General features: G+C 68.4%; 44 protein-coding genes. 28 read left to right on the top strand and 16 right to left on the bottom strand.

Annotated features, from left to right (window positions below; genetic code table 11):
* The first annotated feature begins 211 nt into the window (after positions 1-211).
* Positions 212-1,345, top strand: a complete 1,134-nt coding sequence (locus tag ACG00X_RS22495) for a beta-ketoacyl-ACP synthase III (protein WP_394491791.1) — start codon at positions 212-214, stop codon at positions 1,343-1,345.
* 19 nt (positions 1,346-1,364) lie between these two features.
* On the opposite strand, the gene ACG00X_RS22490 is transcribed toward ACG00X_RS22495, so the two are convergent.
* Positions 1,365-2,903, bottom strand: a complete 1,539-nt coding sequence (locus tag ACG00X_RS22490; RefSeq protein WP_394491789.1) for a methyl-accepting chemotaxis protein — start codon at positions 2,901-2,903, stop codon at positions 1,365-1,367.
* 9 nt (positions 2,904-2,912) lie between these two features.
* The gene (locus tag ACG00X_RS22485) at positions 2,913-3,716 is read right to left on the bottom strand and encodes a transporter (RefSeq protein ID WP_394491787.1); all 804 of its coding nucleotides are present in this window, start codon (positions 3,714-3,716) and stop codon (positions 2,913-2,915) included.
* Between the two features lie 186 nt (positions 3,717-3,902).
* On the opposite strand from ACG00X_RS22485, the gene sbcB reads away from it, so the two are divergent.
* The 3 genes from sbcB (at position 3,903) to ACG00X_RS22470 (ending at position 6,739) form a co-directional block, all read left to right on the top strand.
* A complete protein-coding gene (gene sbcB, locus ACG00X_RS22480) occupies positions 3,903-5,336 on the top strand; it encodes an exodeoxyribonuclease I (protein ID WP_394491785.1) in 1,434 nt (477 codons plus the stop codon).
* 83 nt (positions 5,337-5,419) lie between these two features.
* Positions 5,420-6,352 (top strand): GGDEF domain-containing protein, encoded by a 933-nt coding sequence (locus tag ACG00X_RS22475; protein WP_394491782.1) that lies wholly within the window; start codon positions 5,420-5,422, stop codon positions 6,350-6,352.
* 114 nt (positions 6,353-6,466) lie between these two features.
* Positions 6,467-6,739 carry a hypothetical protein gene (locus ACG00X_RS22470; RefSeq protein WP_394491780.1) on the top strand — a complete coding sequence of 91 codons (273 nt, stop codon included), beginning with the start codon at positions 6,467-6,469 and terminating at the stop codon, positions 6,737-6,739.
* Between the two features lie 54 nt (positions 6,740-6,793).
* On the opposite strand, the gene ACG00X_RS22465 is transcribed toward ACG00X_RS22470, so the two are convergent.
* Together ACG00X_RS22465 and ACG00X_RS22460 are read right to left on the bottom strand one after the other, a co-directional pair.
* Entirely contained in the window at positions 6,794-7,186 is a 393-nt protein-coding gene (locus tag ACG00X_RS22465; RefSeq protein WP_394491778.1) for a ribbon-helix-helix domain-containing protein, read from the bottom strand.
* Positions 7,187-7,462: 276 nt separating this feature from the next.
* Positions 7,463-8,041, bottom strand: coding sequence for a DJ-1/PfpI family protein (locus tag ACG00X_RS22460; RefSeq protein WP_394491776.1), 579 nt, complete (start codon positions 8,039-8,041; stop codon positions 7,463-7,465).
* 255 nt (positions 8,042-8,296) lie between these two features.
* Here ACG00X_RS22460 and ACG00X_RS22455 point away from each other — a divergent pair, with 255 nt between their 5' ends.
* Together ACG00X_RS22455 and ACG00X_RS22450 are read left to right on the top strand one after the other, a co-directional pair.
* Positions 8,297-8,866 (top strand): sigma-70 family RNA polymerase sigma factor, encoded by a 570-nt coding sequence (locus ACG00X_RS22455; protein WP_394491774.1) that lies wholly within the window; start codon positions 8,297-8,299, stop codon positions 8,864-8,866.
* A complete protein-coding gene (locus ACG00X_RS22450) occupies positions 8,859-9,899 on the top strand; it encodes an ankyrin repeat domain-containing protein (protein ID WP_394491772.1) in 1,041 nt (346 codons plus the stop codon). Before ACG00X_RS22455 ends, ACG00X_RS22450 begins: the two co-directional genes overlap by 8 nt.
* A 118-nt stretch (positions 9,900-10,017) precedes the next feature.
* On the opposite strand, the gene acnB is transcribed toward ACG00X_RS22450, so the two are convergent.
* The 6 genes from acnB to ACG00X_RS22420 form a co-directional block, all read right to left on the bottom strand.
* Positions 10,018-12,615: a bifunctional aconitate hydratase 2/2-methylisocitrate dehydratase gene (gene acnB / locus ACG00X_RS22445; RefSeq protein ID WP_394491770.1), complete on the bottom strand. Its 2,598-nt coding sequence runs from the start codon at positions 12,613-12,615 to the stop codon at positions 10,018-10,020.
* 18 nt (positions 12,616-12,633) lie between these two features.
* Positions 12,634-13,053 (bottom strand): type II toxin-antitoxin system VapC family toxin, encoded by a 420-nt coding sequence (locus tag ACG00X_RS22440; RefSeq protein WP_394491768.1) that lies wholly within the window; start codon positions 13,051-13,053, stop codon positions 12,634-12,636.
* Positions 13,050-13,295 carry an AbrB/MazE/SpoVT family DNA-binding domain-containing protein gene (locus ACG00X_RS22435; RefSeq protein ID WP_394491765.1) on the bottom strand — a complete coding sequence of 82 codons (246 nt, stop codon included), beginning with the start codon at positions 13,293-13,295 and terminating at the stop codon, positions 13,050-13,052. The genes ACG00X_RS22440 and ACG00X_RS22435 overlap by 4 nt, the downstream gene beginning before the upstream one ends.
* 108 nt (positions 13,296-13,403) lie before the next feature.
* Positions 13,404-13,955 (bottom strand): hypothetical protein, encoded by a 552-nt coding sequence (locus ACG00X_RS22430; protein WP_394491763.1) that lies wholly within the window; start codon positions 13,953-13,955, stop codon positions 13,404-13,406.
* Between the two features lie 116 nt (positions 13,956-14,071).
* Positions 14,072-15,073: an HpcH/HpaI aldolase/citrate lyase family protein gene (locus ACG00X_RS22425; protein ID WP_394491761.1), complete on the bottom strand. Its 1,002-nt coding sequence runs from the start codon at positions 15,071-15,073 to the stop codon at positions 14,072-14,074.
* Between the two features lie 55 nt (positions 15,074-15,128).
* Positions 15,129-16,115, bottom strand: a complete 987-nt coding sequence (locus ACG00X_RS22420) for a malate dehydrogenase (protein WP_394491759.1) — start codon at positions 16,113-16,115, stop codon at positions 15,129-15,131.
* Between the two features lie 96 nt (positions 16,116-16,211).
* Here ACG00X_RS22420 and ACG00X_RS22415 point away from each other — a divergent pair, with 96 nt between their 5' ends.
* The 10 genes from ACG00X_RS22415 to gntR all read left to right on the top strand — a co-directional run bounded on the left by ACG00X_RS22415 (position 16,212) and on the right by gntR (position 25,366).
* Positions 16,212-16,940, top strand: a complete 729-nt coding sequence (locus ACG00X_RS22415) for a GntR family transcriptional regulator (RefSeq protein WP_394491757.1) — start codon at positions 16,212-16,214, stop codon at positions 16,938-16,940.
* Positions 16,941-17,032: 92 nt separating this feature from the next.
* The gene (gene sdhC / locus ACG00X_RS22410; protein WP_394491755.1) at positions 17,033-17,461 is read left to right on the top strand and encodes a succinate dehydrogenase, cytochrome b556 subunit; all 429 of its coding nucleotides are present in this window, start codon (positions 17,033-17,035) and stop codon (positions 17,459-17,461) included.
* Positions 17,462-17,485: 24 nt separating this feature from the next.
* Complete coding sequence (gene sdhD, locus ACG00X_RS22405) at positions 17,486-17,845, top strand: succinate dehydrogenase, hydrophobic membrane anchor protein (RefSeq protein WP_394491753.1); 360 nt, start codon at positions 17,486-17,488, stop codon at positions 17,843-17,845.
* Entirely contained in the window at positions 17,845-19,614 is a 1,770-nt protein-coding gene (gene sdhA, locus ACG00X_RS22400; RefSeq protein ID WP_394491751.1) for a succinate dehydrogenase flavoprotein subunit, read from the top strand. Before sdhD ends, sdhA begins: the two co-directional genes overlap by 1 nt.
* Before the next feature lie 69 nt (positions 19,615-19,683).
* Positions 19,684-20,385 (top strand): succinate dehydrogenase iron-sulfur subunit, encoded by a 702-nt coding sequence (locus ACG00X_RS22395; protein WP_394491749.1) that lies wholly within the window; start codon positions 19,684-19,686, stop codon positions 20,383-20,385.
* 4 nt (positions 20,386-20,389) lie between these two features.
* Positions 20,390-20,662, top strand: a complete 273-nt coding sequence (locus ACG00X_RS22390; RefSeq protein ID WP_394491747.1) for an FAD assembly factor SdhE — start codon at positions 20,390-20,392, stop codon at positions 20,660-20,662.
* Between the two features lie 33 nt (positions 20,663-20,695).
* Entirely contained in the window at positions 20,696-22,006 is a 1,311-nt protein-coding gene (gltA, locus tag ACG00X_RS22385) for a citrate synthase (RefSeq protein WP_394491745.1), read from the top strand.
* Between the two features lie 71 nt (positions 22,007-22,077).
* Complete coding sequence (locus ACG00X_RS22380) at positions 22,078-23,004, top strand: ribokinase (protein WP_394491743.1); 927 nt, start codon at positions 22,078-22,080, stop codon at positions 23,002-23,004.
* Between the two features lie 20 nt (positions 23,005-23,024).
* Positions 23,025-24,335 carry a TRZ/ATZ family hydrolase gene (locus tag ACG00X_RS22375; RefSeq protein ID WP_394491741.1) on the top strand — a complete coding sequence of 437 codons (1,311 nt, stop codon included), beginning with the start codon at positions 23,025-23,027 and terminating at the stop codon, positions 24,333-24,335.
* Positions 24,335-25,366 carry an HTH-type transcriptional regulator GntR gene (gene gntR / locus ACG00X_RS22370; protein ID WP_394491739.1) on the top strand — a complete coding sequence of 344 codons (1,032 nt, stop codon included), beginning with the start codon at positions 24,335-24,337 and terminating at the stop codon, positions 25,364-25,366. The genes ACG00X_RS22375 and gntR overlap by 1 nt, the downstream gene beginning before the upstream one ends.
* A gap of 114 nt (positions 25,367-25,480) precedes the next feature.
* Here the strand turns inward: gntR and ACG00X_RS22365 are convergent, their stop codons facing one another.
* From ACG00X_RS22365 to ACG00X_RS22355, 3 genes are read right to left on the bottom strand one after another with little or no spacing between them, the layout of a single operon-like run.
* Positions 25,481-27,811: a GH36-type glycosyl hydrolase domain-containing protein gene (locus ACG00X_RS22365; protein WP_394491737.1), complete on the bottom strand. Its 2,331-nt coding sequence runs from the start codon at positions 27,809-27,811 to the stop codon at positions 25,481-25,483.
* Positions 27,812-27,816: 5 nt separating this feature from the next.
* Positions 27,817-29,172, bottom strand: coding sequence for an MFS transporter (locus ACG00X_RS22360; RefSeq protein ID WP_394491735.1), 1,356 nt, complete (start codon positions 29,170-29,172; stop codon positions 27,817-27,819).
* A gap of 38 nt (positions 29,173-29,210) precedes the next feature.
* Positions 29,211-29,732 carry a gluconokinase gene (locus ACG00X_RS22355; RefSeq protein ID WP_394491733.1) on the bottom strand — a complete coding sequence of 174 codons (522 nt, stop codon included), beginning with the start codon at positions 29,730-29,732 and terminating at the stop codon, positions 29,211-29,213.
* Positions 29,733-30,139: 407 nt separating this feature from the next.
* Between ACG00X_RS22355 and ACG00X_RS22350 the strand changes: the two genes are divergently transcribed.
* Genes ACG00X_RS22350 through malQ form a run of 4 tightly spaced genes read left to right on the top strand, consistent with a single transcriptional unit; the run spans position 30,140 to position 38,395 of the window.
* A complete protein-coding gene (locus ACG00X_RS22350) occupies positions 30,140-32,599 on the top strand; it encodes a glycogen/starch/alpha-glucan phosphorylase (RefSeq protein WP_394491731.1) in 2,460 nt (819 codons plus the stop codon).
* Between the two features lie 4 nt (positions 32,600-32,603).
* Complete coding sequence (gene glgB / locus ACG00X_RS22345) at positions 32,604-34,796, top strand: 1,4-alpha-glucan branching protein GlgB (protein ID WP_394491729.1); 2,193 nt, start codon at positions 32,604-32,606, stop codon at positions 34,794-34,796.
* A 12-nt stretch (positions 34,797-34,808) separates the two neighbouring features.
* Complete coding sequence (gene glgX, locus ACG00X_RS22340) at positions 34,809-36,887, top strand: glycogen debranching protein GlgX (RefSeq protein ID WP_394491727.1); 2,079 nt, start codon at positions 34,809-34,811, stop codon at positions 36,885-36,887.
* Positions 36,884-38,395: a 4-alpha-glucanotransferase gene (malQ, locus tag ACG00X_RS22335; RefSeq protein WP_394491725.1), complete on the top strand. Its 1,512-nt coding sequence runs from the start codon at positions 36,884-36,886 to the stop codon at positions 38,393-38,395. The genes glgX and malQ overlap by 4 nt, the downstream gene beginning before the upstream one ends.
* A 23-nt stretch (positions 38,396-38,418) precedes the next feature.
* Here the strand turns inward: malQ and ACG00X_RS22330 are convergent, their stop codons facing one another.
* Complete coding sequence (locus ACG00X_RS22330) at positions 38,419-38,805, bottom strand: hypothetical protein (RefSeq protein ID WP_394491723.1); 387 nt, start codon at positions 38,803-38,805, stop codon at positions 38,419-38,421.
* Between the two features lie 57 nt (positions 38,806-38,862).
* Positions 38,863-39,225, bottom strand: coding sequence for a hypothetical protein (locus ACG00X_RS22325; protein ID WP_394491721.1), 363 nt, complete (start codon positions 39,223-39,225; stop codon positions 38,863-38,865).
* A gap of 553 nt (positions 39,226-39,778) precedes the next feature.
* On the opposite strand from ACG00X_RS22325, the gene ACG00X_RS22320 reads away from it, so the two are divergent.
* From ACG00X_RS22320 to ACG00X_RS22310, 3 genes are all read left to right on the top strand, one after another.
* Positions 39,779-41,512, top strand: coding sequence for a hypothetical protein (locus tag ACG00X_RS22320; RefSeq protein ID WP_394491719.1), 1,734 nt, complete (start codon positions 39,779-39,781; stop codon positions 41,510-41,512).
* Between the two features lie 72 nt (positions 41,513-41,584).
* Positions 41,585-43,282 (top strand): flavin monoamine oxidase family protein, encoded by a 1,698-nt coding sequence (locus ACG00X_RS22315; RefSeq protein WP_394491717.1) that lies wholly within the window; start codon positions 41,585-41,587, stop codon positions 43,280-43,282.
* 748 nt (positions 43,283-44,030) lie between these two features.
* Positions 44,031-44,891 carry a PEP-CTERM sorting domain-containing protein gene (locus ACG00X_RS22310; RefSeq protein ID WP_394491715.1) on the top strand — a complete coding sequence of 287 codons (861 nt, stop codon included), beginning with the start codon at positions 44,031-44,033 and terminating at the stop codon, positions 44,889-44,891.
* 453 nt (positions 44,892-45,344) lie between these two features.
* Here the strand turns inward: ACG00X_RS22310 and ACG00X_RS22305 are convergent, their stop codons facing one another.
* Positions 45,345-46,313: a LysR family transcriptional regulator gene (locus tag ACG00X_RS22305; RefSeq protein WP_394491713.1), complete on the bottom strand. Its 969-nt coding sequence runs from the start codon at positions 46,311-46,313 to the stop codon at positions 45,345-45,347.
* A gap of 96 nt (positions 46,314-46,409) precedes the next feature.
* On the opposite strand from ACG00X_RS22305, the gene ACG00X_RS22300 reads away from it, so the two are divergent.
* From ACG00X_RS22300 to ACG00X_RS22280, 5 genes are read left to right on the top strand one after another with little or no spacing between them, the layout of a single operon-like run.
* Positions 46,410-47,636 carry a multidrug effflux MFS transporter gene (locus tag ACG00X_RS22300; RefSeq protein WP_394491710.1) on the top strand — a complete coding sequence of 409 codons (1,227 nt, stop codon included), beginning with the start codon at positions 46,410-46,412 and terminating at the stop codon, positions 47,634-47,636.
* Positions 47,633-48,463 carry an SDR family oxidoreductase gene (locus tag ACG00X_RS22295; protein ID WP_394491708.1) on the top strand — a complete coding sequence of 277 codons (831 nt, stop codon included), beginning with the start codon at positions 47,633-47,635 and terminating at the stop codon, positions 48,461-48,463. The genes ACG00X_RS22300 and ACG00X_RS22295 overlap by 4 nt, the downstream gene beginning before the upstream one ends.
* A 2-nt stretch (positions 48,464-48,465) precedes the next feature.
* A complete protein-coding gene (locus tag ACG00X_RS22290; RefSeq protein ID WP_394491706.1) occupies positions 48,466-49,014 on the top strand; it encodes a (R)-mandelonitrile lyase in 549 nt (182 codons plus the stop codon).
* A complete protein-coding gene (locus ACG00X_RS22285) occupies positions 49,011-49,493 on the top strand; it encodes a (2Fe-2S)-binding protein (RefSeq protein ID WP_394491704.1) in 483 nt (160 codons plus the stop codon). The genes ACG00X_RS22290 and ACG00X_RS22285 overlap by 4 nt, the downstream gene beginning before the upstream one ends.
* Positions 49,490-51,193: a xanthine dehydrogenase family protein molybdopterin-binding subunit gene (locus tag ACG00X_RS22280; protein WP_394491702.1), complete on the top strand. Its 1,704-nt coding sequence runs from the start codon at positions 49,490-49,492 to the stop codon at positions 51,191-51,193. Before ACG00X_RS22285 ends, ACG00X_RS22280 begins: the two co-directional genes overlap by 4 nt.
* Positions 51,194-51,315 lie beyond the last annotated feature (122 nt).

Here is a 51,315-nt window from a genome sequence, read left to right as displayed (position 1 = left end):
GTTGGGCCTGCAAGGGGGCTGATCCGTCGTTGCAAATGCTCGCTGGACATCGAGTCCAGCTCCGCTTTGCGCCTCGGCTGAGCCCCCTTGCAGGCCCAACGCGCTCCAGGCCCAAAGTCCGACAGCCTCCTGGTGCGTAGAGAAGTCGAGCGATCGCATCGATAAAATTTGAGCCTTCGTACTTCAACAGGCGGCGGCTTCCGTCTTCAATATGCAAGCTTCATTCCCGCCCGTGGTCATCAGCGGCACCGGCCTGTACCGGCCCCCGCATGTCATCACCAACGCCGAACTGGTCGAGGCCTTCAACCGCTACGCCGATCTGCAGAACGAGCAGCATGCGGCGGAGATCGCGGCCGGCGAGCGCGCCGCGCTGACGCATTCCAGCGTCGAGTTCATCGAGAAGGCCTCCGGCATCAAGCAGCGCTACGTCATCGAGAAAGACGGCGTGCTGGACCCGACGCGCATGTATCCGCGCTTCACGCCACGTGGCGACGAAGAACTCTCGCTGATGGCCGAGATCGCCGTCGACGCCGCGAAGAAGGCGCTCGCGCAGGCCGGCAAGACCGGCGCGGACATCGACGCTGTGCTTTGTTCGAGTGCCAACATGCAGCGGGCCTACCCGGCGATGGCTGTTGAGATCCAGCAGGCGCTGGGCGCAGGCGGCTACGGCTTCGACATGAACGTGGCGTGCTCGTCGGCCACCTTCGCGCTGGAGCAGGCCTTCAACGCCGTGCGTACCGGGGCGTCGAAATGCGTGCTGGTCGTGAACCCGGAAATCACGTCGGCCCACCTGGAGTGGCGCGACCGTGACTGCCACTTCATCTTCGGGGACGTCTGCACGGCGCTGATCGTCGAACGCGCCGACACGGCCACCGGGCCGGACCAGTGGGAGATCCTCGGCACGCAGCTGGCCACGCAGTTCAGCAGCAACATCCGCAACAACTTCGGCTTCATGAACCGCGCCGAGGACCGTGACGCCGACGCCCGCGACCTGACCTTCTATCAGGAGGGACGCAAGGTCTTCAAGGAAGTGGTGCCGATGGCGGCCGCTCACATCGAGACCCATCTCGGCAAGCTGGGGCTGGAGCCCACCCAGATGCGGCGCTACTGGCTGCATCAGGCCAATCAGGGCATGAACCAGCTCGTCATCAAGAAGCTCGTCGGCGCGGATGCCGGCGACGACGTCGCGCCGCTGATCCTGAACGAATACGCGAACACCGCGTCGGCGGGCTCCATCATTGCGTTCCATCACCATCGCGCCGACCTGAAGCCCGGCGATGCCGGCGTGATCTGCTCGTTCGGTGCGGGCTATTCGATCGGCAGCGTCGTGGTGCGCAAGCGCTGAAGGCGCGGCGCGGGGCACGTCAGCCCCGCAGCTTGAAGCGCGCGACCAGATCCAGCAGCCGCTTGGCGTGGTCGCGCAGCGTCTGCGCGGCGGCGGCGCTCTGCTCTGCCAGCGCCGCGTTCTGGTGGGTGGTCTGGTCGAGCTGGAGCACGGCGGCGCGCACGGCCGCGAGGCTGGCCGCCTGCTCGCGGTTGGCGGTATTGACGTCGTGGATCAGCGCGGCCACCTTGCCGAACTCGGCCACCGTGCGCTGCACGGTGTCGCCCGCACGGCCAACGGTCGCGGTGCCTTCCTGCACGCGCGCGACGCTGCTGTCGATCAAGGCCTTGATCTCGTGGGCTGCGTCGGCCGAGCGCTTGGCCAGCGACCGCACCTCGGACGCCACCACCGCGAAGCCGCGCCCCTGTTCGCCCGCGCGGGCGGCCTCGACGGCAGCGTTCAGCGCCAGGATGTTGGTCTGGAAAGCGATGCCGTCGATGAGGGTGATGATGTCGGCGATGCGGCTCGAGCTGGTGGCGATCTCGGCCATCGTGCGCACGGTCTCCGACACGGCCTGGCCGCCCTCCTGCGCCACCTCTGACGCCTGACGGGCGAGTTCGGAGGCGCGGTCGGTGTTGCTGGCGCTCTGTTCCAGCATGCCGGTCAGCCGCTGCAGCGTGGCGGCGGATTCCTCCAGCTGGCTGGCCTGCGCCTCGGTGCGCTGGCTCAGCTGCAGGCTGCCGGACGCGATCTCGCCGGAGTCGGTGGCCACGAGCTGCGCGTTCTGGCGCACTTCGCCGACCAGATGGGCCAGATGCTCGGCCATTTGGCCCAGCGCCTGCAGCAACTCGCCGGTTTCATCGCGATAGTCGTGGCGGATGTCCTGCGTCAGGTCGCCAGCGGCCACGTGGTTGGCGTGGCGTACCGCTCGGTTCAGCGGCACCGTGATGTGGCGCACCGTGACCAGCGCGATCACCAGCAGCAATGCGGCGCCGGCGGCCGCTGCGGCGACCAGCCACCAGCGTGCCCGCAGCGCGACGGCCTGGCCGGCTTCGTCTTCCTCGGCGGCATGGTTCTCGATGGCGTCGCTGAGCTTCTCCATCGCGGTTTCCAGCGCCTTGAAGGCGGCGTTGAAGGCTGCCATCTGTTGCTCTGCGGCCGGCGGATCGGTGTCGGACAGCGTGACGACGTTGGCGGTGCTCGTGATGTAGCCCTGCAGTTCGGCCCGCGCCGCCTTGACGTCGGCGAGGATGGCAGGCGGCAGCGACTGGCGGCCGAGGAAATCGATGTGCTGCTCGAGCGCCTGCGTGTGCTCGGCCAGGTCTTTGCGGAGTTCGGCCATCGCTGCGGAATTGCGCCGCTGCCCGTGGTACATCGCGCCGAGCGCATCGGCGCGCAGCGCGTCGTGCATCATGTCGGCCTCCACCTGCGCCCGCAGCGCGCCGTTGGCGCCCGCCACGCGTGCAGCGGTCGCACTCATCTGGTCAAGGGCGAGATAGCCGACGATGGCGACGACCACGAAGAAGGCGAGGCCGATGCCGCTCAGCGCCAGCAGCCGGTGACGGATGGTCATGCGCATGGGTTCTCCTCAGAATCTGGCCGACAGGCCGAGCGTCCAGCCGAAGTCGGGGGCCGCGGTGCTCAGCCCGCGCGAGGCGGCGATGTCGATCTGCAGGTCGGGGCTCAGCAGACAGGCCAGGCCGGTGTCCAGCGTCGTGGCCTGGCCGCCATGCCGCTTGGAGGTCAGCTGTTGCCCGGAGACCTCGATGAATCCGCGCAAGCGCTGCGTGAAGGACTTGCCCACGACGCCCGCCAGGATGCCGCCGATGTAGCGGCCCGAGGCGTCGCGATCCTGGTAGAGGCCCGGCATCAGCCCTGCGGTCCAGCCGCCTGCGAATTCCCATTCGGCCACCATGCGCAGCGAGGGGCGCAGCCCGTCGCCGCGGAAGGGCCCCGAGCCTGAATCGATGTCGACATGCAACAGCCAGCCGATGCCAGGTGTCATGCGCTCCTCGTCGCCGTCGCGCTGGTGCCACTTGATGCCGATGGCGGTGTCCGCCCAGCCGGACTCGCGGTAGACGCCGCTGGCGTCGCTGCTGCGCGCGCGCAGCCGGCCATCGGTTTCGACGCGCAACTCCAGCGAGTCCGAGATGCCGATGCGCAGCAGCGTGGGCGTCGAGCTCAGGCGGGCTGTGGTGCCGGCCTGGCGTTGTCGCTCCCCCGCGATGCTGGTTTCGATCTGCAGGCGGCCACGGCCGACGACGTCGCTCGACTCGACGAAGTCAGGCCGGTCCGTGGCCAGAGGCTCGTCCGCGGCGTGGGCCGAGAGCACGGGCGTGCTCATCATCACCAAGGCGATCAGCGGGGAGACCCGCCGGATGGGCTTGCGCATGTCGACCTCCCGTCCCAGGCGCTGGGGCCGGGCCACTCTATCGAACCCCCTGGGGCGGCGCTAGGCTTGCGGGCGGCAGGCGTGTGGCGTATTTGAAAGGCTTGGCGCGTGGGCGCGACGTTGTGGCCTCAAGGCTTGCGGCGAGCTTTCTGCGGGTGCCACGGTGGCATCCGCTATCGTGACGGCATGAGCGACCTGACCTTTTTCTGGCACGACTACGAGACCTTCGGCCGCGTGCCGCGCCGCGACCGGCCCGCCCAGTTCGCCGGCCTGCGCACCGACGCCGAACTCAACGAGATCGGCGAGCCGCTGATGCTGTATTGCCAGCCGGCGCCCGACTACCTGCCCGACCCCGAGTCCTGCCTGCTCACGGGCATCCTGCCGCAGCACTGCCTGCAGCAGGGCGTGCCCGAGCATGAGTTCGCCGCCGCGATCGAGGCGGTGCTGGCGCAGCGCGGCACCGTGGGCGTGGGCTACAACAGCATTCGCTTCGACGACGAGGTCACGCGGCACCTGTTCTGGCGCAGCCTCATCGACCCCTATGCGCGCGAATGGCAGAACGGCTGCGGCCGCTGGGACCTGCTGGACGTCGTGCGTTGTGCCTATGCCTTGCGGCCGGATGGCCTGGTCTGGCCCCGCCACGAGGACGGTCGACCGAGCTTCAAGCTCGAGCACCTGACCGTGGCCAATGGCGTGGCGCACGAGGCGGCGCACGATGCCTTGTCCGACGTGCGGGCCACGGTGGCGCTGGCCCGCAAGCTGCGCGAGGCGCAGCCCAAGCTGTGGGAGTTCTGCGTCAAGCTGCGCAGCAAGCAAGCCGTGTGGGACGAGATCGGCGTGGGCAAGCCTTTTCTGCACATCTCGGGCATGTACGGGCCGGAGCGCGGCTGTGTCGCCGTGGTCTGGCCGCTGGCGCCGCACCCGACGAACAAGAACGAGCTGATCGTGTGGGACTGCGCGACCTCGCCCGAGGAGCTGCTGACGCTGAACGCCGAGACCATCCGCGCCCGCATGTTCACAAAGCAGGACGCCTTGCCGGAGGGCGTCACGCGGCTGCCCATCAAGACCATCCACGTCAACAAGTCGCCCATCGTCATCGGCAACCTCAAGACGCTCAGCCCCGAGATGGCGGCGAAGTGGGGGCTGGACATGGAGGCGCAGCTCGCCCATGCACGGCTGCTGGCGGCCAAGGGGCGCTTGCTGGACGGCCTGTGGGTCGACGTCTTCGAGCGCGAGCCGTTCGCGGCGGCGGACGTGGACGAAGACCTCTACGGTGGCTTCATCGGCAACGAGGATCGCCGCGCATTGAACCGCGTGCGCACCACCTCGCCCGAGCAACTGGCCGAGCGTGCGGCGCAGGGCAAGCTGGCCTTCCAGGACAAGCGGCTGGATGAACTCGTGTTCCGCTGGCGCGCGCGTAACTTCGCGCAGAGCCTGTCGGTCGAGGAGGCGGAGCGCTGGCAGGCGCACCTCGCGGCGCGCCTGCACGACGGGGAGGGCGGTGCGCTGACGCTGTCGGCCTTCATGGAGCGCATCGACGATCTGGGCGAGTCGGCCGACGAGCGCGGCGAGCAGATTCTGTCGGCCCTGTACGACTACGCGGAACAGATCGCGCCTTGAGGCGCCGCGGCGGCCGGCGCGATGGTCGAAAGCGGGGAGTCCTGCGATAGTCGGGCTTGGCAATAAGACCTGAGGAGACTTACATGAGCAGCGCTGCAACCGCCTCCACCGATGACTCCACCTCTGCCCGGCTGCGGGCGCTGCTGGTCCGGGCGCCGACGGCCGTGGCCTTCGTGTCCGGCCAGCGATTCGAGCTCGTCAGCGAGGAGTTCAACCATCTCTTCGGACACGGCGACGACAGTGACTTGAGCGGCCAGAACACGCGCGCCGTCCACACGACCGACCTCGCCCATGCCGGGTTGCACGAGCGCGCCGCCGCCGCCTTCGCGGCGGGGCGGCCGCTCGACGAAGAGATCGAGTACGTCAAGCGTGACGGCCACCGTTTCTGGGGTCGCCTGCAGGCGACTCCGGTGAACTGGGATATCCCGGCGGGCGAGTCGCTGTGGATCGTCGAGGACGTGACGACGGCGCGCGCTCAGCGCCTGCAGCCGACCTGGACGGCCAAGCACGACGCCGTCACGGAGCTGGCCAACCGCCGCGAATTCGAGCGCCGGCTGGCGGAACATGTCGGCAGCCGCCGCAGCGAGCCGGTGTCGGTGCTCTGGCTGGACGTCGACAAGTTTGCCGATGTCGTCAGCGGCATGGGCCCGGAGGTGGGCGACCATTTCCTCTATGGCCTGGGCCAGATGCTGATCAGCAAGGTGCGGGCGTCCGACTTGGTGTCCCGACTCGAGGACGACCACTTCGCCATCCTGCTGCCCGATTGCGACCAGCACTACGCGCAGATCATCGCCGAGAAGATCCGCGCCGCCGTGGCGGCCTACCGGCTGCGCTGGGGCCTGCATCGCACGCGCGTGAAGGCGTCGATCGGCGTCGTGCAGATCCACGCCACGCTGTCCACCGTCGATGCCGTGCTGGGCGCTGGCGCACTGGCCTGCACCGAGGCCAAGGCGGCGGGCGGCGACAGCGTGCGGGTGTTCGTGTCGGCCGGTGGTTTCGAGGAACTGGCGGGCTGATTTCACGCCTCGGCTGCCGCTGATGGGGGAATCAGCGGTGGTTTTCACCGAATGTTCTAAAGTTCGGGCTGGCGCTGCCGATGTACGGCTCAGCGCCGCACCGCTGAAGCTTTCATGAACGTCCCGTTGTCCACCGCCCTGAATGGCATCTCGTCCGCCAACGAGCGGTTGCGTGCGGCTGCGTCCAACATCGCCAACCTGGCCACCAGCAACCAGTACCGCGCGACGACCGAGCCCACCAACGTCGACAAGGTGCCGGCGCGCGAGATCAATCCGGCCAGCGACATCGTGGAGCAGCAGTCGGCCGCTTATGCGTTCGTCGCCAACCTGAAGGTGCTGCAGACGCAGTTGAACACGACAGGCGCGCTGCTCGACATCAAGGCCTGAGCCCCACCCGCGCGACGAAAGCGGCCCACCACGGGCCGTTTTTTTGTTGGGCGTTCATGGTGTGGAGGGCTGCACCTCGGCCGGCGCCGTGCGTTGGCTGGCCCAACGCGTGGGCAGATCGCGCAGCACGGCTTTCGCGTCCAGCGTGCGTAGCGGGATCGCCACGTCCGTCGGGATGCGCTGCTGCGCCAGCAAGGCCATGTAGCGCAGCGCCGACACGCGCAGGAACGACGCGAAGTTGCCGACGGCGCCGCGTGCCTGCACCAGCTCGTCGTGCAGCTTCTCGATGAGCTGCACGACGCTCATGCCGTCGCGCGCGGCGATGTCCTCCAGCACCTCCCAGTGCAGGTTTTCGAGCCGGACGCTGGTGATCACGCCGTGCAGCCGAACGGAGCGCGTGCGCGACTCGTAGGACTCGGGGTTGGCGCTGACGAAGACTTCGCACATGGGTCACCTCCTAGCCCGGATATGTCGCGAGGTACGCGGGAATTGCGTGGATGCCAGGCGCCGGGGGATGCCCCGAGACGGCCGCAGCCAATGCCCGTAGGCATTGGCGAGGAGTTGAGGGGCAGCCGACAAGCCTGGCGCCGCGCAAGCCCGCGTAGGCCCGTGAAGCCAAAGTAGATATCGCGTTGAACGGCGAAACCGCTGTGTTCATCAGTGTTGCAGGTCGGAGGGGCCTGCCTCGCGAAATATCCGGGCTTGTGCCATTCTGCGCCGCGATCAGTGACTGATGCGCGTGCCCAGCGCGGTCAGGAACTGCGCGATCCAGGCCGGGTGTGCGGGCCAGGCGGGCGCCGTCACGAAATTGCCGTCGGTGACGGCCTGATCGACCGGGATGCTGGCGTAGCTGGCCCCGGCCAGTTCCACCTCGGCGGCGCAGGCCGGGTAGGCCGAGATCTTGCGGCCGCGGATGACGCCGGCGGCGGCCAGCAACTGTGCGCCATGGCAGATGGCGGCGATGGGCTTGTTGGCCTTCGCGAAGTGCTGCACCAGCGGCAGCACGCCGGCCACCGTGCGCAGGTACTCGGGCGCGCGGCCGCCGGGGATGACGAGGCCGTCGTAGTCGGCCGGCTGCACGGCGTCAAAGCTCGCGTTCAGCGTGAAGCGGTGGCCGGGCTTCTCGGAGTAGGTCTGTGCGCCTTCGAAGTCGTGGACGGCCGTCAGCACGAAGTCGCCGGTCGCCTTGCCTGGGCAGACGGCATCCACCTGATGCCCCACGGCCAGCAAGGCCTGGCAGGGCACCATGATTTCGTAGTCCTCGACGTAGTCGCCCGCGAGCAGCAGCAGCTTCTTTCCCATGCGTGTCTCCTGGAGATTGGAAACTGGATTCTGGGAACTGCGCGGCCCGGGCGGGTAGTAGCGGGTTGTTCTTGGGGGCGGTGCGCGGTTCACCCCGTTTTGCGCGCGGCTGCGTACAAGCAGAAGTCCTATTCCTGCGAAGGTCCCGCCATGAACTCACCGCAACGCCGGCGGCAACGTGCCGGCGCCGGCCGCGCGCTGATGATGGCGCGTCTGGTGCCCCCAAGGCGCGGGTCGGCGTAGCATCCGCGCCGCATGGCAGGGAGCGAAACCACCGATGAATCCCTCATCGCCAGCTATCTGCGCGGCGACATGGGCGCGTTCGACCGCCTCTACCGTCGCCACGACCGCAAGACCTTCGCCTTCGTCCGCCAGATGCTGCACCCCACGGACCGTGCCACGGTGGAAGACCTGCACCAGGACGGCTGGCTGGCCGTCGCCAGCAAGGCCGCCAGCTTTTCGCCGGGCAAGGCCAGGTTCTCCACCTGGCTCTACACCGTCATGCGCAACCAGGTGCTGGACCATCTGCGCGCGCGCCAGGCGCGGCCTGGCGGTGACGACGAGGTCGACCCGGACGGCCTGGTCTCTGGCGTGCTGGCGCCCGAGCGGGCACTGGCCGAGAAGCGCCTCGTGCTGGCCGTGGAGCGCGAGTTGCTGGCGTTGTCGGTCGAGCAGCGGGAGGCCTTCCTGCTGTTCACGGTGGTCGAAATGAGCCTGGCCGAGATCGCCGACGTGACGCAGGCGCACCCCGAGACGGCCAAGACCCGGCTGCGCTACGCGCGGGAGGCGTTGCGGCATCGACTGCAGGGGTGGCGTGATGGCTGAGTTCGAGGCTTTGTCGCCCAACGACCCGACCGAGGCCGCGTTTCGCGAGGCGCTGCTCGGCGACGACGCGGGGCGCGAGCAGCGCCGCGTACGGCTGATGGCGGCTCTGCCGCGCCCACCGGCGCCCGTCGAGGCCGTGCCTGCGGCGCGAGGGCTGTTGGTCGGTCGTTGGCAGCCTGTGGCGCTCGTGCTGCTTGCGACGGGTGTGCTGATCGCCGCCGTGTTGATGGCGCGAACATCGCCGAGCGTGGGGCGCGCGCCCGCGCTGGAGCCGCAGGCGTCGGCGCCGGTCGTGGTGGCGCAGGCGCTGCCGGCGGCTGCGTTGCCGGCGCCAGCGGCGCTGCCGCAGCCGGTCGCGCCAGGCGTGGCTGCCAAGGCCCGGCACCTGCCGCCCGTTGTGGTGGCCGAGGCCGCCGCACCGCCTCCGCCCCTGGATATCGCTCGGCCCGAGGTGGCTGGCGCAGTCGTGGCAGCACCGTCCGCGCAGGCGGCTCCTGTTGTTCCCGCCGCAGCGGCCGTGGTGGCCGCCCCTGTCACGCAAGCCGCCGCGCCATCGCCATCGCCCGCGCCCGTGGTGTCAGCTGCGGCGCCAGTGGTGGTCGGCCGAACCGCTGTGGCCGAGTTGGACGCGCCGCTCGCTCAGGCGGGCAGGCTGGAGCGGGTGGACGTGGTCGGTAGTAGGGCGAACGCGCTCGCGGCGTCACCGCAGGCGTCGAGCCTGGCGGCCTCCAACGCCGTGGCGGAGCAGGCCATCCGCGACGCGGCCGTGGCGAATGCGCGGCTGTCACGGGCGGTCGGCCAACTGGACGCCCAGGCGGTGCGCGAGGCCTTGCAGGCCGGCGCCTCCACGCAGCTGCGCGATGCCCAGGGTCGCACGCCTTTGATGCAGGCGGCGCGGGCGGGCGCGGCGCCCATCGTCGACTTGCTGCTGGCTGCCGGCGCGAGCAAGGCCGACCGCGACACCAGCGGCTGGACGGCCGCCGACCACGCCCAGGATCAAGGCCACACAGAACTGGCGGCGCGACTGCGCTGACGACGGCGCTTGCCCGCGCCTGCTGTGCCCGCCGTGCAACAGCCGGCGCCAGCAGGCAGGCGCAAAAAAGCCCGCCGGGCTTGCGCGCGGCGGGCTTGGGTCCTGAGGCCGGTCAGGTTCAGCAGGTCGCGGCGGCCGACTTGGCGGCTTGCGCGTACTCCTCGATCTGGTCGAAGTTCATGTAGCGGTAGACGCTGGCCTTGTCCGCGTCGATGACGCCCATTTCCTTGAGGTACTCCTCCTTGGTCGGCAGGCGGCCCAGGCGCGAGGCGATGGCCGACAGCTCGGCCGAGCCCAGGAAAACGTTGGTGTTCTTGCCCAGGCGGTTCGGGAAGTTGCGGGTGGACGTGGAGATCACGGTGGCACCTTCACGCACCTGGGCCTGGTTGCCCATGCACAGCGAACAGCCCGGCATTTCCGTGCGCGCACCGGCCGTGCCGAAGGCGGCGTAGTGGCCTTCCTTGATCAGCTCGCTCTGGTCCATCTTGGTCGGCGGCGCGACCCACAGCTTGACCGGGATGTCGCGCTGGCCGCCCAGCAGCTTGGCGGCGGCGCGGAAGTGGCCGATGTTGGTCATGCACGAGCCGATGAAGGCCTCGTCGATCTTGGTGCCGGCGACTTCGGACAGGAACTTGGCGTCGTCCGGGTCGTTGGGGCAGCAGACGATGGGCTCGGTGATGTCGGCCAGGTCGATCTCGATGACGGCGGCGTACTCGGCGTCCTTGTCGGCCTCGAGCAGCTCGGGCTTGGCCAGCCAGGCCTCGACCTTCTCGATGCGGCGCTGCAGCGTTTTCGCGTCGGCATAGCCGTCGGCGATCATGTTCTTCATCAGCACGACGTTGGAGGTCAGGTACTCCTTGATCGGCGCCGGGTTCAGCTTGATCGTGCAGCCGGCGGCCGAGCGTTCGGCGGAGGCGTCGCTCAGCTCGAAGGCTTGCTCCACCTTCAGGTCAGGCAGGCCTTCGATCTCCAGGATGCGGCCCGAGAACACGTTCTTCTTGCCGGCCTTGGCGACGGTCAGCAGACCGGCCTTGATGGCGTACAGCGGGATGGCGTGCACGAGGTCGCGAAGCGTCACGCCGGGTTGCATCTCGCCCTTGAAGCGCACCAGCACCGACTCGGGCATGTCCAGCGGCATCACGCCGGTGGCGGCACCGAAGGCCACGAGGCCGGAGCCGGCGGGGAAGGAAATGCCGATCGGGAAGCGGGTGTGCGAGTCGCCACCGGTGCCGACGGTGTCGGGCAGCAGCAGGCGGTTCAGCCAGCTGTGGATGACGCCGTCACCCGGGCGCAGGGCCACGCCGCCGCGGTTGCTGATGAAGGCGGGCAGCTCGCGGTGCGTCTTCACATCCACGGGCTTGGGGTAGGCGGCCGTGTGGCAGAACGACTGCATGACCATGTCGGCCGAGAAGCCCAGGCAGGCCAGGTCCTTCAGCTCGTCGCGGGTCATCGGGCCGGTGGTGTCTTGCGAGCCGACCGTGGTCATCTTGGGCTCGCAGTAGGTGCCGGGGCGCACGCCCTGACCCTCGGGCAGGCCGACGGCGCGGCCCACCATCTTCTGCGCCAGCGTGAAGCCGGCGGTGGACTCGGCGGGGGCTTGCGGCAGGCGGAATTGCGTGGAGGCGGGCAGGCCCAGGAACTCGCGGGCCTTGCCCGTCAGCGAGCGGCCGATGATGAGGTTGATGCGGCCGCCAGCGCGCACTTCGTCGAACAGCACGTCGCTCTTGAGCTTGAACTCGGCGACGGTCTCGCCGTTCTTCACCAGCTTGCCGTCATAGGGCAGCACGTCGATGACGTCGCCCATCTCCAGCTTGGACACGTCCACTTCGATCGGCAGCGAGCCCGAGTCTTCCTGCGTGTTGAAGAAGATGGGAGCGATCTTGCCGCCCAGCGTCACGCCGCCGAAGCGCTTGTTAGGCACGAAGGGGATGTCTTCGCCGGTGGCCCAGATCACCGAGTTGGTGGCGGACTTGCGGCTGGAGCCGGTGCCGACGACGTCGCCGACATAGGCCACGACGTGGCCCTTCTTCTTCAGGTCCTCGATGAACTGCATCGGGCCGCGCTTGCCGTCTTCCTCGGGCTTGAAGGCCGCGTCGGAGCGCGTGTTCTTCAGCATCGCCAGGTAGTGCAGCGGGATGTCCGGGCGGCTCCAGGCGTCGGGGGCGGGCGACAGGTCGTCGGTGTTGGTCTCGCCGGGCACCTTGAAGACGGTGACGGTGATCTTCTTCTGGACTTCAGGGCGCGAGGTGAACCACTCGGCGTCGGCCCACGACTGCATCACTTCCTTGGCCTTGGCATTGCCGGCCTTGGCCTTGGTGGCGACGTCGTTGAAGTAGTCGAACATCAGCAGCGTCTTCTTCAGGCCGTTGGCGGCGACGGCCGCCACTTCGGCGTCGTCCAGCAGCTCGATGAGCGGATGCACGTTGTAACCACCGACCATCGTGCCGAGCAGCTCGGTGGCCTTGGCCTTGGAGATCAGGCCCACCTTGATGTCGCCGTGGGCCACGGCGGCCAGGAACGAGGCCTTCACCTTGGCGGCGTCGTCCACGCCCGGCGGCACGCGATGCGTCAGCAGGTCCAGCAGGAAGGCGTCCTCACCGGCCGGCGGGCTCTTGATCAGCTCGATCAGCTCGGCCACCTGCTTGGCATCCAGCGGCAGGGGCGGGATGCCGAGGGCGGCACGTTCGGCGGCATGTTGGCGGTAGGCGGTGAGCATGGTGTTCTCCAGTTGAAATCAAGCCCCGGGCACGATGACCTTGAGGCCTTTGAAATAGTCGCGAAAGAAGCCCTGGTCGCGGGTGATGAGCGCCTGGCACTGCAGCAGGGCATGGGCGCCGATGAGGAAATCGGGAACGGTGCGCGGGCCGCTTGGGGCCTGGCCGGACGCCTGGCGGCGTTCCTTGTAGCGGCGTTGCATTTCGCCCGCACGCACGGACGCGCGCGATTCGATGGGCGAGTAGACGATGCCGACGCCCTCCAGGGCGTCCAGCAGTTCGGCGCCGAAGCCCAGGCCCGAGACGACCTCGCTGAGCACGACGTCGCAGGCCACGACCGGCCCGCGGGCGAGCGCCTGACGCAGGCAGTCTTCGGCAGCCTCGGCGCCGGCATCGCCGCCGAGCAGGTCGATCAGGACAGAGGAGTCGATGGCGATCACGGCTCGACCGGATCGCCGGGGGCACGGCCCCGCAGTTCGCGCATGACGTCGTCGGTGGTGACGCCGTCGGGCAGCTTGAAGCGCCCGCGCAGCTTGGCAAGCGCGTCGTCGACGTTCTTGCGCAGGATGATGCGGCCGCCGTCGAGTTCGACCTTGAGCGTCGTGCCCTTGGTCAGGCCGAGGGCGTCTCGGACGGCTTTGGGCAGCGTGATCTGCCCACGTTCGGCAACAGTGGCTTCCATGGCGCCTCCGGCGGCTGAGCCGCCGCGCAGGCGCCGGCTCAGGTATGCATCAGAAAGTATGCATTCATTCTACATACCCGAGGAGGCGACTTCAAGAAACGAGATGACTCACTTGGCCGTGGGCGTGATGCCCAGGCCGTTGCGGGCCGCGGCAGCGGCTTCGGCTTCGGGGTTGGCCAGGCGGGCGGCCTTGGCTTCGGCGATCAGGCGGGCCTGTTCGGGGTGCACGCAGTCGTCCAGCAGGCGCTGGCCGATCTTGGTGTCCAGCAGCATGGACTTGTTGGCGATCTGGATCATCAGCGTGCGTCCGGTCACATCTTCCAGGCGCAGCGCGCCGGTCGACGACAGCACGGGCTTCATCGTCAGGTGCATTTTCTGCCAGTCGACGGTGATGTAGCCCGGCACCTTGGGGTGCTTGTCCAGGCGCACGGTCTGCTTGAATTCGCAGGAGTAATCGCCCAGGAAGGCGCGCTCGGCGGCAGCGATCTGGGCCTCGTCGGCATCGGTCAGCACCGGCTCAGCGGGCGCCGGGGTCTTCTTTGCAGCCTTGGCGACCTGCTTGGCGGGCGCGGGCTTGGCGGCCGGCGTCTGGGCCAGGGCGGGGAGGGCGGCGCACACGATCAGGGCGGCGGCGCTCAGGCGGAGCGTGGAGAGCTGCATGGGGTATTGCACAAAGTTAGGGGTGGACGCGGCGAATCATGGCCGCAAACGCGCCTCAAAAAGGTGAACAGTTGTAGGCGGCGCCAAGCGTGAATTGCTGCACGCCGATTGGCGCTTTACCGAATGGCTGCTGGGAAAAACGCCGATCGGGCTTCGGCCGGCAGCGGGCGCCCGGTGTGCTCGGCGCGCTCCAGCACGGTCCAGAAGTAGCGGTAGCTGGCCCGGTCGTGCAGCCGGTCATGGAAGGAGATGGGAGCCCATTGCGCGGCCTGGGCTGCCAGCAGCAGCTCGGCAGCCTCCTCGATATCGCCGGCCGCTGGGGCGAAGGCCTCGACGATCGGGCGGATCTGATCCGGATGGATGCTCCACATGCGCGTGTAGCCGAACTCCTGAGCGGCGCGCCGGGCGGCCGCCGCCAGCCGCGTGGCATCGCGGAACTCGGTCACGACGCAATGCGATGGCGTCTTGCCGAAGGCATGTGCCGCGGCGGCGATCTCCAGCTTGGCGCGCACGACCAGCGGGTGCTCGAACTGCCCGGGCAGTTCCATGGCCGACTTGGGGATGGCGCCGCCGTGGGCCGAGACGAAATCCATCAGGCCGAAGGACAGTGATTCGATGCGCGGGTGGGCGGCAATGCGGAACACCTCGCGCAGCGCGCCGTGCGTCTCGATCAGCACCTGCAGCGGCAGCCGCGGCTGGCCGTGGCGCTCGCAGGCGGCGTCGATGGCGGCGACGGCACGATCGACGTCGTCGGCGCTCTCGGGCTTGGGCAGCATCAGATAGGCCAGCCGCGTGCCGGCCTTGGCGATCAAGGTGTCGACGTCGGCCTCGAAGGCCGGGTGGCCCCAGGGGTGCACCCGCGCGCCGACGCGCCCGAAGCGGTTGGCCGCACTGGTGGCCAGTTCGGCGATCAGCAGCGCGTGCTCGGCCTCGCCGCCCACCGGGGCGCCGTCCTCGGCGTCCAGCGTGATGTCAAAGACCGGGCCCAGCTCGGCCTGCAGCGCCAGGCTTTTGCGCATGCGGGCCTCGACGCCGCAGTAGTGGTCGACCACCGGCAGCGCGGGGCGGGGGGCGTCATGGCCGAACAAGGCCAGGCGGGGATGCAGGTTCGGAGTCATCGGCAATGAAAAAGGGCCGGCGAGCCGGCCCTTCTCGGGTGGGGTGCTGCCCCGATTACAGCAGGTGCTTGACGCCGTCCTGCTCGTCGGTCAGTTCCTTCAGGGTCTTGTTGATGCATTCCTGCGAGAACGCGTCGATCTCCAGGCCTTGCACGATCTTGTACTCGCCGCCTTCGCAGGTGACGGGGTAGCCGAACATGACGTCCTTGGGGATGCCGTAGGAGCCGTCGGACGGGATGCCCATCGTGACCCACTTGCCGTTGGTGCCCAGGGCCCAGTCGCGCATGTGGTCGATGGCGGCGTTGGCGGCCGAGGCGGCCGACGACAGGCCGCGTGCCGCGATGATGGCGGCGCCGCGCTTGCCGACGGTGGGCAGGAACACGTCACGGTTCCAGGCTTCGTCGTTGATCAGCGTCTTGACCGACTGGCCGTCGATGGTGGCGAAGCGGTAGTCGGCGTACATCGTCGGCGAGTGGTTGCCCCACACGGCCAGCTTCTCGATGCCGGCAACGGCCTTGCCCGTCTTGGAGGCGATCTGCGACGCGGCGCGGTTGTGGTCCAGGCGCAGCATGGCGGTGAAGTTCTTGGCCGGCAGGTCCGGGGCCGACTTCATCGCGATGTAGGCGTTGGTGTTGGCGGGGTTGCCAACCACCAGCACCTTCACGTTGCGCGAGGCCACGGCGTTCAGCGCCTTGCCCTGCACGGTGAAGATCTGCGCGTTGGCGGCCAGCAGGTCGGCGCGCTCCATGCCAGGGCCGCGCGGGCGGGCGCCGACGAGCAGGGCGTAGTCGGTGTCCTTGAAGGCGGTCATCGGATCGCTGTGGGCTTCGATGCCGACCAGCAGCGGGAACGCGCAGTCTTCGAGTTCCATGATCACGCCCTTGAGCGCGTTCTGAGCCTTCTCGTCGGGGATTTCCAGCAATTGCAGGATGACGGGCTGGTCCTTGCCGAGCATCTCGCCAGAGGCGATGCGGAACAGCAGGGCGTAGCCGATCTGGCCGGCAGCGCCGGTGACGGCGACGCGAACGGGTTTCTTGCTCATGAAAGTCTCCGAAGGGGCAGTTGATGGATCCGGGGCTAGGGCGCGTGGCCCTGAACTCATCAAGTGTACGGGCATACCCTGTGCTGCAATCGGTCCATGCCCCCAGTCAAGCCCAGGTCAAGCGCCCCGCTTTACGCACAGATACGCCAGCTCATCGTCGCGGCACTGGCCGCTGGTGAGTGGCGTCCGGGCGACGCGCTGCCCAGCGAGGCCGCACTCGCCGCGCGCTTCGGGGCCAGCGCCGGCACCGTGCGGCGGGCGCTGGACGAGCTCACCGCGGCCCACATCGTCGAGCGCCGTCAGGGCAGCGGCACCTTCGTGGCCACGCATGCCGCGCCGCGCCAGCAGTTCCGCTTCCTGCGCCTGGTGGCGGACGACGCGGCGAGCGGCTTCGCGCGCCAGTTGCTCGGCTGCCGGCGCGTGCGCGCCAGTGCTGACGTCGCACATGCACTGACTCTGCGCACTGGCGAGCCGGTCATCGAGGTGCGCCGGCTGTTGCATCGGCGCGAGCGACCCGTCGTGCTTGACGAACTCTGGCTTCCCGAACGGCATTTCGAAGGGTTGACGGCCGAGGTCATCGAGGCGCATCCCGGCACGCTCTACGCGTTGTTCGAGACGAGCTTTGGTGTGCACATGGTGCGCGCCGAGGAGAAGTTGCGCGCCGTGGCAGCGACGCCGCAGACTGCCGCGCTGCTGGGCGTGCAGGCGGGGGCGCCGCTGCTGAGCGTCGAGCGGCTCGCCTACACCTATGGTGACCGGCCCATGGAACTGCGCCGCGGGCTCTACCACACCGACGCCGATCACTATCGCAACGAGTTGAACTGAAGCTGACGGGGTGCAATGCCGCACCATGTCATGGTGGGTCAAGGGTTGGCCCTAGAATCGTTTGGTTTCACCCCGATTACGCAGGCCCGACCATGACGGACAGCGCAAAGACCAGACCCATCTACACAAATATTCACATCACGCAGATCGTGGGCTATCGACTGCCGCTCGCAGGCAAGGTGTCCATCCTGCATCGCGTCAGCGCTGTGCTGATGTTCCTGCTGCTGCCCTTCGTGGTGTGGATGCTGGACTCAAGCCTGACCTCGCAAATTTCCTACGACAGCTTCACCAACGTCTTCGCCGCCGGCTTCGGCGTGATCCCTGCGTGGTTCGTCAAGCTGGTCACGCTGGGCCTGTTGTGGGCCTATCTGCACCACTTCATCGCTGGCGTGCGCCACCTGTGGATGGACGCGACGCACAGCGTCAGCAAGGCCCAGGGCCACAGCTCGGCCGTCGTCACGATGGCGCTGAGCATCGGGCTGACGCTGGTGCTGGGCGCCAAGCTGTTCGGCCTGTACTGAGCAACCTGCAAAGGACAACAACCAATGAGCACTTTCGGCTCCAAGCGCCTCGTCGTCGGCGCGCATTACGGCCTGCGTGACTGGCTGGCCCAGCGCATCACCGCCGTGTTGATGGCGCTGTTCACCATCGTCGTGCTGGTCCGCTTCCTGATGCCCGGCGAGCTGGGCTATGACCACTGGTACGGCGTGTTCGCGCCGCAGTGGATGAAGGTCCTGACCTTCGTGGCCATCCTTGCCTTGACCTATCACGCCTGGGTGGGCGTGCGGGACATCTGGATGGACTACATCAAGCCCGTCGGCATCCGACTGGCCCTGCAAGTGTTTTCGATCGTGTGGCTGCTCGGCTGTGCCGGCTGGGCAATCCAGGTGCTGTGGAGACTGTGATGACGGCAAAGATTTCGACCCGCAAGTTCGACGTGGTCATCGTCGGGGCCGGTGGCTCCGGCATGCGGGCCTCGCTGCAGCTCTCCCTGGCCGGCCTGAACGTGGCCGTGCTGTCCAAGGTCTTCCCGACCCGCTCGCACACCGTCGCCGCACAAGGCGGCATCGGCGCGTCCCTGGGCAACATGTCCGAGGACAACTGGCACTACCACTTCTTCGACACCGTCAAGGGTTCGGACTGGCTGGGTGACCAGGACGCCATCGAGTTCATGTGCCGCGAGGCGCCCAAGGTCGTCTACGAGCTCGAGCACTTCGGCATGCCGTTCGACCGCAATGCCGACGGCACGATCTACCAGCGCCCGTTCGGCGGCCACACCGCCAACTACGGCGAGAAGCCCGTGCAGCGCGCCTGCGCGGCAGCCGACCGCACCGGCCACGCGCTGCTGCACACGCTCTATCAGCAGAACGTCAAGGCGCGCACGCAGTTCTTCGTCGAGTGGATGGCGCTGGACATCATCCGCGACGCCGAAGGCGATGCCGTCGGCGTGACGGCGCTGGAGATGGAGACCGGCGAGGTCCACATCCTGCACGCCAAGACCGTGCTGCTGGCCACCGGCGGCGCGGGCCGCATCTTCGCGGCTTCCACCAACGCCTTCATCAACACCGGTGACGGCCTGGGCATGGCGGCGCGCGCCGGCATCCCGCTGGAAGACATGGAGTTCTGGCAGTTCCACCCCACCGGCGTGGCCGGCGCGGGCGTGCTGCTGACCGAAGGCTGCCGTGGCGAAGGCGCGATCCTGCGCAATGCCAACGGCGAGCGCTTCATGGAGCGCTATGCCCCGACGCTGAAGGACCTGGCGCCGCGTGACTTCGTGTCCCGCTCGATGGACCAGGAAATCAAGGAAGGTCGCGGCTGCGGTCCCAACAAGGACTACGTGCTGCTGGACATGACCCACCTGGGCGCCGAGACCATCGCCAAGCGCCTGCCGTCGGTGCTGGAGATCGGCCACAACTTCGCCAACGTCGACATCACGAAGGAACCGATTCCTGTCGTGCCGACCATCCACTACCAGATGGGTGGCATTCCGACGAACGTGCACGGTCAGGTCGTCATCCCGAAGAACGGCAAGCACAACGACATCATCAACGGCCTCTACGCCGTCGGTGAGTGCTCCTGCGTGAGCGTGCACGGCGCCAACCGCCTGGGCACCAACTCGCTGCTGGACCTGGTCGTGTTCGGCCGTGCCGCCGGCAACCACATCGTCGACTTCAACCTGAAGACGAAGTCGCACAAGGACCTGCCCAAGGACGCTGCCGATCGCACGCTGGCCCGCCTGGCCCGCCTGGACTCGGCCACCGACGGCGAGTATGCGCAGGACGTCGCCAACGACATCCGCGCGACGATGCAGAAGCATGCCGGCGTGTTCCGCACGCAGGCGTCCATGGACGAGGGCGTCACCAAGATCAAGGAAATCGCCCAGCGCGTCGGCTCCATCGGCCTGAAGGACAAGTCCAAGGTCTTCAACACCGCGCGCGTCGAGGCGCTGGAAGTGGAGAACCTCATCGAGGCCGCGAAGGCCACGATGATCTCCGCCGCCGCCCGTCCCGAGAGCCGCGGTGCCCATGCGCACAACGACTATCCGAACCGCGACGACGCGAACTGGATGAAGCACACGCTGTGGTACTCCGAAGGCAACCGCCTGGACTACAAGCCGGTGAACCTCACGCCGTTGACCGTTGAATCCGTGCCGCCGAAGGTTCGTACGTTCTGAAGACTTTGCGGGACAGACCGCCCGAGCGAAGCGAGTAGCTCTGTCCCCAACCGATTAGGAAACTGATTCATGAAGCGCACCTTCCAGATCTACCGCTACGACCCCGACAAGGACGCCAAGCCCTACATGCAGACCCTCGAGATCGAACTCGACGGTCACGAGCGCATGCTGCTGGATGCCCTGGTCAAGCTCAAGGCCGTGGACCCGACGCTGTCTTTCCGCCGCTCCTGCCGTGAAGGCGTGTGCGGCTCGGACGCGATGAACATCAACGGCAAGAACGGCCTGGCCTGCCTGACGAACATGCGCACGCTGCCGGGCGTCATCACGCTGAAGCCGCTGCCGGGCCTGCCCGTCGTGCGCGACCTCATCGTCGACATGACGCAGTTCTTCAAGCAGTACCACTCGATCAAGCCCTACCTCGTCAACGACAACCCGCTGCCCGACAAGGAGCGTCTGCAGTCGCCTGTCGAGCGCGAGGAGCTCGACGGCCTGTACGAATGCATCCTGTGCGCGAGCTGCTCGACGAGCTGCCCGAGCTTCTGGTGGAACCCCGACAAGTTCGTCGGCCCGGCCGGCCTGCTGCAGGCCTACCGCTTCATCGCCGACAGCCGCGACGAAGCCACCAACGAGCGCCTTGACAATCTCGAAGACCCGTACCGTCTGTTCCGTTGCCACACCATCATGAACTGCGTGGATGTCTGCCCGAAGGGGCTGAACCCCACGAAGGCCATCGGCAAGATCAAGGAACTGATGGTCCGCCGCGCGGTCTGACGAGATGAACGCAGTGGCTGCCCCGATGATCGACGAACGCGCGCTGTCCAAGCTGCGCTGGCGCTGCCGTCGGGGCCTGCTCGAGAACGACCTGCTGATCGAGCGTTTCTTCAACCGCCATCCCGAGGGCATCAGCCTGACGTTGGCCGAAGGTCTGACTGCATTGATGGACCTGGCCGACAACGACCTGCTCGACCTGTTGCTGCGCCGCAAGGAGCCCAGTGGTGAAATCGACACCACTGCCGTGCGCGAGGTGCTGGCCGAGCTGCGTACCTGATCGAATCGCTTTTCAAAACCAAAGGACTGCACCATGACCCCGTCCGACGTGAAAGCCACCCTGTCGTTCTCCGACGGCAGCCCCTCGATGGATCTGCCGCTCTACAAGGGCAGCATCGGCCCGGATGTCATCGACATCCGCAAGCTCTACGCCCAGACCGGCAAGTTCACGTACGACCCCGGCTTCCTGTCGACGGCGTCGTGCAACTCCACCATCACCTACATCGATGGCGACAAGGGCGAGCTGCTGTACCGCGGCTACCCCATCGAGCAGCTCGCGGTGAACTGCGACTACCTCGAGACCTGCTATCTGCTGCTGTACGGAGAGCTGCCCAACGAGAGCCAGAAGGCGGAGTTCGAGCACAAGGTCATGCACCACACGATGGTGAATGAGCAGATGCAGTTCTTCCTGCGCGGCTTCCGCCGCGATGCGCACCCGATGGCCGTCATGACGGGCCTGGTGGGCGCGATGTCGTCCTTCTATCACGACAGCACCGACATCAATAACCCCGAGCATCGCGAGATCTCGGCGATCCGCCTGATCGCCAAGATGCCCACGCTCGTGGCGATGGCCTACAAGTACACCATCGGTCAGCCCTACATCTACCCGCAGAACGACCTGAGCTACGCCGGCAACTTCATGCGCATGATGTTTGCCACGCCGTGCGAGGACTACAAGCCCAACGACGTGCTGGTGCGCGCGATGGACCGCATCTTCACGCTGCACGCGGACCACGAGCAGAACGCGTCGACGTCCACGGTGCGCCTGTGCGGCTCGTCGGGCACCAACCCGTTCGCGGCCATCGCGGCCGGTGTGGCCTGCCTGTGGGGCCCCGCTCACGGCGGCGCCAACGAGGCCTGCCTGAACATGCTGGGCGACATCCAGAAGCAAGGCGGCGTGGCCCGCATCGGTGACTTCATCAGCAAGGTCAAGGACAAGAACTCCGGCGTCAAGCTGATGGGCTTCGGTCACCGGGTCTACAAGAACTACGACCCGCGCGCCAAGCTGATGCGCGAGACCTGCCACGAGGTGCTCAACGAGCTGGGCCTGCAGAACGACCCGCTGTTCGCACTGGCCATGGAGCTGGAGAAGATCGCGCTGGAAGACGAATACTTCGTCGCCCGCAAGCTCTACCCGAACGTCGACTTCTACTCGGGCATCGTGCAGCGCGCCATCGGCATCCCCGTGCCGCTGTTCACCGCCATCTTCGCGCTGGCCCGCACGGTCGGCTGGATCGCCCAGCTCAATGAGATGATCGGCGACCCCGAGTACAAGATCGGCCGCCCGCGTCAGCTGTTCGTCGGTGCTGCGGCACGCGACGTCAAGCCGATCGCCCAGCGCTGATCACTCAACGGCACTGACGCCGCCCGCGAACCCCTCGGAGCCCCGAGGGGTTCTTTGCTTTTGGAGACCTGATGACCGCAGCCGCCGAGATCCTTGTCCTGGGCAGCGTCAACCGCGATCTCATCGTGCACGCGCCGCGCCTGCCGCTGCCGGGCGAGACGCTGCGCGGTCAGCGTTTCGGCTCGTGCCTGGGCGGCAAGGGGGCCAACCAGTCGGTCGCGGCCGCGCGCCTCGGTGCCCGCGTGGCGCTGGCGGCGCGCGTGGGCCTGCTGGAGAACGGTGCGGCGATGGTGGAGCAACTCAAAGGCGAGGGCGTCGACACGCGCGCCGTCGCCCAGCCGGCCGACGAGGTGCCGGGTGTTGCGCTGATCGTCGTCGGCGCTGAAGATGCCGAGAACCAGATCGTCACCGTGGCCGGCTCCAACGGCCGGTTGCCGCTTTCGCAGGTCGAGGCGCTGGACGTGGCCGGCCTGCGCTGGCTGGTCGCCCAGCAGGAGCTGCCGCTGGAGAGCGTATCCCGCGCGTTCGAGCGTGCCCATGCGGCCGGCGTGAAGACGCTGCTGAATGCGGCGCCCTACCGCCCCGGTTGCGAGAGCCTGTTGCCGCTGGTGGACCTGCTCGTCGTCAATGCGCTCGAAGCCCAGGCCCTGGTCACGACGCTGGGCGGCGGCGTGGCTGAACCCGAGGCGCTCGCGCAGACGCTGCGAGCCAAGGGTCCGTCGGCCGTGCTGGTGTCGCTGGGCGCCGCAGGCCTGTGCTGGGTCGACGCCGAGGGCACCCGCCGGGTGCCGGCGCGGGCCGTGAAGGCGGTCGACACCGTCGGTGCCGGCGATACGCTGGTCGGTGCCCTCGTGACGGCGCTGGCCGAAGGCCAGTCCGTCGATCGCGCGCTCGCGTTCGCCCAGGCCGCCGCAGCGCTGGCCGTGTCGCGTCCGGGCGTGCAGGACGCGATGCCGCGCCGTGATGAGGTGGAGCAACTGCTGGCCGCCCCGAACTGATTTCGCAAGGAGAAGAAGACATGACCCCAACCCTGCTGCTGCCCCGCTGGCTGCTGACGATGAAGCCCGGCGAAGCCACGCTGGAGAACCACGGCCTGCTGATCGAGGGCGAGCGCATCGCCGCCATCGGCACGCATGCCGAGCTGATCGCGAAGTACCCGCAGGCCGAGCGCGTGGCGCTGCCCGAGCAGATCCTGATCCCTGGTCTCATCAACGGCCACGCGCACTCGGCCATGACGCTGCTGCGCGGCGTTGCCGACGACGTGCCGCTGATGGACTGGCTGCAAAACCACATCTGGCCGCTGGAGAAGAAGTGGGTCAGCGAGGCCTGGACGTATCTCGGCTCCAAGCTCGCGGCCGCCGAAGGCCTGCGCAGTGGCACGACGTACATCAACGACATGTACTTCTTCCCGACCGCGATGGCCCGCGCCGCCGTGGATTCGGGCGTGCGTGCCGCCGTGTCGATGAACGTCATCGACTTCCCGACCGGCTACGCCTCCGGCCCTGACGACTACATCGCCAAGGGCGTGGCCGCCTACGAGCAGTACAAGGGCGAGAAGCTGCTGGACTGGACCAGCGCGCCGCACGCGCCCTACACGGTGTCCGACGAGACCTTCATCAAGCTGCGTGACCTGGCCGAGAAGCTGGACATCCAGATGCACTGCCACATCCACGAGACGGCGGGCGAGGTGAGTGACGGCCTCAAGGCCCATGGCGTGCGCCCCATCGCGCGCCTGGACAAGCTGGGCCTGTTCAGCGAGCGCATGATCGCCGTGCACATGGTTCACCTGAACGACGAAGAGATCGAGCTGATGGCCAGCAAGGGCGTGCACCTGGTGCACAACCCCAACTCCAACCTCAAGCTGGCCTCGGGCGTGATGCCGCTGAAGGCACTCGAAGCGGCGGGCGTCAACACCATCCTCGGCACCGACGGCGCCGCGTCCAACAACCGTCTGGACATGTTCGGCGAGATCCGCTCGGCCGCGCTGCTGGCCAAGGGCATCACGGGCGACCCGACGGTGGCCTCGGCGCGCACGGCGCTGGAGATGGCGACCATCCGCGCCGCCAAGGCCATGGGCCGTGCCGACGACCTGGGCTCGCTGGAGGTCGGCAAGCTGGCCGACGTGGTGGCCGTGTCGCTGGACAGCCTGGAATGCCAGCCGGTCTACAACGCCGCCGCACAGCTGGTCTACGTGGCCGGCCGCGAGCACGTCAGCAACGTCTGGGTGGGCGGCCGCCAGGTGCTGAAGGACCGCCAGCCGACCACCATCGACGTGCCGAGCCTGCTGGCCGAGGTGCGCGACGTCGTTGGCCGCATGCAGGCAGGCTGATGGCCGGCGCGGCCGGCGCGCGACGTTCGCGGTCCACCGGCCGTGTGACGCTGGCCGACGTGGCGCAGGCGGCCGGTGTCAGCCCGATCACGGTGTCACGAGCGCTGCGTGGCGAGCGGGCCGTGGCGCCCGAGCTTTGCGAGCGCGTGCGGGCGGCGGCCGCGGCGCTGGGCTATGTGCCCGACCCGGCGGCGCGTGCGCTGGCGTCCAGCCGCAGCTCGCATGTGGCCGTGCTGATCCCCAAGCTGAGCAACACGCTGTTCGTGGACCTGCTGGACGCCGTGCAGAACACGCTGGTGCCGGCCGGCTACCAGACGCTGATCGGCGTGACCCACTACAGCGCCGCCGAGGAAGAGGCCGCGCTGCGCAGCTTCCTTGCGCACCGGCCGGCCGGCTTGATCGTCACCGGCAGTGATCGCAGCGCGGCCGCCTGCGCCCTGATCGACGGCAGCGGCGTGCCCTGCGTGCGCGTCATGGAAGTCGGCCGCGAGGAGGGCGGCTACAGCGTGGGCTTTTCGCAGCGCGACGCCGGCCGCGCCATCACGCAGCAGCTGCTGGACAGTGGCCGGCAGCACATCGCCTACGTGGCCGCGCAGCTGGACCCGCGCACGCTGGAACGCGGCGAAGGCTATGCGGCCGCGCTGGCGCACGCCGGGCTGGCCGACCGCACGAACCAGGTGCTGAGCGCCGAGCCGTCCTCCATGGCGCTGGGTGGGGCGATGCTCGAACGCGTGCTGCTTGACGCGCCGCAGACCGATGCGATCTTCTTTTGCAACGACGACCTGGCCCAGGGCGCGCTGCTGGCGGCGCTGCGGCTGGGCATCGCGGTGCCGGGGCGTGTGGCGGTGGCCGGCTTCAACGACCTGCCGGGCAGCGACCAGATGCTGCCGCCGCTGACCACCGTCGCCACGCCGCGCCGCGAGATCGGCGCGCAGGCGGCGCAGATGCTGCTGAAGCTGATGCGCGGCCAGCCGGTGGATGCGCCGCACCTGGATCTGGGCTTCCAGGTCGTGCGCCGCGCGAGCGCGTAGGCCCCGGTCCAATCCCGGTCCCGCTCCCGCTCCCGCTGAACGCGGGCGTGCTGGGTCGGTCCTTGAAGGGTTGGCTTGGCAGCAGCCCGGCGCCCGGCCCGAAAGCGCAATGCATCAGGCCAACTCAACCGCCAGCCGGTACTCGCGGCCGGGCTCGATGGCGCGCACGAGGCCGTCGGGCAGCGCTTGCCCGTCCAGCAGCACGCGCGCCTGGCCCGTGCGCCGCACCTGCAGATGGAAGCGGGCACCCCGGAACTCGCGTTCGGCGCTCAGCTCCTGCCAGCTCGACGGCAGCTGCGGCCGCACGACCAGGCCCTTGGCGCAGCCGCGCAGCCCGCACAGGTCTTCGATGATGCTGCGATAGGCCCAGGCCGCCGTGCCGGTATTGAAGAGCTGGCTGGAGCGGCCCGCCGTGCGCGGGTATTGCTCATGCGCGCCACGGTAGTAGTTCGGGATGAACACCGGCAACTGGCCGCGCTGCAGCAGGTCGGCCTCGTCCGGCCCGGGGATCATGCGGCGCAGCGCGCGGTAGGCCCGGTCGGCGTCGCCGATGGCGTACAGCGCGTGCACGTAGAAGCTCGCCGCGTGGTTGTAGACGGCGCCGTTCTCGGCCGAGCCCGGGTGTTTTTGCGTCACGCGGCCCACGTCCTCGCGCATGGCGGGGTAGGGCGGGTTGAACATCGCCACGCCGTGCGGCGTCTCGAGTTGCGCATCGATCGCCGCGATCATGCGGTCGCGCTGCCGGGCGTTGGCGGCACCGCTGAGCAGCGCCCACGACTGCGGGTTCAGGTACAGGCGCCCCGCCGTATCGGTGCTGACGCCGAAGACGACGCCGTCATCCGTGATGCCGCGGGCGAACCAGTCACCGTCCCACAGATGGGCGTTGGCGGCGTCGTTGAGCTGCTGCGCGGCGGCGCGCCAGCGCCCGGCGGCGTCCGGCCGGCCGGCGTCGGCACTGATGCCGGCCCACAGCGTCATCGCGTACGCCGCCGCCACCGTGAGCCAGCCCGACACGCCCCGGCCTTTGTAGCCCACCATGTTCATCGGGTCGCACCAGTCGCCTTGGGCGATGTAGCTCAGGCCGCGTGCGTCGCGGTCCTGGTGCAGCCAGGCCATCGCGGCGTCCAGCCGGTCGGCCACCGTCAGGCCGTTGACGAGCTCGCCCAGCAGCGCGAAGTCGGCGGTTTCGTTGAGATAGGCCTGCAGGCACACGGGCAGCCAAACGCAATGGTCCGTGTGCGGCACCTGGTTGATGTATTTGAGCTCCGCGCCTTCGACGAGCAGGATGCCGTCGGGCATGGAGCCGTTGGCGTGCTGCTGGCTGAGCGCGAGCAGCAGCGCGCCGCGCGTGACCTGCGGCGCGATGAAGGCCATGCCGAGGTTGTCCTGCAGGTAGTTGCGGGTCTGCGGGTCGGTGCTGAGGCGGTTGACGTCGCCGTGATAGAAGACCTGGCGCGGCAGCCAGTGGTTGACGAAGCGGTCGAAGTCGGCGTCGGGCGTGGTGATGCGCAGGCCGCCGCGGCCGCCGTCGATGTAGGCCGCGTAGGCGGCGCGCGTGCGGGCGAAGGCGTCGGCGCCCAGGTAGGTGTCGCGCATGCGGGCGATCTCGGCATCGTCCAGCGCCGGCCCGAACAGGAAGCGCCGCACTTCGCTCTGGCCGGGCGCCAGCGTCAGGCGGTATTGCACGCAGGCGGCGGGCGTCTCGTAGCGGGCGTCGCCACAGGCCAGCTGGTCGGGCTGCAGCGCGCTGGGGGCGTGCAGGCCGCCTTCGCCCTCGAACGCGGCCTGGCTGGCTTCCCAGGCGTCGGGCGCTTGCTCGCACAAGAAGTAGGTCTTGTCCTTGAGCTGCTGGTTCTTGAAGTAGTCGGCAACCTTTTGGTAGGGCGTCACGCTGCTGGCGACGATGCCGCCGAGGTCGGCGCGCCATTCGGCGGACTGGTTCATCCACGACATGTAGCCGATCGGGAAATAGGGCACGACGCTGACCCGCCGTGCGCGACCTGACAGGTCGGTGACGCGCGCTTCCCACAACTCCACGACGTCGTCGACGGGCAGCCCGAGCGTCATCTCTACGCGCAGGCCCAGGTGCTCCACCGTCCAGGCCAGCTCATGCCGCCCGACCGTGAACCGGAAAGCGTCGGCACGCGCGCGCACCGGCTCGTGCGGCGCTGAGAACAGCTGACCCGTCTCCTCGTCCTTCACGTAGACGAAGCGCCCCGGGTGATGGGCGTAATAGGCCTGCTCGGGTTGCATGAAGGTGCGCGCTTCCAGCCCGGGGGCATGCGCGTACTTGGCCGGTTCGGGCTGCATGAACTGCGCGGTGGCGTAGCCGCGGCAGGTGGCCTGGATCATCATGCGGCGGTTCCACAGGAAGCCGGCGGCCAATGGCATGGCGGTGGGGCTGGTCAGTTCGCAGCGGGCGCCGCCGTCGAGGTGATGGAGCATGGGTTTCAGGGCTGCAAGGTGGAGGGTTGGCGGGCGGCGAGGTCGGCCTGGATGCGCGCCATCGCCGCGTTGTCGAGCGTGTAGAAGCACAGCAGTACGGCGGCGATCAGCGTGAACGCGGCCGGAATGACCGACATCAGCAGCACGATGCCGGTCTGGGAGTCGCCAGACTGCACGGCGTTGGGCACATAGCCCAGCGCCGTGAACAGCGCACCGATGACGGCCACGGCGAGTGCCGTGCCGAGCTTCTGCGCGAATGAGCTGGCCGCAAAGGTCAGGCCCGTGGCGCGCCGGCCGTGGCGCCATTCGTTGAAGTCGGCGGTGTCGGCCAGCATCGCGAACGACAGCGGCGATTTCGGCCCGAGCGTCAGGCCCAGCGCGATCTGCAGCGCATACATCCACCCGATCGCGTCGCTGGGCACATACAGGAAGGCCGCCGACAGCGCGGTGGACAGCAGCATCAGCCCGATCATCAGCCGGCGTTTGTCGATGAAGCGTGTCAGCAGCGGCGTGCAGGCCGTGCCGGCCGCGGCGGCCAGCAGATAGGCCGGCACGAAGCTGCCGAGCAGCTCCGGCCGATGCACCACGTACTTGAAGTAGTAGGCCGCGCTGGTCATGCGCAGCGTGATGCTGCCCATGATGATGAGCGCCAGGAAGAACAGCAGCACCCAGGGGCGGTTGCGGCGCAGGTCGGCCAGGTCTTGCAGCACGCCGGCGGCGCGGGCCTGCGGCGGGCGCACGCGCTCGGTCGTCGTGGCGAAGGTGATGGCCAAGATCAGCGACGCGGCCAGGCCCCAGATGCACATCGTCAAGGTCCAGCCGCGCGCGGCATCGCCCTGGCCCAGCCAGGCCACGAGCCGGGGCGACGCGGCCGTGACGAGCGTGCCGCCCGCGAAGCCAGCAACGAAGCGCGCCGCGTTGATGGCGTTGCGTTCGCGGGCGTCGCCGCTGATGACGCCCGACAGCGCGCTGTAGGGCAGGTTGACGCTCGTGTAGAGGGTCATCAGCAGCAGATAGGTCACGCTGGCCCAGGCCAGCTTGCCCGCCGGGCCGAGGTCGGGCGTGGAAAACGCCAGCACGGCGACAACGGCCAGCGGCAGCGGCATGAAGAGCAGATAGGGCCTGAAATGGCCCCAGCGGGTGCGTGTGCGGTCGGCGAAGGCGCCGATCAGCGGGTCGGTGAAGGCATTGGCGATCTTCACGACGAACAGCATGGTGGCCGCCGCCGCCGCGCTGATGCCGAACACGTCGGTGTAGAACATCAGCAGGAACGTGGCGATGTGCGTCCAGTAGAAGTTGAACCCCATGTCGCCGAGGCCGTAGCCCAGGATCTCGCACCGGGTGAGCGGGCCGCGGGCCATGGTGTCGGGCGCTGTGGGCGTTGACCGCCCGACGCGGCTCATGGCCGCAGTTCCGACGTGGCCTGGCGCAGCCACGCGCAGGTCTGGGCACACAGCGCGTCCACCGGCAGCCGGCCGTCGAGGTGCAGCACGCCGGGTTCGGCGGTGGGCGGCTCGAGGGTGTCGAACTGGCTGTCGACGAGGCTGGCGGCGAAGAAGTGGCTGGCGCGCGCGCTCACGCGGCGGCGGGACTCGGCCTTGTCGATGTCTAGGAACGCGAAGCGCAGGCCGGGTGACGCGGCGCGCAGCTGGTCGCGGTAGGCGCGCTTGAGCGCGGAGCAGGTCATCACGAGGCGGGGCTCGCGGCGCAACTCTTCGCACAGCCGCGCCAGCCAGCTTGCACGGTCGTCATCGGTGAGTGGCTCGCCGCGCGCCATCTTGCGGCGGCTGGCCTCGCTGTGAAATTCGTCGCCCTCCAGCCAGCGCTGCGCCAGCTGTGCCGCCACGGCGGCGGCCAGCGTGGATTTGCCGCAGCCGGCAACGCCCATGACGACCAGTGAGCCAGGTGAAGGGGCGGTCATGTCGATGGGCGGATTTGTGTTGACTGGATAGCGCTATCCTAACTTCAGCCAGGCACTCACGCGTCGGTGGGTTCGGCGGCAAGCGGCCATGCGACGGCTTCGAATTGCGGACGGTTCATGAGCTTTGTAGTCAACGTACAAGCCAGTTTTTTGGTTGATTCGCGGGAGCTGGTCGTCAATCCGTGTTGAATCCAACGATCGGTGACAGGATTTGTTCGAAGTTGAGGCTGATGTAGTGCAACTACATCAACGTTTTGCAGGCTGAGGCTTGGGGTCGTGATGTCGCTCCGGTAGCATCAGCTCGCGAGTGACTGGACTGACGGGCGGCGGATGCCGAGGCCGCCGTGCAGCCTCGCCGGCGCCGTGCCAGCCGTTGAACGCACTTCCAAGGTTCCAAGGTCACCGCGATGAAGCCGCCCGCTGCCCCTGACGTCTGCGCTGAAACCCTGGCGATGCGCGCCGCCTTTGAGGCGGCGTACGAGCGCGAGCTCTCCCAGTCCAGCCATGGGCCGACGCCGCAGGCCGCGCTGCACGCCGCCGCTATCGCCTGCCGCGAGACGCTGGCGCGCCGCTGGGCCGCCACGCAGGCCGCCGACGCGCAGCGCGGTGACGAGGCGCCCGTGCGACGCGTGCACTACCTGTCGATGGAGTTCCTGATGGGGCGGGCGCTGTCCAACGCGCTGGCCGCGTTGAAGCTGACCGAGCCGCTGGCGGCCCGGCTGGCTGAGCAAGGCCTGGCCCTGGGTGATGTGCTGGAGCACGAGCCCGATGCGGCGCTGGGCAACGGCGGCCTGGGGCGGCTGGCGGCCTGTTTCCTGGATTCGTTCGCGGAGCTGGGGCTGCCATCGTTCGGCTACGGCCTGCGCTACCGCTACGGCACGTTCGCCCAGGTCATCCAGCAGGGCCGCCAGCTGGAACAGCCCGACGACTGGACACGCGACTCGCCGGCGTGGGAGTTGCCGCGCCATGACCTGCGCTACCCCGTCGGCTTCGGCGGCCGCGTGGAGGTGGATGCCGGCGGGGTGCGCCGCTGGCTGCCGGCCGAGCGCATCGAGGCGCAGGCGTTCGACTTTGTCGTGCCCGCGCACCACAGCGAGCGCGTCTCGACGCTGCGGCAATGGCAGGCCACCGCCGCGCCCATCGCTTTCACGCCGTTCTGCGAGGGCGACTACCCACGCGCCGCACGCCACCAGGTGCTGGCCGACGCCATCAACTGGGTGCTGTACCCGGACGACTCCAGCGAGGCCGGGCGCGAACTGCGCCTGAAGCAGGAGGCTTTTCTCGTCAGCGCGTCGCTGCAGGACCTGCTGGCGCGTCATCTGCGCGAATTCGGCAGCCTGCACCAGCTCGGCACGGCCAATGCCATCCACCTCAACGACACCCACCCGGCGCTGGCGCCGGCCGAGCTGATGCGCCTGCTGCTCGACGAGCACGGCCTGGGCTGGGATGAGGCCTGGACGATCACGCGCCAGGCCGTGGCCTACACCAATCACACGTTGATGCCTGAGGCGCTGGAGACCTGGCCGGTGCGCATGTTCGAGCGCCTGCTGCCGCGCCATCTCGAGATCATCTACGAGATCAACCACCGCTTCCTGGGTGAGCTGCGGGGCCGCTTCCCCGGCGACGACGGACTGGTGGCGCGCCTGTCGCTGATCGACGAGGGCAGCCAGGGCGGCGAGCGCCGCGTGCGCATGGCGTCGCTGGCGCTGGTGGCCTCGCACCGCGTCAACGGCGTGGCGGCGCTGCACTCGGCGTTGATGGTGCAGACCATCTTTGCGGACTACGCCCGCATCTGGCCCGAGCGCTTCCACAACGTGACCAACGGCGTCACGCCGCGGCGCTGGCTGCAGCAGGCCAACCCGGCGCTGTCGGCGCTGCTGGACAGCCGCATCGGTGACGGCTGGCGCCAGAACCTCGCGGCGCTGGCCGAGCTCAGGCCCCTGGCCGCCAACCGCGAGCTGGGCGAGCAGTTCCTGGCCGTCAAGCGGGCCAACAAGGAGCGGCTGGCTGCGGTCATCCAGCGTGAGCTGGGCCTCGCGGTCCGTGTCGACAGCCTGTTCGACATCCAGATCAAGCGCATCCACGAGTACAAGCGCCAGCTGCTGAACCTGCTGCACGTCATCGCCCGCTACCAGGCCATTGGCGACAACCCCGACGCGGCCTGGGTGCCGCGCACGGTCATCCTCGCCGGCAAGGCGGCGTCGGCCTACCAGATGGCCAAGAGCATCGTGCAGCTGGCGCACGACGTGGCCCGCGTCATCAACAGCGACCCGCGCGTGGGCGACAAGCTCAAGCTCGTGTTCCTGCCGAACTACGGCGTCACGCTGGCCGAGCGCATCATCCCGGCGGCCGACCTGTCGGAGCAGATCTCGACCGCCGGCACCGAGGCCTCGGGCACCGGCAACATGAAGTTCGGCCTGAACGGCGCGATCACCATCGGCACCTGGGACGGCGCCAACATCGAGATGGCCGAGGCTTGCGGCGTGGAAAACATGTTCGTGTTCGGGCTGCGCGCCGATGCCGTCGCCAAGATCAAGCAGCTGGGGCACGACCCGCGCCGGTACGTGGAAGAAAATCGTCAGCTCAAGCGCGTCATCGAGGCCGTCTCCTCCGGCGCCTTCAGCGATGGCGATGCGGCGCGCTATCGCCCGCTCGTCGACAGCCTGCTGCAGCACGACACCTACCTGCTGATGGCCGACTTTGCCGACTACGTGGCCACCCAGGCCCAGGTCGACCGGCTGTTCGCCGACCGTGCGGCCTGGGCCGAGCGCGCGCTGCGCAACATCGCGGGCATGGGCCCGTTCTCGTCCGATCGCACGATCGCCGAGTACGTGGACCGTGTCTGGTCCGCGAAGAGCCTGAACTGACGCGATGCTCACTGACGCCGACCTCGACGCCCTGCTGTCCGGCCTCCACGCCGACCCCTTCTCGCGGCTGGGGCTGCACGCCGACGATGCCGGCCGGCTGTGGGTGAGGGCGCTGCTGCCCGGTGCGGCCGAGGTGGCCCTGCTGGACGCCGACAGCCACAAGCGCATCGTCGAGCTGGCGCCGCGCCGCGACGGCCTGTTCGAGGCCCAGGTGCCCCGGCGCAAGCACCGCTTCGACTACCGGTTCGCCGTGCGCTGGGCCGGGGGCGGCGAGGGCGTCTATGCCGACGCCTACGGCTTTCTGCCCCAGTTGGGGGGCGACGAGCTGAAGGCATTTGCCGAAGGGCGGCACATGCGGCCATGGCTGATGCTGGGGGCGCATCCGGTGCAGCATGGCGACGTGAGCGGCGTGCGCTTTGCGACCTGGGCGCCCAACGCGCGGCGCGTCAGCGTCGTGGGCAGCTTCAACAACTGGGACGGCCGCCGCCACCCCATGCGCTTGCGCCACGAGGCCGGCGTGTGGGAGATCTTCGTGCCGCACGCGGCCGAGGGCGATCTCTACAAGTTCGAGGTCATCGCGGGCAACGGTGAGCTGCTGCCGCTGAAGGCCGACCCCTATGCCCGCCGTGCGCAGCTGCGCCCGGAGACGGCCAGCATCGTCGCGCCGCTGCCCGAACGCACGCCGCTGCCGCGCCAGCGCGAGCGTGCCAACCGGCGCGAGTCGGCCATCAGCGTCTACGAAGTGCATGCGGCGTCCTGGCGCCGAGCTGCGTCGGGCGACTTCCCGAGCTGGGACGAACTCGCCGCACAGTTGCCGGCCTATGCGGCCGACCTCGGCTTCACCCATGTGCAGCTGATGCCCATCACCGAGCACCCGTTCGACGGCTCCTGGGGCTACCAGACGCTGGGGCTGCACGCGCCCAGCGCGCGCTTCGGGCCGCCCGAGGGCTTCGCGCGCTTCGTGAAGGCCTGTCACGACCGCGGGCTGGGCCTGCTGCTGGACTGGGTGCCGGCGCATTTCCCGACGGATGCCCACGGCCTGGCCGAGTTCGATGGGTCCCGGCTGTACGAGTACGCCGACCCGCGCGAGGGCTTCCACCGCGACTGGAACACGCTGATCTACAACTTCGGCCGCACCGAGGTGCGCCAGTTCCTGATCGGCAGCGCGCTGTACTGGATCGAGCGCTGGGGCGTGGACGGCCTGCGCGTGGACGCCGTGGCCAGCATGCTCTACCGCGACTACTCGCGCCCGGCTGGGGAGTGGATTCCCAACCTGCGCGGCGGCCGCGAGAACCTCGAGGCCATCTCGCTGCTGCGCGAGATGAACGAGCAGGTCGGCGACGTCGAGGGTGCCATCACCGTGGCCGAGGAGAGCACCAGCTTCCCCGGCGTCTCGGCGCCCACCTACGCGGGTGGCCTGGGCTTTCACTACAAGTGGAACATGGGCTGGATGAACGACACCTTGCGCTACATGGCCGAGGACCCGATCAACCGCCGCTGGCATCACGACAAGATGAGCTTCGGCCTGGTCTACGCGTTCAGCGAGAACTTCGTGCTGCCCCTCTCGCATGACGAGGTCGTGCATGGCAAGGGCTCGATGCTGGCCAAGATGCCCGGCGACCCGAACGATGCGAATGAGTGGCAGAAGTTCGCCAATCTGCGCGCCTACTACGGCTTCATGTGGGGGCACCCGGGCAAGAAGCTGCTGTTCATGGGCCAGGAGTTCGCTCAAGCCCGCGAGTGGAACCACGCCGAATCGTTGCCCTGGGGCCTGCTGGAGGACGAGCGCCACGCCGGCGTGCAGCGCCTGGTGCGCGACCTCAACAAGCTCTACCGGGAGCAGGCGGCGCTGCACCGGCTGGACTGCGAGCCCGGCGGCTTCGAGTGGATCAGCGCGCACGATGCCGAACACGCCATCTACGCCTGGGTGCGCCGCGACGGCACGGGCCGCATGGTCATCGTGGTCTGCAACATGACGCCGGTGCCGCGCGACGGCTACCTGCTGGGCGTGCCGGACGGCGTGACGGCCTGGCGCGAGGCGCTCAACACCGACTCCGCCTACTACGGCGGCAGCAACAGGGGCAACGGCGTGGCCGCAGCCGGCCTGCCGGTGCAGTCACAGCCTGCGCACGGGCGGCCGTTGTCCATCGCGATCCACCTGCCGCCACTGGCCACGCTCTTCTTCGTTCCCATCTGAGTCTGCAGTTCCATGGCTCATCTTCCTGAAATCCAACCTGGCTGGCATGAGCCGCTGGGCGCGCTCGCGCGCGACGGTGGCGTCAACTTCGCCGTCTTCAGTGAGAACGCCACGCGCCTCGAGCTGTGCGTGTTCGACGCCGAGGGCCAGCGCGAGCTGCGCCGCTATACGCTCGACGGCCCGCATGACGGCGTATGGCACGGCTTCCTGCCGGGCGTCGGGCCGGGGCTGGTCTACGGGCTGCGCGCCCACGGGCCTTATGCGCCGGAGCAGGGCCATCGCTTCAACCCGCACAAGCTGCTGCTGGACCCCTATGCGCGCGAGATCGTCGGCCACTTCGGCTGGCGCGCCGAGCACCTGGGCTACGAGCTGGGCCACCCCGACGGCCCACGCTCACTGGACGCCCGTGACAACGCGGCGCAGGCGCTGAAGGCGCGCGTCGCGCCGCCGCCGGTGGCCCATGGCCGGCCGCACCAGCCGCGCCGCGCGCCGGCGGACGTGGTGCTCTACGAGGTGCACGTCAAGGGCTTCTCCAAGTTGCTGCCCGGCGTGCCGCCGGAGCTGCGCGGCACCTACGCCGGCCTCGCGCATGCCGCGTCGATTGCGCACTTCAAGCGGCTGGGGGTGACGACGCTGTCGCTGCTGCCGGTGCACTACAGCGTCGATGAGTCGCACCTGGCCGAGCGTGGCCTGCACAACTACTGGGGCTACAACACGCTGGGCTTCTTCTGCCCCGACCCACGCTGGGCCCAGGCCGCGCATCGCCACGACCCGACGGCCGTGGCGGCCGAGTTCCGGCAGATGGTCAGCGCGCTGCATGAGGCCGGGCTGGAGGTGGTGCTGGACGTCGTCTACAACCACACGGCCGAAGGCAGCGAGTTCGGCCCCACGCTCTCCTTGCGCGGGCTGGACAACAAGAGCTGGTATCGGCTGGTCAGCGGCGACTGGAGCCGCTACGAGAACCTCACCGGCTGCGGCAACACGCTGCACTGCTCGCATCCGCGCGTCACGCAGTTCGTGCTGGACTCGCTGCGCTACTGGGTGGCCGAGATGGGCGTGGACGGTTTCCGCTTCGACCTGGCGCCGGTGCTGGGCCGCAGCTCCCAGGGCTTCGACCCCGCCGCGGCCTTCTTCACCGCGCTGCGCCAGGACCCGGTGCTGGCCGGCGTGCATCTCATCGCCGAGCCCTGGGACGCGGCGTACGACGGCTACCAGGTGGGCCGCTTTCCGGGGCGCTTTCTGGAGTGGAACGACAAATTTCGCGACGCCGTGCGCGGGTACTGGCTGGGCGTGGGCCAGGGTGTCGGGCGCGGGGAGCTGGCGCGGCGCTTCCTGGCTTCCAGCGATGTCTTCCACCACGGCCAGCGGCAGCCGATGGCGTCCGTCAACTTCATGACCGCCCACGACGGCTTCACGCTGGCCGATCTGACCAGCTACAGCAAGAAGCACAACCAGGCCAACGGCGAGGACAACCGCGATGGCCGCGATGGCGAGCTGTGCGCCAACTTCGGCGTGGAGGGCGCGACGGAGGACGCCACCATCAACGCCACGCGCGACCGCGTGCGCCGCGCGATGCTGGCCACGCTGCTGCTGGCACAGGGCACGCCCATGCTGTGCGCGGGTGACGAGATCGCCAACAGCCAGGGCGGCAACAACAACGCCTACTGCCAGGACAACGAGACCACCTGGTTGAACTGGGCCCGCGCCGACGACCGGCTGACGGGCCTGGTCGCTGCGGCGCTGACGCTGCGCGCCCGTGAACCGCTGCTGCGCCACCCGCGTTGGTTCGCCAGCGGGCCGTCGGAGGCCAGCATCGCCTGGTACGGGCCTGGCGGCCAGGAGATGACGCCCAGCGACTGGCACGACGCCGGCCAGCGTGCCTTCGGCGCGCAGCTGCGCGAAGCTGCGGCAACCGTGCCCCGGCTCATGATCGTCTTCAACCCCGACCCCGGCCCGCAGCCCTTCCTGCTCTGCAACGGGCCGTGGCAAGTCGTGTTCGACAGCGGGGGCGAGTCGGCCTCGCCCCCGGTCCCTCCCGGCTTGCCGCTCAGCGTGCCGGCCCGTTCACTCCTCGTCCTGCGCCGCGTATGAACCTGAACCAACGCGCTTCCGGCGTGCTGCTGCACATCACGTCGCTGCCCGGGCCACACGGCATGGGCGATTTCGGGCCCGATGCCTATCGCTTCGTCGATTGGCTGCGCTCCGCCGGGCAGTCCATCTGGCAGCTGTTGCCCACCACGCCCATCGGGCCCGGCGACAGCCCCTACCAGGGCGTGTCGGCGTTCGCGGGCAGCCCGTGGATGGTGGCGTTGGAGCCGCTGATCGCCAAGGGCTGGCTCGCGCAGCCCGAGGTGCCGGCGTTCAATGCCGAGCAGGTGGACTACGGCGGCGTCACGCCCTGGCGCGAGCAGCAGTTGCGCGCCGCGGCGGACGGGTTCTTCGCCCGCGCGGCGGCGGCCGACCGCGCGGCCTTGGCTGCCTGGTGCGAGGCTCAGCACAGCTGGCTGGACGACTACACCCTCTTCATGGCCATCCGCTCCCCGCTGAACGGCCAGCCATGGTGGGCCTGGGAAGACGGCCTGAAGCGCCGCGACGCGAAGGCGCTGGCGGCCGCGCGCATGCGCCATGCCGACGAGATCGCCTTCTGGCAGTTCGTGCAGTGGCAGTTCGATGTGCAGATCCGTGCGCTGAAGGCCTATGCGAACGAGCACGGCGTGCATCTGATGGGCGACCTGCCCATCTTCGTGGCCCACGACAGCGCCGACTGCTGGTCGCGCCCCGACCTGTACGCCCTCGACGAGAACTTCCAGACCACCGTCGTCGCCGGCGTGCCGCCCGATGACCTCGGGCCGCTCGGCCAGCGCTGGGGCAACCCGCTCTACCGTTGGGACAGGATGGCCGCCGACGGCTATGCCTGGTGGACGGCCCGCGTGCGGCGCGCGCTGAGCCAGGCCGACCTGTTCCGCATCGATCACTTCCGCGGCTTTGCCGGCTATTACGAGATTCCGGCCAGCAGCCCCGACGCCCAGCAGGGCTGCTGGCGCACCGGCCCGGGCATGGCGCTGTTCGACGCCATCAACACCGCGCTGGGCCCGCTGCCCATCGTGGCCGAGGACCTCGGCATCATCACGGAGGACGTGCACGCGCTGCGCGACGACTGCGGCTTTCCGGGCATGAAGATCCTGCAGTTCGCCTTCGGCGCCGAGGCAGACCACGTGTACCTGCCGCACAGCTGGCCGGCCAGTTCGGTGGCCTATACCGGCACGCATGACAACGACACCGTGCGTGGCTGGTGGAACCAGGCCAAGCCGCGTGAGCGCGCGTTCGCGGGAGCCTACCTGGCATGCGGTGAGCACGACATCCACTGGGCCATGATCCGCGCCTGCGCCAACTCGGTGGCCAACATGGCGGTCTACCCGCTGCAGGACGTGCTGGGCCTGGACAGCGCCCACCGCATGAACGTGCCCGGCGTGCTGGGCGGCAACTGGGGGTGGCGCTTTTGCTGGGACTGGATCGGTGCGGAACCCACGCGCGTGCTGGGTCTCATCACGGCCGCAGCCGGGCGCGGTCCGTTCGAGCTGTTGCGTCTGCCCGCGTGAACCCGGCGGGCCTGGTGCGCGGTTTACGTGTCCGACGGGGCCTTGATCTGCGCAACGCGGCTGAGCCGGCTGCCGTCACGCGGCACCAGGGTCACGACTTGAGGGCAACGCAAACATGCCGCGCCAAGGTTCTCCGCATACCAGCGGCAGGTGGCGCGGATCTGGCATGGCGGCAGCGCGTCGACCACCGGCGCCAGGCCCTCGACGATGCGCCTGCCCAGGCCGCAAGTGTGACCGTCGAATTGCGCGCATCTGGATGTCTCGCAGCGGGCCGAAAAGCGGAACACGGCGACGGGGTCCACCGGCAGTGCCGCCATCACGTCGGCGCCCACCGTCGCATCCGCCCTCAAGTAGGCGATGCGCGGCTCGTCGGCGCTTCCTTCAAGGACGCCAAACACCTTGGCGTCCAACATGTCCGGCTGTGCGCTGGGGCAGGTCCAGGCCTGCGATTTCTCTTCCATCGGGAGTCAGAGCTCGCGAAGTTCGCCGATGCGACCGCGCTCGATGAAGCCGGCAATGATCTGCTTGTTCACGATGAAGGTGGCGGCGTCGGCTTTGATCCCCTGTGCCTTCAACTGCTTGGTGACATCGGTGGCGAATTCGTGCGCCAGACTGGCATCGGCCAGGACGCGGCCCACGAGGTCCCACTTGTGCACGATGTTCTCGGGTTGAACTTCCAGCTGCAGTTTCTTGGCTGAAATGCCGACCGCCTTGTTGATCGCCGCCGTCAGCTTGGCGGCAGGGATGGCGGTGGCAAGCGTCTTCGTCGTGGCCATGTTGTCCCCTTTTGGTGGATCGCCAATTCCACCGAGCGGGGCGCGCGGAGTCATCATTAATTCTCGGGACGCTGTTGCCGTTTCTGCACGCACTGTTCCGTCGGCGCCAGGTGTTGCCGCCAGGCGGTCGTGTGTGGCGTCCACGGTCCGATGGCGGGACGTGCGGTGGGGGTGGCGCAAAGCCAGCAGAGGCAGCGATCGCCAGGGCCTGCCCGGCGTGGTGGGTGCGCCTTGCGCAGCCGGCTGCAGGTACTTGGAGCGCATCCACAAAAGAGAGGATGCGGGCCCGGACGTGGACGGCTCACAGCGCCATACTGGCTAACACGTTACGCAAGGGCGCATCGTCTGGGTGCGTGCCTTGGCGGTTGTCCCTTTCGTTTGCACGTATCCCGCAGGCACTTTCTGTGTTGGGCTGGGGCCGGTGATGAAGTCGCTCGCTCCCCACCACGAGTTCAGCAGCTTTTAAGTCTCAGTTGTCGCGCGCGTCGGGCCGTGCCTAGCAAGGCAGCCGATGTGCAGACGTTCGCGCCTTGGCCTGGCGGGGGGCGGGGCGCAGGGGCATTGCGCCACGGGTCGAACAGCACGTCGTTCCTGTCGGAGGTCTTGTATGTTCAAGCGCGTCGATCGCCGCACTGCGGCGGCCACCTGGGCTCTGTCGTTCCTGGTCGCGGCGCAAGCCGTTGCCGGCGAAGCGGTCTGCGGAAAGCCGCCCAACACGGCGGGCAACAACATCCGCTACGTGTCCTACTTCCTCAGCAAGCCGCAGGATGCGGCCCAGTGCTCGATGAAAGTGGTGGACGGCCGGGTCGTGGTGCAGCAGCCGACTTCCAACCCGGCCATGAGCTGTCCCGACATGTTCTCGTGGAAGCTGTTCGCCGAGGCGGTGAAAGACGAGTTCTGGAAGAAATGGTCGGCCGATCAGCAAACCTGGCCAGGCGAGAGTTGCCCCGATGGGGATCCCAAATGTCAACCACCGTTGCCGATGTGCGCGCCGGGGCGCAGCGGTGCCAATTGCTGCGACCCCGATGCGAAGAACAACCCCGGCTACAACGACCCGCGCAACCCGGCGAAGTTCTGCCCGTTCTTCCCGGGGGATCATCTGGCGCAGTTCCCGTCAGGCATGCCGGAGCGGATCGGCTCAGTGCCTTCGAAGGCGCACACGGTGAGCTTCGCGGCAGATCCGTTGCTGCGGGCCAGGCTTGTCGACGAAACACCGGGGCGCAAGATTCGCCAGTCCATGGCGGAGATCGTGTTCCGGAACAAGCCCATGTTCGACTACGTGTTCCGCAACAACCTCTATCACCAGGAGGGTGTGATCGAGGTGTTTCGCCGCAATGCAGACAACATCGCGAAGGGGCGGACCAGCGGCGCGCCTTATCGCATCGCGAACGAGACGGGCGCCATCACCGAGATCGACTTCCCGGCCAACGCGGTGATGATCAAGAGCGACTGGCTGTCCAAGGAGCGTGCCCTGCAAATGGGGCTGAAGGACGATCCGGAGTACCCGTACATCAAGATGAACATCACGTCGGCCGTGACGGACAACAACGGCACCATCCTCGAGCCGGGTGAGCATTGGTTGGTCGCAGCGCATTTCTCCTCCAAGGACATTCCGAACTGGGTGTGGACCACCTTCGAGCATGTGCACAACCCGGGGCGCTGTGACTACACCGGGTGCAATGACTCCTACGGTTACCGCTCGCCCGACACGGTGCAGAAGGGGCAGGCCACCAACTACACGAGCCCGCACCTGATGTGCGACAACTTGCCGCTGCCGTCCTGGGTGTTTGATCCGGGCAAGAAGTACGACGGCGGCGTGACCAGCCCTGGGCTTGCGGATGTGTTCCGCGCGCTGAGCATTGGTGCCAGGGACAACGGGACGCTCGTGCCGCGATTCACCGATCGTGCGTGGCTGTCCTACCGTCTCAAGGGGTCGCAGGTGAATTTCAACGATTCGATGGGGCGTCCCACCAACCTGGGAAATTCGGTGACGGAAGGCGGCTTCGTGACCACCTCGTCGTGCATGACCTGCCATGCGCGCGCCGGCTCTTCAGCCAAGGGGACGCTCCCGCCCGCCCTGGGTGTGTTTGTGAACGGGTTGACGGATTCCGGCTACCTGCCAGGCGCGCAGGGGCTGCCGATCCCGGACTGGTTCCACCGAAGCGGCCAGCCGCCGACCTTGAACGTCCTGCAGACGGATTTCGTCTGGGGCTTCCTGACTGCCAATTGCCTCACGCCGACCTGTCAACCCCCGATGGCGGCTGCGGCGCCAGCCGTCGAGACCCAGGTGGCCAAGCCGCGGCTGCCGTCGTCGGCGCGTGAGCGCTCAGAGCGACGGTAAAGCTCGTTACTCGCCTTGTCCGATGGCCGGGCGGCTCGTCGCCCGGCACACGCGTAGCCCAGGAGGACGACGATGCCATTCATTGCCAGCGCGGGTCAGGCCGCGACAGGCGCGAACTACGTTCCGCCGCTGACCTATGTCGACGTGCTCTACGACCACGCCGGTTATCTGGCGGCCCACCAGGGGCGGCTCGGCGCCAGTAGCCTGGCGGGGTCCAGTGTCGGCATCGTCGGCGCCGGCATCGCCGGTCTGAGCGCGGCCTACCTTCTCGCAGCCCAGGGTGCGCAGGTCACGGTGTTCGAGGCCAGCAAGCGCGCGGGTGGCCGCGTCTACTCGATGAAGCCGGTGAAGGACGACCCGGCCCTCTTCGAACTGGGCGCGATGCGAGTGCCGCCGTCTGAGCAACTGTTCCGGTACTTTGCGACGCTGTTCGGCGTCAAGCCAGGCGGGCAGTTCCCCGATCCCGGCAAGGTGTTCACTCAGATCGTCTTCCAGAACCAGACCCTGGATTGGCCGGCGGGCGAGCCGCCTCCAGCGGCATTCAGCACCGTGCATCAAGCGTGGGAGAGTCTGGCCGGATCGGTGGGCGGCATTCAGCAAGACCTGGCCGACCCGGCCACCTTCGCCGACGCGCGGCAAGCCTGGCAGCGGCTGGTCTACAGCGCGCAGCCTCCCGGGCCCGAGCAGGGCTACAGCACCATCTCGTTTTTCCAGGGGCTGGTGCAGGCCTTCGTCGAGAACTATGCGCAGTACGGACTGACGGCGCCCTGGGGGCCCCAGGAATTCGCCTTGTTCGGCGCCTTGGGCGTGGGCTCGGGCGGCTTCGGGCCGCTGTACCAGGTCAATTTCGCCGAGATCATGCGGCTGATCGTCAACGGGCTCGAAACCGACCAGCAGTTCTATCCAGGCGGCTTGAGCGCACTGACCGACGGATTCCTGGCGGCGGTGGGCGGGTCGATTCGCTACGAGTCCAAGGTGAACATCGTCTATGCGGACCCCGCCTCGCGGAAGGTTCTCGTGGGCGTGGAGGCTGGCCCCGGGCCTGCCTACTCGTTTGACGCGGTCATCATCGCGACCACGACGCGTGCGATGCAGGTCGATATGGGGCTCACTGAACCGCCGCCACGCGTGACGCCTCAGTTGAGCGCAGCACAGGGTACGGCCATCCGTGAGCTGCACCTGATGAACTCGTCCAAGCTGTTCGTGCTGACAAAGTCGAAGTTCTGGATCCCTGCGAATGGCCAGCCTGCGACCTTGCCGGCCAACATCCAGACCGACGGCCTGGTGCGAGGGTTGTATTGCCTGGACTACGGGGCGCAGTCGAAATACGGGGTTGTACTGGTCAGCTACACCTGGGGCGACGACTCCACGAAGACGATTGCGATCAAGGGCGCCGACGAGCGGCTGCGCCTGCTGCTGAATTCGCTGGCGCCAGCCGTCCCGGCATTCGTCGAAGTGCTGCGCTCGCAGATCGTGCCCGGCTCGGCGACGCTGGTCGACTGGCAGGACCAGCGACAGTTCTACGGTGCATTCAAGCTCAACTACCCCGGCCAGGACCCGCTCAATCAGGCGCTGTACTACCAGTTCCTGAGCAGTCCCAATGGCATCTACCTGGCCGGCGACAGCGTGGGCTGGTGCGGTGGCTGGATTGAAGGTGCCTTGCAGACGGGCGTGAACGCGGCATCGGCCGTGGTCGCTCAGTTGGGTGGCCAGCTGTATCCGCACAGCCCGATGACGCAGACAGCCGACCTCTATCAATACGGGCCTTAGCGGCACGCGGCCAAGGCGCGGTGCAGGCTTCAGATTGACGGCAGGCTTGCCGAGCGATGCGGGGCTGCAGGGCCGCGCGACGACCTGGCTGACGCAAGGCATGTTGCGCCGCCGAGTGCTGCGGTGCGATGAGGCGCGGTGCTGGCCGAACGGGTGCAGGGCCGCAGGTCGCTCGGCGGTGACCCGGAGGTCACGGCAAGGCCACCGGCAAGAGGCGCGCTGGCCGTCGCCTTTGGTGCAATGGCATCCGTTGCCACGGCAGTGCGGTGGTCAAGTGTTGCTTGCTAGTCCAGCGAATCAGTGAAATCGGTGGTGCGCAGGGGGCTGGCCGGGCTGGCGGCAAGGCGCAGCGCTTGCCGGGTGCCTACACGCCTGCGCGCTTGCGCCTTGATTGCGGCTGGCCAGGGGCTCACGCACCACCGATTTCACTGATTCGCTGGACTAGCGCCCCGACCGCATGGAAACGGCGGCGGCGGTGACGGCGGCGGGACACGAACAGGCGAATGCATGGCGCGTCGGTCGGTGCGGGCGTGATGCGGGCTGCCTATCGGCCTCGATGCTGGCCCCAGGGGACGTGTAGCCCGGAGCGTCCGGCCGCTGCGTCCCCCGACATACGGGGGCCCACCTGAAGCGGGGAGTCCATGCCGCGTGGTCATGGTGCTAGGCTCATTCGGAGTCATTGAAGTGATGTCTTTTATTTGACTCCGGTCTCTTGAACAGAGGCTGCATAACGTATCAGGGAGTGGTGATGATGCGATGCGATGAAACCTCGCGATGGCTGACTCAGCGGTTGCTGGGCCACGGGGCGGTCCAGGCGGTCGATCAGTGGCTGCGACGGGCACGGCATTGGGCTGTGGTGGGCTCGATCATCACCGCCGTAGCCGGCAGTCCCGGCGCGGCGTTGGCCGTGACGACGGTGGCCGTCGATGCCGGCGTGGCAGGCGTGCCGCCCGTGCTGGCCACAGGCTTCACGGGCTCGGAGTGGTCGGTGATCCACTTCACCGACACCATGGGCAATTTCGTCGAAAGAGGCTACCTCGATCTGAGCGCCTACGTGGTCGCGGGGAGCGCTGTGCCGCCGTCCGGCCATTCGTTGTATGCGAGCTTTGATGTCAACACGACCGGGCTCAGCACGGCCACGATCTATTCCGCGCTGGGTGATGCCAGCTTTGGGTTTGATGCCGTGACCGGTGCCGCGAAGGTGGCCTTGGAAGCCGGCGTTACCCCGACAGTTCTGGCCACCGGCATTTTCAGCGCGATGACTCCGACGAACAGTGCGACGGGGCTGGGCTTCACGGCCTTGCTCACCTTCACGCAGCTCAGTGGGCTGTCCATCGACCTGGCACCAGGCCATGCGTTGGTCATGCAAATTGACGCCGACCATCCGTTTCAATCGACGACGCCTTTTTCCGAGGTCACGGCGCTGACGGCGCCTGTGGGCGAGGGGGGCGCCAGCGTGACGGTGGGCTACCGCATCGTCGGTGGCCGCGACACGCTCAACTTCGCCGTCGCCGCAGTGCCGGAGCCATCTGCTTGGGCGCAGTTGCTGCTCGGTGGGCTGCTCATCGGCGCGGTGTGGCAGCGGCGGCGCTTCTCGGAAGGGTCGTAGGAAGGCGTGGAATTGAGGCCGCGCTGAACACGCTGTTGCGTTCGAGCGTGCGTCGCGCCGACGTCTTGCCTGCTCGAATTGACGCCGTGTCGCCGCGCCCATGCCGAGTTTCTCGGCCGTTTTGAGGCGGCCGCCGGGTCGCTCGCCCACTTGCGGACGCGCTCATGCCAACGGGCGCTTGCGCGTGCTGCCGATGTTCGGCAAGCCCGAGGCCACGAGCGCTCGCGTCGCGTTCTTCGGCAGGCCTTTGTGGCGGACCTTGCTGAAGCCGAACTGGCCCAGCGGCTGTGAATGGGCAGCTCCGGGAAGGCATCGAGTACCTGCCCGGAGTGCGGTTGTCGAGGTGTGGGCTGCCCATCGCATCTGACAGGCCGCAGCGGCTGATGGCTGACCTCAGCCGTGGCGAACGGCTGGCGGCAGTGATTCGTGATGCAGCCAAGCCGCCCCGTGAATTCAGCGCTGTCGCGCTCGGCCCTTCACGGCTGCTGCCTGTCTGATCTCGCTGGCGCTCAGCACAAAGGCCGGGGTGTCCAGCAGGCGCTGAATGGCGAGGTCGATGAAGGCACGGACGCGCTTGGGTTGGGCGGTGCGGTTGCCGTAGTAGAGGTGCACGCCGATGTGCTCGCTGATGTGCTGGGTCAGCACCGGCACCAGTCTCCCGGCGCGAATGTAGGCGGCGGCGGACAGGTTGGCGATCTGGCCGACGGCCTGGCCGGCGAGCACGGCCAGCACCTCCAGTTCGGTGTCATTGGTCGACAGTGCCGGCACGACATGCCGGTGCACGATCTCACCGTCGATGTTGAGGTACCAGGCCAGCACCTGGCCGGTGGCCGGGTGGCGGAAGGCGCTGCAGCGGTGGTTGGACAGGTCTTCCAGCGATGCAGGCACGCCATGCTGTTGCAGGTACTCCGGAGACGCGCAGATCAGCAATTGCACGGGGAACAGACGTCGTGCGATGACGCCTTCGTCCGCCGACGCGCCTATGCGAAAGCCCACATCCACCCGGTCCATGACCCAATTGCTGATCCCATCGTCCAGTTGCACATCGGGCTGCACGTCGGGATACATGCGGCAGAACTCTTCCAGCACCGGCATCAGGATGCCGGCAAAGGTACTGCGCGGCCCGACGATGCGCAGCGGGCCGGCGATCTCGTCCTGCGACTGGCGCGCCTGATCCAGCGCTCGCTGCAGTTCGGCCAACGCCGGCCGAGTGGCTTCCAGCAGGCGCTGGCCTTCGTCGGTCAGTGCCAGGCTGCGCGTCGTGCGGTGCAGCAGCCGTACACCCAGGTGATCCTCCAGCTGGGCGATGGTCTGGCTGGCGGCCTGCGGTGTCACGCCCAGGCTCTGCGCGGCACGGCGGATGCTGCCCAGCTCCACCGCTTTGGCAAAAGTCGAGATCGAACGCAGTTCATTGATGGGCATCGGTGTTCCCGGCTTTCTATTGGCAAGTTTTGGTTGATTGTGGTGCAAGGGCTGTCGGGCTAGTGGCTTGACGGCGGTCTGCCTACATTGACGGCCATGCCCCGTCCAGCCACCACCGCCACACCCACTGCACCGCCCGCGGCCGCCGGCTGGGTCTTCATGGCACTGCTGGCCGCGCTGATGGCATTCACGTCGTTGTCGACGGACATCTATCTGCCTGCCATGCCGCAGATGCAACATGACCTGGGCGGTGATGTGGAGCTGACCATTGCCGGCTTCCTGGTCGGTTTCGCAGTGGCGCAGCTGGTGTGGGGGCCCGTCAGCGATCGCATCGGGCGACGACGTCCGCTGGTGATGGGCGTGCTGCTGTTCATCGTCGGTTCCGTCGGCTGCGCGTTGGCGCAGACGCTGCCTCAGATGGTTGCCTGGCGGGTCGTGCAGGCCTTCGGCGCTTGCACCGGGCCCATGCTGGCCCGCGCGATGGTGCGAGACCTGTTCGCGCGCACGCAGGCGGCACAGACGCTTTCCACGCTGACCGTCGTCATGGCCATTGCGCCCATCGTCGGTCCCTTGCTGGGCGGGCAGGTGGTGCGCATCAGCAACTGGCATGCGGTGTTCTGGCTGCTGGCGGCCATTGGTGTGCTGATGCTGCTGGCCCTGCGTGCGCTGCCCGAAACCCTGCCCACCGCGCGGCGTGCGACCACGCCCTGGACGGTCGCGCCGGCCGACTACCTGAGCCTGCTTCGCAACCGGGCTTTCATGGGCTACACGCTGAGCATCACTTTCTTCTACATGGGTGCGTACGTCTTCATCGTCGGCTCACCCTTCGTCTACCTCAGCCATTTCCATGTCGATCCGCAGCACTACGGCTGGCTGTTCGGCATCAACATCGTTGGCGTGATGGCGCTCAGCGCCGTCAATCGCCGGCTCGTGAACCGATTCAGCCTCGACGTGCTGCTTCGCGCGGCGACCGGCGTCGCGGCGCTCGCCATGGCGGCTGGCGTCACGCTGGTGGCGTGGCACCCGGATGCGCTGTGGGCGTTTGCGCTGCCAGTGTTCGTGTTCTTCGCCACCAACGGCATTGCCGCGGCCACCTCCACGGCAGCGGCGCTGGACGCGGCACCGCGCACGGCCGGCTCGGCTGCCGCGCTGATCGGTGCGCTGCAGTACGGCAGCGGCATCGTGTCCTCGGTCGCGCTGGCCGCGCTGCGCTCGCGCGGCCCGCTGGTGTTGGTGCTGCTGATGGGCCTGTTTGCAACGGCCTCGGCAGCCATGGCGTTCTGGCGCGCGCCATCTTCCAGAAACAAGGAGTTTTCGACATGAGTTCCCGGAACAGCGCCGACGTGCAGGCGTTGACTGTGCTGGTCGTGGGTGCCACCGGCAGCGTCGGGCGCCTCGTGGTTGCCGAGGCGTTGGCCCGGGGGCACCGCGTGCGTGCGCTCGTGCGCAATGTGACGCGCGCCGCCTTCCTGCCTGCCAAAGCCCAACGAGTGGTGGGCGACCCGACGGACGAGGCCACGCTGGCGGGCGCCGTGAGCGGCATCGACGCCGTCGTGTTCACGCATGGTTCGTCGACCGGACGGCGCGTGGATGCCGAGCGGGTGGATTACGGTGCCGTGCGCAACGTGTTGCGCGCACTGGATGGCCGCGCCGTCCGGGTGGCGCTGATGACCGCCATCGGTGTGACCAACCTTCTGGGCGAATACAACCGCCGCACAGGCGCACACGACTGGAAGCGCCGCAGCGAGCGCCTGCTGCGCGCCAGCGGCCTGGCCTACACCATCGTGCGCCCGGGCTGGTTTGACTACAACGCGCCCGATCAGCTGGCTCTGCGTCTGCTGCAGGGCGACCGCCGCCAGGCGGGTGACCCCAGCGACGGTGTCGTGGCGCGCCGCCAGATCGCCGAGGTGCTGGTCGCCAGCCTGAGCAGCGAGGCCGCCAGGGGCAAGACCTTCGAGCTCATTGCCGAGCGCGGGCCGGCGCCGCAGCGGCTGGAGTCCTTGTTCGACGGGCTGGACGTCGACCTGCCGGCCGCGCTGGACGGCGTTTACGACAGCACCAACATGCCCTTGCACTGCGAGCCCGAGAACGTGCGCGACGACCTGCGCCAGCTCGCGCCTGCCGGATTGCTGCTCACCGAAAGGAGATGACCATGAAACACCTCATCGCCTCTGCCACGCTGGCGGGCGCCGCGCTGTCCGCCAGCGCCGCGGAGGCCGGCGCGGCCGAGCTGACCGTCAGCCGCGCTGGCACGCGCAGCGTGGCCACGGCACCGGCCGCGAACTTCACCGGCAATGTCACGGTTGAGATGCTGTTCAGCCCCAGCGCACACGAACGTGCGTCGGCCGGCAGCGTCAGCTTTTCGCCGGGCGCGCGTACCGCCTGGCATACCCACCCGTTGGGCCAGACGCTGATCGTGACCGCAGGCGTGGGCCGCGTGCAGCGCGAGGGCGGGCCGGTGATGGAGATCCGCGCAGGCGACGTCGTGCGCATCCCGCCCCACACGCGCCACTGGCATGGTGCGGCGCCGGACAGCGCGATGACCCACATCGCGCTCACCGAGGCGCTGGATGGCCGCGCCGTGGATTGGGCGGAGCCGGTCGCCGACGCGCAGTACGGCGTGGCGCCACTCGCTGCCGCCGCAGCGTCTGCGCCACCGGCAGCTCAGGGTCAGACGCCAACCGGGAGGAGCACGCCATGACCCTTCGCCTCGATGTGAACGGCAGCCTGCGTGAGGTCGATGCCGACCCGGACAGCCCGCTGCTGTGGGTGCTGCGCGATGAGTTGAAGCTGGTCGGCACCAAGTTCGGATGCGGCATCGGTCAGTGCAGTGCCTGCACCGTCCACATCAACGGCGCGGCCGTGCCGTCCTGCCAGATGCCGGCCGGCGCGGCGCAGGGCCAGGCCATCCGAACCATCGAAGGCCTGGCGCGTGGCGAGGTGCTGACCGCCGTGCAGCAAGCCTGGCTCGAACACGACGTGGCGCAGTGCGGCTACTGCCAGGCCGGGCAGATCATGAGCGCCACCGCACTGCTGGCACAGACGCCGCGACCGAGCGAGCGCGAGATCGACGACTTCATGTCGCGCCACCTGTGCCGCTGCGGCACCTACACGCGCATACGCGCCGCGATACGGTCTGCCGCCGAGCGGCTGAGCGCCAACACAGGGAGCCAGTCATGAGCCTGGACACGCTGGAGATGGCCGATCTGCGCCATCTGGTGGAGGGTGTCGAGCGTGTCTGGGCGCGCATGGACGATGAGCCTCAGGTCCAGGCCCAAGCGGCGCCGGGCCTGTCGCGTCGCGGCTTCATGAGCTATGCCGCCGGCATCGGGGGTGGGCTTCTGCTCGCCGTCGGCGCGGGTACGCCGTCCCCTGCCAGCGCCCAGGCGCTGCCGCGCCCGGCGCAGCCCTTCAGCCCGGGCGCCTACGTGCGCATCGCGCCCGACGGCCGCATCACGCTGTACTCGAAGAACCCGGAGATTGGCCAGAACATCAAGACCGCGTTCGGGCTGATCCTTGCCGAGGAGCTCGACGCGCGCTGGCCCGACGTGGTGGTGGAGCAAGCGCCGGTCGACTTGGTGTACGGCGCGCAGTTTTCCGGCGGCTCGCTGTCCGTGGCCCAGGCCTGGATGACGCTGCGCCAGGCCGGTGCCGGCGCGCGCGCGATGCTGCTGGCCGCGGCCGCACAGCGCTGGAGCGTGCCGATGGCCGAGCTGACCACCTCCGAGAGCACGGTGCGCCACGCCGCCAGCGGACGCACGCTGCGCTATGGCGAGCTGGCGACCGCAGCGGCAGCCTTGCCGGTGCCGCAGGTGGAGCAGCTGACGCTCAAGGATCGGAAGAACTTCAAGCTGCTCGGCCGGCGGCACCGCAATGTCGACGGCCGCGCGATCGTCACGGGCCAGCCGCTCTACGGCATCGACGTGCAACTGCCCGACATGCGCGTGGCCGTGTTCCAGAAGTGCCCGATGGTCTACGGCAAGGTCAAGTCGGCCAATCTCGACGAGGTCCGGCGCCTGCCCGGCGTCGAGCAGGCCTTCGTCGCTGAAGGCACCGGGAAGCCGACCGAGACGCTGGCGGGCGTGGTGATCATCGCGAAGAACACCTGGTCCGCGCTCGCCGCGCGGCGCGAGCTCGTCGTCGTCTGGGACGACGCGGCGGCATCCAAGGACAGCTGGACGCATTGCACCGAGCAGGCAACGCAGCGGATGCGCAAGCCGGTCGGCGAGCAGATCGTCCAGTCCGGTGGCGGCGTCGACGAGGCGCTGGCCGCGGGGCGTCGCGTCCAGGCGCAGTACACCTACGGCTTCGTCGCCCACGGCCAGCTGGAGCCGATCAATTGCACCGCCTGGTATCGGCGCGACAGGGCAGGCGACAGCTTGACCTTGTGGGCACCGTCACAGACGCCCACCGCCGGCCGCGCCCTCGTCGCCCGGCTGTTGGCGCTGCCGGTGGAGAAGGTGGAGGTGCACCAGCAGCGCATCGGCGGCGGCTTCGGGCGGCGCCTGGTCAACGACTACATGGTCGAGGCGGCGTTCATCTCGCGCCAGGCTGGCGGCATCCCGGTCAAGCTGATGTGGACGCGCGAAGACGACATGGAGCACGACTTCCTGCGCCCGGGCGGCTTCATGGCCTTCCAGGGCGCGCTCGATGGCCAGGGCCGGCTCGCGGCGTGGAACTCGCACCTGGTGCACTTCAACAGCGAAGGCGGCGCGGCCGTCACCGCGGCCAACTGGCAGCCCAACGAGTTCCCGGCGCTGCACCTGGCCAACTACCGGGCGTCGCAGACGCTGCTGCCGCTGAAGATGCCCACCGGCTCGCACCGCGCGCCGGGCTCCAACACCGCCGCCTGGGTCGTGCAGTGCTTCCTGCACGAGTGACCTTGCCCCCGAAAACCGTCTCCCTTGCTGAGTGATTCAATGCAAGCAAGGAGAGTGGGAATGACGAAGCCGAAGGCGGCGCCGAGGGCGCGCTACACGATGGAGTTCAAGCAGGAGGCCGT

This window comes from Pelomonas nitida, assembly GCF_043555975.1.
Lineage (GTDB): Bacteria > Pseudomonadota > Gammaproteobacteria > Burkholderiales > Burkholderiaceae_C > Pelomonas > Pelomonas nitida.
This window is presented reverse-complemented; position numbering and strand designations above follow the sequence as displayed.

Excerpts from the sequence above, each read along its gene's own strand:
- ACG00X_RS22495 (WP_394491791.1), top strand. The coding sequence starts at position 212 with ATGCAAGCTTCATTCCCGCCCGTGGTCATCAGCGGCACCGGCCTGTAC.
- ACG00X_RS22490 (WP_394491789.1), bottom strand. The coding sequence starts at position 2,903 with ATGCGCATGACCATCCGTCACCGGCTGCTGGCGCTGAGCGGCATCGGC.
- ACG00X_RS22485 (WP_394491787.1), bottom strand. The coding sequence starts at position 3,716 with ATGCGCAAGCCCATCCGGCGGGTCTCCCCGCTGATCGCCTTGGTGATG.
- sbcB (WP_394491785.1), top strand. The coding sequence starts at position 3,903 with ATGAGCGACCTGACCTTTTTCTGGCACGACTACGAGACCTTCGGCCGC.
- ACG00X_RS22475 (WP_394491782.1), top strand. The coding sequence starts at position 5,420 with ATGAGCAGCGCTGCAACCGCCTCCACCGATGACTCCACCTCTGCCCGG.
- ACG00X_RS22470 (WP_394491780.1), top strand. The coding sequence starts at position 6,467 with ATGAACGTCCCGTTGTCCACCGCCCTGAATGGCATCTCGTCCGCCAAC.
- ACG00X_RS22465 (WP_394491778.1), bottom strand. The coding sequence starts at position 7,186 with ATGTGCGAAGTCTTCGTCAGCGCCAACCCCGAGTCCTACGAGTCGCGC.
- ACG00X_RS22460 (WP_394491776.1), bottom strand. The coding sequence starts at position 8,041 with ATGGGAAAGAAGCTGCTGCTGCTCGCGGGCGACTACGTCGAGGACTAC.
- ACG00X_RS22455 (WP_394491774.1), top strand. The coding sequence starts at position 8,297 with ATGGCAGGGAGCGAAACCACCGATGAATCCCTCATCGCCAGCTATCTG.
- ACG00X_RS22450 (WP_394491772.1), top strand. The coding sequence starts at position 8,859 with ATGGCTGAGTTCGAGGCTTTGTCGCCCAACGACCCGACCGAGGCCGCG.
- acnB (WP_394491770.1), bottom strand. The coding sequence starts at position 12,615 with ATGCTCACCGCCTACCGCCAACATGCCGCCGAACGTGCCGCCCTCGGC.
- ACG00X_RS22435 (WP_394491765.1), bottom strand. The coding sequence starts at position 13,295 with ATGGAAGCCACTGTTGCCGAACGTGGGCAGATCACGCTGCCCAAAGCC.
- ACG00X_RS22430 (WP_394491763.1), bottom strand. The coding sequence starts at position 13,955 with ATGCAGCTCTCCACGCTCCGCCTGAGCGCCGCCGCCCTGATCGTGTGC.
- ACG00X_RS22425 (WP_394491761.1), bottom strand. The coding sequence starts at position 15,073 with ATGACTCCGAACCTGCATCCCCGCCTGGCCTTGTTCGGCCATGACGCC.
- ACG00X_RS22420 (WP_394491759.1), bottom strand. The coding sequence starts at position 16,115 with ATGAGCAAGAAACCCGTTCGCGTCGCCGTCACCGGCGCTGCCGGCCAG.
- ACG00X_RS22415 (WP_394491757.1), top strand. The coding sequence starts at position 16,212 with ATGCCCCCAGTCAAGCCCAGGTCAAGCGCCCCGCTTTACGCACAGATA.
- sdhC (WP_394491755.1), top strand. The coding sequence starts at position 17,033 with ATGACGGACAGCGCAAAGACCAGACCCATCTACACAAATATTCACATC.
- sdhD (WP_394491753.1), top strand. The coding sequence starts at position 17,486 with ATGAGCACTTTCGGCTCCAAGCGCCTCGTCGTCGGCGCGCATTACGGC.
- sdhA (WP_394491751.1), top strand. The coding sequence starts at position 17,845 with ATGACGGCAAAGATTTCGACCCGCAAGTTCGACGTGGTCATCGTCGGG.
- ACG00X_RS22395 (WP_394491749.1), top strand. The coding sequence starts at position 19,684 with ATGAAGCGCACCTTCCAGATCTACCGCTACGACCCCGACAAGGACGCC.
- ACG00X_RS22390 (WP_394491747.1), top strand. The coding sequence starts at position 20,390 with ATGAACGCAGTGGCTGCCCCGATGATCGACGAACGCGCGCTGTCCAAG.
- gltA (WP_394491745.1), top strand. The coding sequence starts at position 20,696 with ATGACCCCGTCCGACGTGAAAGCCACCCTGTCGTTCTCCGACGGCAGC.
- ACG00X_RS22380 (WP_394491743.1), top strand. The coding sequence starts at position 22,078 with ATGACCGCAGCCGCCGAGATCCTTGTCCTGGGCAGCGTCAACCGCGAT.
- ACG00X_RS22375 (WP_394491741.1), top strand. The coding sequence starts at position 23,025 with ATGACCCCAACCCTGCTGCTGCCCCGCTGGCTGCTGACGATGAAGCCC.
- gntR (WP_394491739.1), top strand. The coding sequence starts at position 24,335 with ATGGCCGGCGCGGCCGGCGCGCGACGTTCGCGGTCCACCGGCCGTGTG.
- ACG00X_RS22365 (WP_394491737.1), bottom strand. The coding sequence starts at position 27,811 with ATGCTCCATCACCTCGACGGCGGCGCCCGCTGCGAACTGACCAGCCCC.
- ACG00X_RS22360 (WP_394491735.1), bottom strand. The coding sequence starts at position 29,172 with ATGGCCCGCGGCCCGCTCACCCGGTGCGAGATCCTGGGCTACGGCCTC.
- ACG00X_RS22355 (WP_394491733.1), bottom strand. The coding sequence starts at position 29,732 with ATGACCGCCCCTTCACCTGGCTCACTGGTCGTCATGGGCGTTGCCGGC.
- ACG00X_RS22350 (WP_394491731.1), top strand. The coding sequence starts at position 30,140 with ATGAAGCCGCCCGCTGCCCCTGACGTCTGCGCTGAAACCCTGGCGATG.
- glgB (WP_394491729.1), top strand. The coding sequence starts at position 32,604 with ATGCTCACTGACGCCGACCTCGACGCCCTGCTGTCCGGCCTCCACGCC.
- glgX (WP_394491727.1), top strand. The coding sequence starts at position 34,809 with ATGGCTCATCTTCCTGAAATCCAACCTGGCTGGCATGAGCCGCTGGGC.
- malQ (WP_394491725.1), top strand. The coding sequence starts at position 36,884 with ATGAACCTGAACCAACGCGCTTCCGGCGTGCTGCTGCACATCACGTCG.
- ACG00X_RS22325 (WP_394491721.1), bottom strand. The coding sequence starts at position 39,225 with ATGACTCCGCGCGCCCCGCTCGGTGGAATTGGCGATCCACCAAAAGGG.
- ACG00X_RS22320 (WP_394491719.1), top strand. The coding sequence starts at position 39,779 with ATGTTCAAGCGCGTCGATCGCCGCACTGCGGCGGCCACCTGGGCTCTG.
- ACG00X_RS22315 (WP_394491717.1), top strand. The coding sequence starts at position 41,585 with ATGCCATTCATTGCCAGCGCGGGTCAGGCCGCGACAGGCGCGAACTAC.
- ACG00X_RS22310 (WP_394491715.1), top strand. The coding sequence starts at position 44,031 with ATGATGCGATGCGATGAAACCTCGCGATGGCTGACTCAGCGGTTGCTG.
- ACG00X_RS22305 (WP_394491713.1), bottom strand. The coding sequence starts at position 46,313 with ATGCCCATCAATGAACTGCGTTCGATCTCGACTTTTGCCAAAGCGGTG.
- ACG00X_RS22300 (WP_394491710.1), top strand. The coding sequence starts at position 46,410 with ATGCCCCGTCCAGCCACCACCGCCACACCCACTGCACCGCCCGCGGCC.
- ACG00X_RS22295 (WP_394491708.1), top strand. The coding sequence starts at position 47,633 with ATGAGTTCCCGGAACAGCGCCGACGTGCAGGCGTTGACTGTGCTGGTC.
- ACG00X_RS22290 (WP_394491706.1), top strand. The coding sequence starts at position 48,466 with ATGAAACACCTCATCGCCTCTGCCACGCTGGCGGGCGCCGCGCTGTCC.
- ACG00X_RS22285 (WP_394491704.1), top strand. The coding sequence starts at position 49,011 with ATGACCCTTCGCCTCGATGTGAACGGCAGCCTGCGTGAGGTCGATGCC.
- ACG00X_RS22280 (WP_394491702.1), top strand. The coding sequence starts at position 49,490 with ATGAGCCTGGACACGCTGGAGATGGCCGATCTGCGCCATCTGGTGGAG.